Here is a 57,671-nt window from a genome sequence, read left to right as displayed (position 1 = left end):
CCGAGATCACGCATCAGCTGTGCGGTTGCTTTTGTAATATACGCGCCTTTTCCGAATCTCTCAGTATAGACAATTCCGTGATAAGTCTCGTCCGGTGTAGTCAGTCCTGGGAACTTATCTGCATAAGCATCCCAGTCAAAATTACCACTGTCAACAATCGCGCCTCCGACACAGGCTGCATGACCGTCCATGTATTTAGTTGTAGAATGTGTTACAATATCTGCGCCCCACTCGAACGGACGGCAGTTGACCGGTGTCGCAAATGTATTGTCCACAATAAACGGTACACCGTGCTCATGGGCTGCTTTTGAAAACTTCTCCAAATCAAGTACAACCAGCGCCGGATTGGCAATCGTCTCTCCAAATACAGCCTTGGTGTTCTCCCGAAATGCAGCATTCAATTCTTCCACAGAACAATCCGGATCTATAAACGTCGCTTCTACCCCCATCTTCCGAATCGTATGTGCGTAAAGATTATATGTACCGCCGTAAACAGCAGAAGCGCAAACGATATGGTCGCCTGCTCCGGCAATGTTCATAATTGCATAGAAGTTCGCTGCCTGTCCGGAAGAGGTCAGCATTGCAGCTACTCCACCCTCAAGGTCACAGATTTTCGCTGCAACAGCATCGTTGGTCGGATTCTGAAGCCGGGTATAGAAGTACCCACTTTCCTCCAAATCAAACAGACGTCCCATCTGTTCACTGCTTGTATAGCGGAATGTTGTGCTCTGATAAATCGGTACTACTCTCGGTTCTCCGTTCTCCGGCTCATAACCGGACTGGATACATTTGGTTTCAATTCTGTAATCGCTCATCGTTCAGTTCCCTCTCTTCTGTCTCTGTGCCGCCAATCGCTTCCGAATGCTCCAGGGAAGCGCTGCGAAAATAAAAATAATCCGTTGTTCGGCTTTATTCTTCACTCCAGTTGTGATATACATCTTGGACGTCATCATCTTCTTCTAATAAGTCTAATGTCTTCTGGATATTTTTGATATCTTCTTCCTTTGTCAGTTCTACATAAGTCTGCGGAATCATTGTCACTTCTGCATTTGCCATCACGATTCCCGCCTCTTCCAACTGCAGGCGCACATCGCTGAAATTTTCCGGCGCTGTCAGAATCTCAAAGCTTTCCTCTTCTTCTGCAAAATCCTCTGCCCCCGCTTCCAGAGCCATCATCATCAGCTCATCTGCATCCATGTCGCAGTCCTCTTTTGCCACAAGAATCTGTCCTTTCTCATCAAACATAAAGGAAACACATCCCGGGGTTCCGACATTACCGCTTCCCTTTGTAAATGCATTACGCACATTGGATGCAGTTCTGTTTTTATTATCGGTCAATGTTCTTACTATGATTGCTGTACCGTTCGGTCCATAGCCCTCATATGTAATATGCTCATAATTGTCTCCTGAGCCTTCTCCAGCAGCCTTTTTAATATTTCTGTCGATAGTGTCATTCGGCATATTGTTTGACTTCGCCTTCGCAATGACGTCACGCAAACGACTGTTATTTGCCGGATCCGGTCCGCCGCCCTCTTTTACTGCTACTGCAAGCTCACGTCCGATTTTTGTAAAAATTTTACCCTTTGCAGCATCATTTTTTTCTTTTTTATGCTTAATATTGGCAAATTTTGAATGTCCTGACATCTCTAATCATTCTCCTCTTCTCGTATTATCCAAAATATTCTATCACTCTTTTTTCTATCTGTAAAGACTAACGCCAAACTGTTTGTAAAAGGACAGATTCTGTGTTACTGTTTCCTCATCACATGTTCTTACGGACTTTTTACTAAATACAAAGTCCTATGCTGAACTGTTACTGTCATCCTCTATGTATACAGATCCAGACTGATTCTAATTGCCTCACTTACTTTTCCCATCATGCGGCTGTCCACATGACAGACAAACTCTCTCAGACGTTTCTTGTCAATTGTACGAATCTGCTCAAGCAAAATCACTGAATTCTTCACGATCTGATACTGCTGTGCACTGATTTCAATATGTGTCGGCAGCTTCGCCTTATTCATCCGTGATGTAATCGCCGCACAGATTACCGTGGGACTATGTCGGTTCCCTACATCATTCTGAATAATCAGGACCGGACGTATTCCGCCCTGTTCGCTGCCGACTACCGGACTCAGATCTGCATAATAAATATCTCCACGCTTAATTGTCACTTTGTTCACACTCCGCTTTTCTTTTCCTTACTTTTTACAGAACCTGCGGAAACTGTTTCCGCTTCTCATATTTTCTATAGTATTGCCCTGTTTTTTGCAAGTATGCAAAGTGTTTTAATAATTATTCATCTTGAAAATTAATCAGTTATACATTTTAATCATTCAGAAACAGTTTTTTAGAAACAGTCTTTTTGAATCACAACATTTCCGCCTTTAGTGTACACTCTCGGAATCCGTTTGCTTAAACAACAGACAAACTCGTAATTGAATCGTCCGCTCAGTTCACTCAACTCCTCCACACAAATGTGTTCCTCTCCGTCTCGTCCCACAAGTGTAACTCGATCCATAAACTGCACGTCAGGAATATCCGTCACATCCACAATAAACTGATCCATGCAGACCCTTCCTAAGATTCTCGCCCGTCTGCCGCGGATAAGCACCTCTCCTTTATTGGACAGGGACCGCGGATAACCGTCACCGTATCCAACCGGGATGGTTGCCACCCTCATCGGTTTCTCTGACACAAAAGTACCGCCATAGCTGATTGCAGTTCCTGCCTCTATATCCTTTACAAATGTAACGTGGCTGATCAGTTCCAATGCGGGATGCAGATCAATCACCTCTTGTTCCACCTCATCGGAAGGATACATTCCATAAAGGGAAATTCCGGCTCTTACCAGATCGTGCTTTAAATCAGGAAAGTCAATGATTCCCGCACTGTTATCGCAGTTCAGATAGGGAATCTCCACCCCGCGTTCTTGCAATGCCTGCTTCATCCATACAAATTTATCATGCTGCATCTTTGTATAGCTTTTATCAGTCTCATCTGCCTTGGAAAAATGTGTAAACAAGCCTTCCACGGATATATGATTCATCTGCCAGATATCCCGAATGATATCCGCACTTTCTTCATCTACTTTGAATCCGATTCTTCCCATCCCGGTATCGATTTTAATGTGCACAACCGCTGTTTTCCCCAGCTTCTTTGCCGCATCAGCCATCCCTTGTGCCATTTCCCATGTATAAACTGCTCCGCGGATATCAAAATTGATCATATCCTCATACTGATCCGGAAATACACATCCAAGCACAAGTATTGGTTTTTTGATACCGGCTTCACGGAGAACTTTTGCTTCGTCCAGACTGGCTGTGGCATACCCCCACACATAATCCACTTCTTCAGACAATTCTGCAATCGGCACAGCGCCGTGACCATATCCATCACTTTTAATCACAACCATAATCTGGGTTTTACCGCCAATTCTTTTTTCCATCTGCTCCATATTGTACGCGATTGCATCTAAATTGATAGACGCATATACACGATTGTATTGTTTCATCCTAATTTCTCCTCCGCCTCTTTCATACATAATCCAACCCCTGTGATCAAATCTTCTGCAAGAACACTATAGCTTCCAAGTCTTTTCTTTGCCTCTTCTCCGCTGCAGGCATGAAGAAATACGCCCAGCACTGCGCTTTCATATGTCGGCAAACCGCCAGCCAGCAATCCGGTGATCACACCTGAGAGTACATCCCCTGAACCTGCTTTTGCCATTGCATGATTACCTGCCGTATTGACAAAGTTCTTCTTTGCCCGCTCTGACACTATCGTGCGTGCATCTTTGAGTACACACACTGCCGGATACTGCCCTGTAAACTGCAGCAGTTTCACAAATCGTTTATCTGCCAGTTCAGAAACCGAACACCCCAGCAGTCCTGCCATTTCTTTCATATGCGGAGTCAGCACAACCGGCATATCTGCCTCCCTCAGCAATTTCCTGTGACAGGAAAGCAAATTGATTCCATCTGCATCAATTACACAAGGAACTTTACATTTCTGCACAACTGTTTTTAACAGATTCGCAGATACTCTGCCTTTCCCAAGTCCGCAGCCAATACAGACCACATCAGCCCATACCAGTAATTGCTCCAGTTCTTGTTCCTTATACTCTGTATACGTAGAAACAACTGCCTCTGGTAAAAGCTGCTGTAAAATCCCGCGATTTGATTCCGGAGTATAAATCTGTATTAGTCCCGCACCGCTTATATAAGCTGCTTTCGCACTTAAATATGCCGCGCCCGCCATGCCTTCACTTCCAGTGATCATCAGTACCTTGCCATAACTTCCTTTGTGGGAATTAGCTTTCCGTTTCGGCAAAAGATGGGGAATATCCTTCCGCTCCAGTGTATAACAAACTTCCTGAACATGTTCCATAAAAGAAGTATCGATCCCTATGTCAACATAAACAACTTTTCCCGCATACTCTTTCCCTGGGAATAATACGGTTCCCAGCTTTTCACACTGAAAAGACACTGTCAGTTCTGCCCGGAATGCTATACCCAGGACACTGCCGTCTGCCGAAGAAATTCCTGACGGAATATCCACAGATACTTTCCTTCCGGGCATTTCATTGAGCTGCTCTATCAGCTCATGATAATGACCGTCTACTTCCCGATTTAAGCCTACTCCAAAAATAGCATCCAGTACAACAGTATATTCCTCTTCAGGCAATTCTGTGACGACAGGAATCCCCAGATTCTTCACTACATTTGCCTGAATTCTGCACTCTTCACTCATAGAATTTTCATTTCCCGCAAATAAAACCGTAGCCTGCTTCCCCTGCCCGTACAGCAGACGCGCGATCGCAAAGCCGTCACCGCCATTGTTCCCCGAACCACAGACAATCAGTGTATTGGAATAATCAAATTTCTCTTCCTGCAGCACTTCCACCATTTTACAGGCCGCATGCTCCATCAGTACAACCGATGGGATTCCGATTTCTTCAATTGTACGCTTATCTGCCTTCTGCATCCATGTGCCATTCGGTAAATACCGCATAAACATTTTCTCCTTTCCCGTAAGCCGGACAAAAAACTTCATCGCATTTCGTCTGCTTCTATGCATTTCAAGTCAAAAATCCCATAGCAAGCTGCAAGGTATTTAACCCTTGCGGCAGCCGCCAAATGGACATGCCGGCATGTCCGCCTGGCTCATTGCCCGCAGGAATAAAAGCAGAAAACGTGTAAAGAGGATTTTTCCTTTTTACACGCCTGTCATAATAGTCCAGATGCAAGTCCTATATTGAATCATTACGCATAATATTGTAAGATAATTTCATAAGACTATCGGAAAGATGTACATTCTCTACTATCTTATCTCCCGCAAGATTCAAGTCAATATGTGCAAAATTCCAGATTCCTTTAATATTACTTTTTGCAAGCAGCTCTGCCACTTCCACCGCCTTTGCCTTAGGAAGCGTCAGTGCAGCGATCTCAACATCGTTTTCTTGTAAAAATGATTCCAGTTCATCTACCATCCGAATTTTGACACCACGGATAGACATTCCTTTCAGGCTGTGGTTGTTATCAAATAATCCTGTCAGTACAAATCCGCTTCTCTCAAACGACTGATACTTAGCAAGCGCCTGTCCCAGACTTCCCACGCCGATAATAATTATATTATGGCTGCGGTCCAGCCCAAGAATCTTGCCGATTTCTGTATGCAGATACTTCACATTATAGCCGTATCCCTGTTGCCCGAACCCTCCGAAATTATTCAGGTCCTGACGGATCTGCGATGCTGTCACATTCATCTTCTTGCTGAGTTCATTTGATGAAATACGCTCCAAACCATTCTCTATCAAATCGCCCAAATATCTATAATATCTTGGCAGACGGCTGATAACCGCCTGCGAAATCATTTTCTCTTCCACGCGGCATTCCTCCAAATCTCTTATCACTGTTATTTATTATATAAAAGATAAAAAGGAAAGTCAAACTTTTGTCAATGTTTTTTATTTTGCATACACTCATAACATTTCAGTCAAAAAACTGCATTCACCGCAAAAAAGCAGAAAAGTTCCATGAAAACAGAATTCAGCCCATTCGCCAAAGGAGAAAGGGCTGAATTCCTGTAATAGTTTACTTTGTTTTATCAAGATATGTTATACCAGATAATTCATCATCATACCAAGGGCATAATAATTATTCAAGGTTTGTGCACCATTTTTTGAATACATATTAAATGCATGATATGGACTGTTCATAACTTCTGCCTGTGCAGACTCAATGTCATTGTTGATCAATGTACTGGATTTTACTCCCAGTCCATTTACAGCCTTGTTATAAGCCCTGTTAGCTATTCCGCTGGCTCCGGAAATCAAGTCTTTTGTTAAAGAAGGATTCTCTTTTAGATTTTTCTTCAGAACTTCTTTGTCAAATTTCAAAGTAGCATCCTTGTTCACCGTGATTCCCAGTTTTTCCAGAGATTCTTCAGATCCGAGTCCCATTACGAGATTACGAAGCTGTCTGTCAACACCAGTTCCTCTGTCATAATTGTCATTCAACAATTTCAGTGAAGAATTGTAAGCGTCTACCAGATTGCCGACAGCAGAAGCTGTTTTATCAGCATCTACATCTGCCCGTATAGTCGTCCTGCCTACATCCTTTAGAGTAACTCCGATTCTGGTATTATCAACAGAAATCTCGTTGCTGTAGGATTCATACTTAGTCGTTTTTCCATTCATCGTTATTGAATAGATAGAATCTGCCGCTTCTGTCTTAACAGTATCCAGTCCGCTGGCAGCACCAAGTTCACCACTTACCTGAAAACCATTGTATACACCGGTGTATGTTCCGGTCAACTCCAGACTTGCCATGCCGTCTTTCTGTACAACAGTTGCCCGTACATTCGCATCGCCCCTATTAATCTGGTCTGCTGCATCTCTCAGCATTTGAACATTAGTCTTAGAAGAGCCGTCTTCATTGACAGCGCTTACGTTAACATTGACAGACTTGATGCCGTTTCCTACTGAGAAATTCATATCTCCTGATGCAGTGTCAGTAGCTTTGACACCGTTGCTTACATTTGTCTGTGCCTGCGCAAGCTGGGTCACATCCAGAGTCAGTTCCTTAGCATCTCTAACATTCAGCTTTTTCGTAGCAGTTGCCACAGATTCATCAGAACTGGTCACTGCAAGATCATTCGATATACTGGTACGGTTGCTTCCTTTAAGTGCATTAGCAGCATTCATCAGATCAGACATAGATGAATTATATGTTTTCATAAAATTCATGCTGTCTTTCAGAGGACCTTTTACAGGTGAAACTGCAGAAACAGATGACTGCGCATATCTCTGGTTTTTGGACAAAGCCTGAGCCAGACGGATATTGTTGATGGAAGACTGATAATTGTAATATCCCATGCCATAAGAATTAATTCCATTAATTGCCATAGTTTTTCCTCCTTTCCTAAGTGAAATTTATAATCCTCCATTTATTCTTTCGACCTTATTTATATAATAGTTAAGATTTCAGACCAATATATTCCATATATTGTACAATTATGCGGAACAGTCAACAGATACGACCGGGGTTACTGTAATCTGAACAGCAGGTGCTGCGCCGACGGCAGGTGCAGCGGGCATAGCCGGTACAGCGGCTGTATAACCGCCGGACATCGTATCCGTATATGTTTCTGCAATCTGCCTGTACCGGTAGTCATCAATAGATGGCTTAACAAAAATATCATCAAAGGACGCTGTCTGACAATGTTCCTGTGCTTTTCTGGAAGTCCGCTTTTTCCTCAGTTCTTCGGCAAGACGTTGTTCCTGCTTAAATTTCAGCCTTTTGGCAGCAGCCTTCTTCTGCTGATAAATCCGTTCTTCTTTATGAAGTCTGGCAATCTTAATGTTACCGCTCTGAATTAGTGACTTAATCCTGCGAACGATCCTTGCAGCCTCTGCCGGATCCGAAACCCGCTGCTTAACTCGTGGGATCTCCCCCTGCTTTTGAGCGATAAGTCCTCTGACAGACGTGACATTTTTGGCGTTTGCAAGCTGCATCATACTCTGACTGTGAGAATACTTGTAAGCGACCGCATAAGGACTCTCTTTCTTCGCTGCCTTCTTATAGAAAGGATTCTTATTGTCCTCATTTTTTTGACAGGTCCATGAAAAATCTTTTTTCTTTGGCTGATCCTTCATGGCTGTCCATTTAGAAACTTTTCCATTTTCATCCAGAATCAGCCCCATGCCGGTCAATTCTTTATCCATAAGTCCGGCCTGTACCTGAGAAGAAAATTGATACTTACTCATCAGATTCAAAATATTTTTCACACGGTTTTTCAACCCTTCGTCATTTGCCATCTTCTCAAGCAGCTCAGGAGAAAGAGCAACATTGTTGAGCCCCTTTTTAGAGGCTGCATAATTCTGAATCTGTTCTGTATCCGAAAGTGATACAAAATCAAAGTGAAGATTCTTATATGTATCTTTCAGCTCATTCATAAGCATTTCCACATCTGACACTTGTTTTCCTTCAGCCGGTGTCTGAGCATATTTGGCAGGCAGTGCTTTGGATACCGAACGGGCTGTCTTTGTATATAGATTCTGATCTGCGACCCGCATAAAGGCTCTCCTTTCCCGTATAATGTGGTCAACATATCTTTTGACCCCAACATCTTTATATTTTCTATATAATATATCGGATGAATCCGCTAAACTGAAAAGGGGCAGTATCTAAAAATATACAACAACATATAAAAATTGTTTTACAAAAGCAAATTGAAATTTCCCACTTTTTCCGCTATAATTTATAAACAGTTAACAATCACGTATATATTCAGGAGGATTTTATGATACTCGCATGCCATAATTTAAGCAAATCATTCGGAGAACAGCTAATCGTCCGCAATGGTTCTTTCCATATAGAAGACAGAGAAAAAGCCGCTCTTGTCGGTGTCAACGGGGCAGGCAAGTCCACCATCCTTAAAATGATCATGAATGAGGAGCCGCTTGACAGCGGTACTGTGGTTCTGACTAAGGGAAAGGCAATCGGTTACCTTGCCCAGCAGCAACATCTGAGCAGCGGCAATACCATCTATGAAGAACTTCGTACTGCAAAAGCAGACTTAATTGAAATGGAACAGCAGATTCGTACCATTGAACTCGAGTTGAAATACTTTTCTGGTGAAGAACTGGAGACACGGCTGAATACATACCACCGTCTGATGTCCGAATTTGAGTCACGGAACGGCTATGCTTACGAAAGTGAGATTATCGGTGTATTGAAGGGACTTGGATTTAAAGAAGAGGACTTTTCCAAACAGACCGCTACCCTCTCCGGGGGGCAGAAAACTCGTGTTTCTCTTGGTAAACTTCTGTTGACCAAGCCTGACATTCTACTGTTGGACGAGCCGACCAACCATTTAGATTTAAATTCTATTGCATGGCTGGAAACCTATTTATTGAATTATTCCGGGGCAGTTTTGATCATTTCTCATGACCGTTTTTTCCTAAACCGCGTCGTGACAAAAGTAATTGAAATTGAAAATGGCGAAATGCGGATGTATAGCGGAAATTACAAGGCATATGCAGACAAAAAGAAAATGATCCGTGATGCTCTGATGAAAGAATACTTGAATCAGCAGCAAGAAATCAAACATCAGCAGGCAGTCATTGAGAAGCTCCGCTCCTTTAACCGTGAAAAATCCATCAAGCGGGCAGAAAGCCGCGAAAAAATGCTGGCAAAGATACAGACTATCGAAAAGCCGCAGGAAGCTGCACAGGAAATGCATTTTTCACTGGAACCTTCCTGCGTCAGCGGCAATGATGTACTGACTGTGGAACATCTGACAAAAAGTTTTGACTCACAGACATTATTTCAAGATATCAGCTTTGAAATCAAACGGGGCGAACATGTTTCTATTATCGGAGACAATGGTGCAGGAAAAACTACCCTTTTGAAAATACTGAACGGCATTATCGGAGCAGATTCCGGCGCCTTTGAACTGGGTACAAAAGTTAAGATTGGCTACTATGATCAGGAACATCATGTGCTTCACGATCATAAGACAATTTTTGAAGAAATATCAGATGATTATCCGACACTGACAAACACTGCCATCCGTAACACACTGGCAGCGTTCCAGTTTACCGGAGATGACGTGTTTAAATTGATCAGAGATTTGAGCGGCGGGGAAAAAGGACGGGTTTCCCTCGCAAAACTAATGCTTTCCGAAGCCAACTTCTTGATTCTCGATGAGCCAACCAACCATTTGGATATCATGTCAAAAGAGATTCTGGAACAGGCTTTAAACGACTATACCGGAACCATACTGTATGTATCTCATGACCGTTACTTCATCAACCAGACCGCAGGTCGGATTCTGGAACTAATCAACCAGACATTTGTGAATTATATCGGGAATTATGACTATTACCTGGAGAAAAGAGAAGAACTGACCGCAGTTTATGCCGGAGGCGGCAAGAACATTTCCCGGACTTCTGCTCCAGATCATGTAGCACAGAACACCGTTTCTCCGGATAAGGCTTCTCTGTCTGTCAATTCTAATTCACAGTCTGATTCCAAATTGAGCTGGCAGGAGCAGAAAGAAATCCAGGCAAAAGAACGCAAACGAAAAAATGATTTAAAAAAAACGGAAGAACAAATTTCTGTTCTGGAAGAACGCAACATAGAAATTGATGAGCTAATGACCCATGAAGATGTCTACTCCAATTCCGTAAAATGTCAAGAACTGGAAAAAGAAAAAAATCAAAACAATGCCCAACTGGAAGAATTATATGAAAAGTGGGAAGAACTAGCAGAATGATTTCTATAAACAACGGAGGGGGAATATACAACTGCCCCTCCTGTTCCATTACAATATCAAATTATCTTCCTTCGGAATGTTAACCGTCTGCCAAAGCAGCTTGTCAAATATGCACGAATTTTTTACATAATCATATCATCTCTTCCGAAGTGCCTGTTTCACAGCCTTCATCAACTGGATAACCGGCAGATTTACAGCCGCCAGACCATATACCGTCAAAAGCTGTGTCAGATTCAGAGTCTGTACCTTAAACGGACCATGCAGTCCCGGAATCACCAGTACAGATGTGACCAGTACAAATCCAATCAAGAACGCGCCAATCAAATAAATATTATTGAAAAAACGGTTTGTAAATACAACTGCCTTATCTTCCTTGCAGTTGAATCCGTGAATCAGCCGTGCAGTACATAGTGTCCCAAATGCCATTGTACTGGCCAGCAGCGCATTGCCGCTGCGGTAACCTATCATAAAGGCAATCATTGTTGTCACACCGATGGAAAGCCCCTCTGTTCCAATCTTAATAAGGAAATCTTTTGTCAAAATGGATTCATTCATCGGACGAGGTCTCTCATTCATCACATCACCGGAATGTGGTTCTACTCCCAGCGCAATCGCCGGAAGGCTGTCTGTCAGCAGATTAATAAACAATAGATGTACAGGAGCAAATGGTACCGGAAGTCCTGCAACTGCAGCATATAATACCGCCAGAATTCCTCCAAAGTTGCCGGATAACAGAAACTGAATGGAATTCTTGATATTTCGGTATACATTGCGCCCATTTTCGACTGCTTTGACAATGGTTGCAAAATTATCGTCTGTCAATACCACAGATGCAGCATCCTTGGATACTTCACTTCCGGTAATCCCCATTGCAACTCCGATATTTGCCTGTTTCAGTGCCGGAGCATCATTGACACCATCACCTGTCATGGAAACAATATTACCTTTTTCCTGCCAGGCACGGACAATACGGATTTTATGTTCCGGTGAAACACGGGCATATACAGATATTCCTTCCACAAAGTCCTTCAGTTCTTCATCTGTCATAGAGTCAATCTCAACACCTTCACAGGCTTCGGATTCCTCCTGAAGAATGCCGATTCGTTTTGCAATAGCAGCTGCGGTAACTTTATGGTCTCCGGTAATCATAACCGGACGGATTCCCGCACGTTTACATTCTGCTACTGCCATCTCAGATTCTTTTCTCGGCGGATCCATCATATTGATCAGACCGATAAATATCAGCTCATCCTCATCTTCAATACTCAGTTCCAAATCAGACGTAACTTCTTTGTAGGCAAATCCAAGAACACGAAGTCCTTCTTTAGAAAACTCCTGATTCTGCGCTTCAATCTGTTCTCTGTCAGAATCTTTAATTGAACGTACTGCACCGTTAATCCAAATTCGGTTCATTTTGCCGAGCAGTACGTCTACCGCACCTTTCACTATCATCACCGGCATACCATCTATCGTATGCTTGGTGGACATCAGCTTTCTATCACTGTCAAAAGGATTTTCACTTTCTCTTGGATATTTCTCACGTACATTCTGTGCATATACCCCCAGTTGACTCCCCAGATTAATCAAAGAGGTTTCTGTCGGGTCACCAATTTCTACTCCGTCTGCATTCGTAGAATCATTACACAAAATACTTGAAAGAAGAAGAAAATACACTTCTTTCTCCTTTATATTAATCTCATTCGCCGGGATCCGGGTGCCGTTAACATAGTAGTCTTCTACTGTCATCTTATTCTGTGTCAGTGTTCCCGTCTTATCAGAACAGATTACCGATACACTCCCCAACCCTTCCACTGCCTGTAATTTACGGATAATTGCATGTTCTTTTGCCATCTTTTGTGTACCAAAGGACAAAACGATCGTAACAATAGAACTAAGTGCTTCTGGAATTGCCGCAACTGCCAAAGCCACCGCAAACAGAAACGCATCTCCTACATTGCCGCCGTGAAGCACATTGATTCCGAATAAAATACCGCAGGCGATCAGAATAATGATAGATAATTTCTGTCCAAACTGATCCAGATTCATCTGTAATGGCGTCCGTTTCTCAGAAGTGGACTTCAAAAGACTTGCTATCTTGCCTACCTCAGTTTCCATTCCGATTCCTGTCACAAGGAAAGATGCACGTCCGTAGGTGACAAAGCTGCCCGAATATACCATATTGACACGGTCGCCAAGAGACACCTCACCACAGATTATATCAGTGTTTTTTTCTACACCAAGACTTTCTCCGGTCAGTGCACTCTCATCCACCTTCAGACTTGCACACTCTATAATTCGTCCATCCGCCGGAATATAGTCCCCCGCATCCAGCATAACAATGTCTCCAACTGTCACTTCCGCTGATGGAACCTGAATAATCTGCCCGCTGCGCAGTACCTTTGCCTCAGGACCAGACAATTTTTTTAAACTTTCTAATGACTGCTCTGCTTTCAATGTCTGTACAGTGCCTAAAATCGCATTGACAGTAATTACGGCCAGAATAACAATAGCGCTTTCCGCATCTCCTAAGAAGCCTGATACAATTGCTGCAAAAATCAATATAATGACAAGAAAATCTTTAAACTGTTCCAGAAAAATCTGAATTGTTGTTTTCTTCTTTCCCTCAGCCAATTCATTTGAACCGTATTTTTCCTGATGGACGCGAACCTGTTCTTCAGTAAGAGGTGATAAGGTTCCATTGACCTGCTGCTTGACCTCTTCTGCTGACAATTGATAAAATTCACTCATGTTGTTCCCTCCTTTTTGTCCGTATGCAATTAGTTTGCCTTATACCTCCAAAAAAAATGAGACCCTATTGCATACAAATAATATGCAATAAAAGTCTCACTGTTTAATCACGATACGGATGAAAAATTCATCGTACTGACGATATCGTGCACACCTTCCGAAAAAGTTCAGGTATCAATTACTCCCTTTTATTGAAACTAACTATAAGCCTTTTTACTGAAAATGTCAATACGTTTTCTGCTTTCCTATACAATTCCCTGTGCTGTCATCGCATCTACAACCTTCTCAAATCCGGCAATGTTGGCTCCTACAACGAAGTTACCCTTAAAGCCGTATTTCTCAGACGCATTGTATGCATTGTGGCAGATATCTACCATGATCTTCTGCAGTTTTGCATCTACCTCTTCAAATGTCCAGCTCAGACGCTCGCTGTTCTGGGACATCTCCAGTGCAGATGTAGCAACGCCGCCGGCATTGGCAGCCTTACCTGGTGCAAAGATAACCCCGTTCTCCTGCAGATACTCCGTTGCTTCCATCGTGGTCGGCATATTTGCACCCTCGGCAACGGCAGTTACACCATTTGCTACCAGCACTTTTGCATCATCCAGCAACAATTCATTCTGTGTTGCACATGGAAGTGCGATATCAACCTTCACAGTCCATACGCCTTTTCCTTCATGGTACTCAGAATTCGGACGATAATTCTTATATTCTGTCAGTCTTGCACGGTTTACTTCTTTAATCTCTTTCAAAGCTTCAACGTCGATTCCATCTGGATCATATACCCAGCCTGTAGAATCACTTGCTGTTACAACCTTTGCACCAAGCTCCAGAGCCTTCTCGATCGCATAAATCGCCACATTGCCGGAACCAGAAACAGCAACTGTCTTACCATTCAGTTCAATACCGTTCAGCTTCAGCATTTCATCTGTGAAGTATAAGAGTCCATATCCTGTTGCTTCTTTACGTGCCAAAGAACCGCCGTAGCTCAGACCTTTTCCTGTCAGCACTCCTTCATACACGCCGCGGATTCTCTTATACTGTCCGAAGAGATATCCAATCTCTCTTGCGCCTGTTCCGATATCTCCCGCCGGAACATCTGTATCTGCGCCGATATATTTACAAAGCTCTGTCATGAAACTCTGGCAGAAAGCCATCACTTCCCTGTCTGATTTTCCCTTCGGGTCGAAATCTGAACCACCTTTACCTCCGCCAATAGGAAGTCCCGTCAGAGAATTCTTAAATACCTGCTCGAAGCCAAGGAACTTGATAATACCAAGGTTCACAGACGGATGCAGACGAAGTCCTCCTTTATATGGTCCGATCGCACTGTTGAATTGTACCCGGTAACCTGTGTTTACCTGAACCTGACCATTGTCATCTACCCACGGTACACGGAACTTAAACTGTCTCTCTGGTTCTACCAGTCTCTCCAGAAGAGCTTCTCTTCTGAACTTCTCTTCATTTGCCTCAATTACAACGCGAAGAGACTCAAGTACCTCTTTGACAGCCTGGTGAAACTCTGGCTCAGCCGGATTTTTCTTCACTACTAATTCAATGACTTCATCTACATATGACATATCTTTTACCTCCCTTAAAAATAACCAGACATGAATAACTGTCCGATTTAGTTGACTTTTTTTCTTACTCGTTTATTTTAGTCGCTTCATTCCATCTTGTCAATCAAAAGGTTTAAGTTTTTAAAGTTTTATCACTATAAATCACTAAATATTTCTGGATAGAAAAAATGGAGTGCTGACATTCAACACTCCATTCAACTGCACATATTAGTTATACTTACGTTTTCTAGCAGCTTCAGATTTCTTTTTCCGTCTTACGCTTGGCTTTTCGTAGTGTTCTCTTTTACGAATTTCCTGCTGAATGCCAGCTTTCGCACAGTTTCTTTTGAATCTGCGTAAAGCACTATCCAACGTTTCGTTCTCTTTAACGATTACATTTGACATAGTCTCACACCTAACCTCCCCTCCAGCCTTGTATTGTGCATCATACGACTGTTCGGGTATATTTATTGCACTACAAAAGATTATAACATATTTTTTCAGTACGTCAACTATTTCCGTACGAAAAAATCACCTTTTTAAATATTTTCATTTGTTTTTGGTGTTTTCTCCCTTAAAAAACAGACTTTGTCCCCATAAACTATGCAATTTGTCCCTGCAGAACCTCCGCCGCCTTAGCAAGAGCCTCTGCAATACCTGCCGGATTCTTACCGCCTGCCTGTGCCATGTTCGGTCTTCCGCCGCCGCCTCCGCCGATGCATCCGGCAATTGCCTTGATCAGATTGCCCGCATGTGCGCCTTGCTTCATCGCACCGTCTGTCGCGGTTACCATCAGATTCACTTTACCGTCATTTGCAGAAGCAAGTACAACAACACCCTCGCCCAGCTTCTCTTTCATCTGGTCACCCAGGTCTCTCAGACCGTTCATGTCTACATTCTGAAGTTCTGCTGCTAACAGTTTCACTCCTGCGATGTCCTGTACCTGATCCATCAGATCTCCGGCAGCTTCCTGTGCCATTCTACTTTTTAAGCTGTCCACTTCACTGTGAAGAGCCTTGTTTTCTGCCATCATGTGGGCAATCTTTTCTCCCAGATTATCCGGCGTTGCCTTCAACTGTTTTGCTGCATCGTGAAGCTTTGCTTCCAAAGCATCATAATATTTCAAAAGGCCTGCAGAGGTCAGCGCTTCAATCCTACGGACGCCTGCGGCTACTCCTGTCTCCGAAATAATCTTCAAAGCCATGATCTCGGACGTATTCTTTACATGAGTACCGCCACAAAATTCAATGGAGTAATCTCCCATATTGACTACACGGACAACGTCACCATATTTCTCTCCGAACAACGCCTGTGCACCGGTCTTCTTAGCCTCTTCGATCGGCATATTCTTGATATCTACACAGTAAGCCCTGGCAATGCTTTCATTGACAAGCTTCTCTACCTGCCGGATCTCATCGTCTGTCAATGCAGAGAAATGTGTAAAGTCAAAACGCAGCCTATCTTCGTTGACACTGGAACCAGCCTGCTCTACATGTGTTCCCAAAACAGTACGAAGCGCTTTCTGAAGCAAATGTGTGGCACTGTGATTTCTTGCGGAAAGAGCTCTCTTCTCTCCGTTCACTTCTAAGGTCGCCTTATCTCCAACTTTCACCATGCCTTTGACAACCTGTCCCACATGACCGATCTTGCCGCCTAACAGCTTGATCGTGTCATCTACACGGAACTCTCCGTTTGCGGTGCGGATAACTCCTGTATCTGCTTCCTGTCCGCCGCTTGTTGCATAGAACGGAGTCTCACTGACAAAAACAGTTCCCTTGTCTCCATCAGACAATGCGTCTGCCAGTTCATTTTCAGAAGTAAGCACAATAATTTCTGACTCATAAGTGAGATTGTCATAACCCACAAATGTACTTGTCACGCTCGGATCAATGGATTCGTAAACAGTCACGTCAGCTCCCATGTAATTGGTCACTTCACGGGCTTCACGAGCTGTCTTTCTCTGAATTTCCATCGCTTCTTTAAATCCGTCTTCATCTACAGACAACTGCTTTTCTTCCAGAATCTCCTTCGTCAGATCCAGTGGGAACCCATAAGTATCATACAGCTTAAATGCATCTGCCCCGGCAAGTGTTGTTGTGCCGTTTTTTTCCATATCTGCAATCAGATCGGACAGGATACCAAGTCCCTGATCGATCGTTTTGTTGAACTGCTCTTCCTCTTTTGCAATTATCTTCAAGATAAAGTCCTTCTTCTCTTCCAGTTCCGGATATCCGTCCTTTGAACCCGCGATCACTGTCTCTGCAAGTCCTGTCAGGAAATGACCCTCAATCCCCAGAAGTCTTCCGTGGCGGCATGCACGGCGCAGCAGACGGCGCAGAACATATCCACGTCCTGCATTGGACGGCGTGATACCATCGGAAATCATAAATGTTACAGAACGGATATGGTCTGTGATTACACGAATAGATACATCGTGATCGTACTCTGTTCCATATGTCTTACCTGCAAGCCGGCATACATGATCTCTCAGCGCTTTGATCGTATCTACATCAAAAATAGAATCCACATCCTGTACAACGGATGCCAGACGTTCCAGACCCATACCTGTATCAATATTCTTCTGCTCCAACTCACTGTAATGACCGTTTCCATCATTGTCAAACTGCGTAAATACGTTGTTCCAGATTTCCATATAACGGTCGCACTCACACCCCACCGTACAATCCGGACTGCCGCAGCCATACTTCTCTCCTCTGTCATAGTAGACCTCAGAACACGGACCACACGGACCGGAACCATGCTCCCAGAAGTTGTCCGCCTTGCCAAAACGAAAGATTCTCTCTGCCGGAATTCCCATCTCTTTATTCCAGATTTCAAATGCTTCGTCATCTTCCTCATAAACAGACGGATACAATCTGTCTGCATCTAATCCTACAACCTCTGTCAAAAACTCCCACGACCATGCGATTGCTTCCCTCTTAAAATAATCCCCAAAGGAGAAATTTCCGAGCATCTCAAAAAATGTACCGTGACGCGCAGTCTTTCCTACATTTTCAATATCACCTGTACGAATACACTTCTGGCAGGTTGTCACTCGCGTTCTCGGGGGGATCTCCTGTCCTGTAAAATACGGTTTCAGCGGCGCCATACCGGAATTGATAAGCAAAAGACTCTTATCATTGTGCGGTACGAGCGAAAAACTCTTCATTGCCAGATGTTCCTTGCTCTCAAAAAACTCCAGAAACATCTTTCTCAGTTCATTTACTCCATACGACTGCATAGTCCTTACCCTCCTGGTTTCTATCTTACATAATTATAAATACAATCTATCCATTTTATGTCTACCCCATATAGTACCATATGCCTACATTTTTTTCAAATAAAATCCGCAAAAAGCATAAGCACCGGCAAGATATTTTGTTACTGTTCACACCCTACGGGTGCTCCAGTAACAGTATCCAGCCCATTTTAAGTCGCCTTCGGCGAGGGGCTGGATATACCGCTGTCATCACTTCATTGGTCGGACACCTTGCAGCGCAGTGCAAGGCGTCGTGTGAACAGCAACGATATTTTCAAGCCTGGAACTGTTATGCTTTTTGCGGAATGAAAACGCAACTTAACAGATACAATGTGTTTTTAATTCTTTGAAAGAATACACCCTACTCTTATTTTAATTCTATTTTTTCCAACTCTTTTGACGGTATCGGCGTACTAGAATTATTAACATATGTATTCAACAACTTCTTTGCCTTTGCTACCGGGATATTGGTTCCGGCTCCTGCGATACATCCGCCCGGACATCCCATACCTTCAATCAGACAGCCGTTCATCTTACCTGCTTTGGCAAGCGCAAGCGTCTTCTTACACTCTGCAAGTCCTTCTGCATGCTCGATGTTGACCTGAACATCTGGATAATATTCGTTGATACACTTTTCAATAGACTCTGCAACACCGCCTGCATATCCATATCTTCTTCCGGCTCCGGTCGCATCGTGGAAGGAAGACTCCGCCTCATACTTTGTCATATCAATATTCTTTGCATCGAACATTGCCTGTAATTCTTCGTATGTAATAACAAAATCCACATCACTTCGGACGGTTCTTCTGGATGCTTCCAATTTCTTTGCCGCACAAGGTCCGATAAATACAACCTTTGCATCTGCATGTTCCTGCTTGATTGTACGGGCAGTTGCAACCATAGGAGTCAGTTCCTGTGAAATCTGGTCGATCATTTCTGGAAAATATTTCTTCGCAAGCATTGCCCATGACGGACAGCAGGAAGTCAAAAGGAACGGTAATTCTCCGGTTACAACCTTATCTACATAATGATGTGCTTCTGCGATCGCTCCGATATCTGCGCCAAGAGCAACCTCGTACACCTCAGAGAATCCAAGCTCCTGCAATGCCGCTTTGATATTACGCGGGGTAATCTTCTCTCCGAACTGCCCTACAAATGCAGGTGCAATCTCTGCGATTACTTCTTCACCGTCTGTCAATGCATGTGCCAGCTGGAAAATCTGGGATTTGTCAGAAATTGCTCCAAACGGGCAGTTTACCATACACATTCCGCAGGACACACATTTATCCGAATCAATGTAAGCACGTCCATGCTTGTCTGATACAATTGCGTTGACGCCGCAGGCAGCAGCACATGGGCGCTCCTTCTTAGCAATGGCATCATACGGACAAGCTGATTTACATTTTCCGCATTTGATACATTTACTCTGGTCAATGTATGATTTGCCATCTACCATAGAAATCGCTTCCTTCGGACAAACCTGCATACATGGATGGGCAAGACACCCCCGGCACATATTGCTGACTTCATAGCCGCCCTCCTGACATGCGTCACATGCAGACGGGATTACCTGCATAAGCGGCGGCTCATAATACTTTTCAGAAATATTACTTGCTTCTACTCCTGCTGTCAGAGGAGTCGGCTGATCCTCCGGCCGCAGAGACAATCCCATTGCCAGACGAACTCTTTCTCTTACAATGGCTCTGGATCGATAGGTACTCTCTCTGTATTTCTCCGTATCATCATTGACGATCTTATAAGGAATCATCTCCATATCATCCTTTAATGACGTTGTATCTTCCTTGAATCCGATCTTCGCCACTTCTGTAAATACCCTGTTACGAATGTACCGTACCGGTGTATCAATTCCTCTTAGCATTCCCTTTTCCTCCTGTAAAATCTACATTCTTTTCTATCTACAAATATATCTTTCCATTCAGACTGTGTCAACCTGTTTTCTCTTCAAATCTGTATAAAATCTAATACAAAAATCAATACTATTATTTTACGCCGGCTTCTATTCTTGTTTCAAAAGTTTCTGCGCATAATACACGGACTGCATAGCATCTTTCCCATAGAAATCTGCCCCGATCATATCTGCATATTCTTGATTCAGCACTGCGCCGCCGACCATCACCTTACATTCCGGCGCATATTGCTTTAACAGCCGGATTGTTTCTTCCATGCTGACCACTGTTGTTGTCATAAGCGCGCTTAAACCGACCAGCTTCACAGCCTGTTCTCGAACAGTCTGAAGAATCTCTTCTGGAGCCACATCCTTTCCCAGATCAATCACATCAAATCCATAATTCTCAAGAAGCACCTTTACGATATTCTTGCCGATATCGTGGATATCCCCTTTCACAGTTGCCAGAATAACTTTTTTCTTCTCCTTAATCTCAGCTTCCGAAAAAGTCATTCCTTCTTTTAACACATCAAAAGCAATCTTTGCGGCTTCCGCACTCATAAGAAGCTGCGGCAGGAAAATGGTTCCCTTTTCAAATCCTTTCCCCACATAATCCAATGCAGGAATCAGTTCTCGATTGATGATATCTAAAGGTTGCTGTTCTTCCACAAGCGTTCTTGCCAGTTTGCCCGTTTCTTCCCTGCATCCGCGCTCAATTGCTGTCCGCAGCGTCATGCCAGTATCTGCTTTCCTGCTGTCTGTCTGCTTTTCCCCTGAAACAATGGAAGTATTTTCTCCATATGCCCCAATATATCTGTCACAATTCTCATCCAAATTCATCAGTGCATGAAATGCATCATAAGACTTCATCATATCCTCGGAAGCCGGATTTATGATTCCCGCGCTCAAACCGCTGAACATCGCCATCGTATAGAAATTGGCATTGATCACCGGACGATTTGGCAATCCAAAAGAAATATTGGACACACCCAGAACTGTATGTACGCCCAGTTCTTCCCGTACCCTGTGCAGTGTCTCTAAAGTCACCAACGCTCCCTGTGGGTCGGAACTGATCGTCATGGCAAGTGCATCTATCACAATGTCCTTTTTCTTGATTCCATACTTTGCAGCTTCTGCAATAATCTTTTGTGCCACACGGACCCTTCCTTCTGCCGTCTCCGGTATTCCATCCTCATCCAATGCCAGTCCGATTACCACGCCGCCGTATTTTTGAATCAACGGAAACACTGCGTCCATAGATTCCTGTTTGCCGCTGACTGAATTCACCATTGCTTTACCGTTGTATATCCGAAGCGCCCTTTCCAACGCCGTTATATCTACCGTATCTATCTGTAAAGGCAGACTTGTAACACTTTGCAGCCCCAGTACCGCTGCTTCCAGAAGTTCTGCTTCATCAATATCCGGTAGTCCTACATTCACATCCAGAATGTGTGCCCCTTTATCTTCCTGCATGATTCCTTCTTTTAAAATATAGTCGATATCATGCTCCTTTAACGCCTGTTTAAAACGTTTTTTTCCTGTCGGGTTGATACGTTCTCCGATGATCTTAGAATCTTCTCCGAAAATCACCGCCTGTCCATATGAAGAGACCATGGTGTAATCTTTTTCCGCAACATCCTTTAAGACCACATCTCTGCATCTTGCTGTCATTGCTCTCAAATGTGCCGGGGTTGTTCCGCAGCAGCCGCCGATTACGGCAGCTCCCATCTCTGCAATCTCCCGCATTGCTTCTGCAAACGTATCCGGCTCTATATCATATACTGTTTTATTACATCTCTGTGCCGGCAGTCCCGCATTCGGTTTTACGATAACGGGAATTGATGCATACTTCTGTATTTCTTCCACGATCGGTATCATCTGTTTCGGACCTAAGCCACAATTCACCCCGAGCGCATCCACCCGCAGACCTTCCAAAAGAGTTACAAATGCAGGAATATCTGCTCCGGTTAAGAGTTTCTGTCTCTCATCAAAAACAGCCGTCACAAAGACGGGCAGCTTTGTATTTTCCTTTGCCGCCAATACTGCCGCTTTGATTTCATATGTATCACTCATCGTTTCGATATGGATCAAATCGGCTCCCGCTTCTTCCCCGCATATCATCACCTCTTTAAATGCCTGATAAGCATCTTCAAAGCTCAGATCCCCCACAGGTTTCAGCAGTCTTCCGGTAGGTCCCACATCCAGTGCCGTGTAAATCCTTCTGCCATTCCCAATCCTTTCAATCACCTCTTTTACATTCGCCACTGCTGCTTTTACCACATCTGTCACGGTATATTTCGTATCATGGAACTTCAGTGCATTGGCGCCAAATGTATTGGTCAGTATAATGTCGCTCCCTGCTTCGATATATGCCTGATGGATTTCAGTCACCTCTGCTTTATACTCCAGATTCCATGTTTCCGGCAATTCTCCTGGTCTTAGTCCTCTTTCCTGAAGAATACTCCCCATTCCGCCGTCAAAAAACAGTAATTTCTTTCCTAAATCTTCTCTTATCATTTGCTGCCCTTTCATAACTTCGCTGTATTGGGTCGTAAATGCGCAATTTATGCGCATTTCGACTGTGAACAATAACAACTGTCACATTTTATCTTAAATTATTGTTTGTAATACTGCATCTGTTTGCTTCTGTTTTCTACATTTTCAAAAAAGATGCCATTTTCTCCATATATAAAAATCAAAGATGCGGCAGATAAATTTCACATTCGCAGCTGATTCCAAGTCTTCAACCTTTTTATCTATCAGCGCAGATGTCCATTCATCTACCGCATTTCATTCCTGTTCCAGATAACGTACGACCTCCCTTTTCAATCGGTCATAGTCTCTGTTTTTCAGCATTTTACCATCTCGGACAGGTTCTCCATAATCTTTACTGCCACTCCTGGCTTATTCATAGAATACACATGAATATTTCTCACGCCATTGGCAAGCAGATCAATGATCTGATCTGTGGCATATGCAATTCCTGCCTGCATCATTGCCTCCGGATAGTCTCCAAACCGGTCCAGAATAGAAAGAAATCTCTTCGGAAATACAGTTCCCGAAAGTTCCTGACTGCGCTTCATCTGCGCCGCGCTTGTGATCGGCATAATGCCAGGCAGCACCGGAACAGTAATTCCCGCTTCGCGGATCCGATATAGAAAGTTGTAATGAATATCATTGTCAAAAAACATCTGTGTCGTCAGAAAATCAACACCACTGTCTACTTTCTGCTTCAGATATCTGATATCATCCGCCTTATGTTCATTCTCCACGTGTCCTTCTGGATAGCAGGCGGCTCCGATACAGAAATTGCCTGATCTGCGAATCGCCTCAACCAACTCAAACGCATAGTGATACCGGTCCTCTGACGGGAACACCATTCCTTCCGGAATGTCTCCCCGAAGCGCCAGAATATTCTCAATTCCAAGGGACTTCAGGTTCTCGATCACAGCCTGTACTTCCTTTTTTGTGGAGGAAGCACAGGTTAAATGTGCCAGACTTTCCACACCCAGATCTTCCTTAATATGGGCTGCGATCTTAGCTGTATTCTTACTTGTACCGCCGCCGGCTCCGTAAGTCACGCTGATATAAGACGGATTCAGTTCTGCAATCCTGTCTGTTGCTTCAAGCACCTTCTGAAAACCAATGTCCGTTTTTGGCGGAAAAACTTCAAATGAAATATGTATGCCTTCCTCGTTCAGTATGTCTGAAATTTTCATGATATCCTTTTACTCTCCCAACAGACTCTGATATAGTTCCTGATATTTGCCGGCAGAATTTTTCCAAGAAAAATCTACGTTCATAGCACGCTCTACAATCTTATTCCAGTCTCTCTTCTTATCATAGTAAATCTGTTCCGCATAACGCACAGTATTGAGCATTTCATGTGCATTATAATTTGTAAAGCTGAATCCTGTTCCGGTCTTCTCAAACTCATTGTACGGATATACTGTATCTTTTAATCCACCCGTTTCACGGACGATCGGAAGAGTCCCATAACGCAGACTCATAAGCTGACTCAGTCCGCATGGCTCAAACAGAGAAGGCATAAGGAATGCATCACAGGAAGCATAAATCTTATGAGACATCTCGTCAGAATAATAAATGTTTGCAGATACTTTACCTGAGTACTTCCATGCAAAATGACGGAACATATTCTCATACTTTGCGTCTCCTGTTCCCAGAACGACAAACTGTACTGCATCCTGGCACATCTCATCCATCATATAATCAATTAAGTCAAAACCTTTCTGGTCTGTCAAACGGGAAATCATACCGATCATCATTGTCTTTGGATTCTGTTCCAGCCCAAGTTCCTTCTGAAGCTCTGTTTTATTTACAAGCTTATTCTTGCGGAAATTCTCAACACTAAAATTCTTATATATCTTTGGGTCTGTCTCTGGATTCCACTCATCGTAATCCAAACCGTTTACGATTCCCCACAGATCACCTGCCCTGGCATTCATCAGCCCGTCCAGAGCCTCTCCGAAGAACGGAGTCTTGATTTCCTGTGCATAAGTCTGGCTTACAGTAGTCACCTTGTCAGAATATACGATACCGCCCTTTAACAAGTTAGCATCCTTGTACGCTTCCATCTTGTCAGCTGTGAAATAATAATCCGGCAGTCCGGTAATAGACTGAACAGTTTTTGTATCCCATACTCCCTGGAACTTCAGGTTATGTATTGTCATAACAGTCTTAATACCGCGGTAATATTCACCCATGTAACGGAAATTGTCCAGATATACCGGAACCAGACCTGTCTGCCAGTCATGACAGTGAATCAGTTCCGGACGGAATTCGATCACCGGCAGAATACTCAGTACAGCTTTGGAGAAAAATGCAAACTTCTCAATGTTCCACTTCGGATCTCCGTCATAAGGAGCAAAACCGTTAAAATAATGTTCATTATCAATAAAGTAGAATGTAATTCCCTCATACTCACACTTCATAATACCCACATAGCGGTCTTCCCCCGCCAGGTTCATATAGAAATGATCTACATACTCCATCATATCCTTCCACTTCTGGAACATGCAGTTATATCTTGGCAAAACTACACGCACATCATACTCTGTCTTATCGAAGTACTTCGGAAGTGAACCTACAACATCTGCCAATCCTCCTGTTTTGATAAATGGTACACATTCTGAAGATGCAAATAAAATATTTTTCATGTCAAATCCTCCACTTTCTTCATTCTCTTCAGCAATATTTTCTATATATTATATCGCATTTTTTCACTATTGAAAAGGAAAAAGAAAGAATTATCTGTGTTTATACTCCAATTGTATTGTATCAGCTATCAGAGCAATGAACTCTGAGTTCGTCGGTTTTCCCTTTCCGTTGCTTACCGTATACCCAAACAGTTCGTCCAGAGTATCCAGTTTTCCCCGGCTCCATGCCACTTCGATTGCATGCCTGATGGCTCTCTCAACTCTGCTGGAGGTTGTCTGATATTTTTTGGCAACAGTCGGATAAAGTACTTTTGTAATTGCATTCAGCACATCCATATCCTCCACTGACATCATAATCGCGTCACGCAGATAATGATAGCCTTTGATATGCGCCGGAATACCGATTTCATGCAGCATATTGGTGACACGGTTTATCAAGTCCTGCTCCCGAAGCTGTATATTTCCTATTGTATTTTCCATTGTATTTCCTATCGTATCTACTACCGTATTTACTGTTTTTTCTTCATGATTTCGGAACACATTGCTTACAGATTTGATCCTATTCACAAGTACCTCGTTGTTAAACGGTTTCATAATATAGTAATTTGCACCCTTGTCAAAGGCATCTTCTGTAATTTTCTCCTGACCAACTGCAGTTACGACAATAAAGTGTGGTTGCTTTTTCCCTGATGTGTCTCGTCCCACCTGCTCCATTACAGCCAGTCCATCCATTTTCGGCATAATCAGATCAAGAAGGACAACATCCGGTTCCTTATTCTTGATGATCTGACACATCTCTTCCCCATTCTTTGCTTTACCGACAACCTTCAAATCTTTATCCATGTTGATAATTTCTTCCAACATATCCAAAATTCTTTCATTATCGTCTGCAATAGCCACGTTTAATTGTTCCATTATCCCCTACTCCTCTTAAAATAAAAAGACCATGCGCCTTCAAAACCCACCTCGAACATTATAATCGTATAAAGATACAAAAATCAAGAATTTTCAGCCGTGCCGATTCGACATTACTTGTCGATTTCCGTTGCCTTTTTACCAATTCTGTTTTTGACATTTTGCGACAAATCTTATTCTGTTTTTTATGCAATCCACTTCTTAAATACTATAATTGTTCCAGCATCGTTTCCGCAAAGATACCGTATCCTCTGGAAGGATCGTTTACAAACACATGAGTCACTGCACCAACCAGCTTCCCATTCTGTAAAATCGGCGAGCCACTCATTCCCTGTATGATTCCGCCGGTTTCCTCAAGCAGGCGTGCATCAGTCACCTGGAGTACAATTCCTTTATTAATTTCCTTAGAATTAAAATCAACATCTGTCACTTCAACACTGTATTCCTGTATTTTTCCGTCCACATAACACCGGATAGCCGCACTCCCTATTTTAATTTCTTCTTTTTTCGCTACCTCCACTGGAATCTGTTCACTGAACACCTCATCAATTTCCTCCAGACTCCCGTAAATCCCTGCTTCCGTATTCTTTGTTACTGTTCCCACACGGTTATACTCATTGTATACAATCAGACCTTCCATACTCCCCGGCAGCCCGTTTTCTCCTTTTACAATAGACCGGATACTGGTCTTATACAACCGTCCGTCTTCAATGTCCATCAGCACACCTGTATCTATATCATGGATTCCGTGTCCCAATGCACCGAATTCGCTGTTTCCTGTAAGAAATGTAATGGTTCCCAGACCCTGCACATTATCCCGTACCCAGATTCCCAGTTTATAATCTTGTATTCCGCAGTCTACTGCTTCCAGCTTCACATCCAGCTCTTCAGTATCCCGGCGCAGTTTTAAAATTACATCTTCGGACTCCAGATGTTTCAGGGATGCCATCAGTTCTTTTTTATCGGCAATAGTTTCCTCATTTACACCGATGATATAATCTCCTGCCTTTACCAGATTGTGAGCCGGATTCTTTACAATTCCGTCAGCGCCTTCGACACTCTGTGTATCTAGTACAAGCACGCCGTTTGTTTCCATATAGATTCCAGCCGGCATTCCGCCCGCAAGTACGATATTTTCCCCGATATCCACAGAATTTACTTCTTCCTGTGGTGTATAATCGGCATAAGACCAGCCCAGATATCCTGAAAATGCCATAGAAACACAAAAAAATACAAAGATCATCAGTTTTTTTATGCATTTATACATATGTCACACACCTTTCTTTTGTATTAATTCTAAAAATTATTTGCATAGTAAAAACAAAACGGACAATCCGTCGACAGTCTCCTGTCAATGGATGTCCGTTTTAGTATGTGACATTTCTACTTATTTCACACTGGTATTATCTTGTTACTGTGCACAGCAACATTATCTTTCAAGCGCCGCCAAATCTTTCATTTCATGAGCACTCTTTAAAATACTGTCCGTAATCTTGGCGCCGCCTAACAGTCTCGCCAATTCCTGCACAGACTGTTCTTTTTTTAATTCTTCAATTCTCGTATGGGTTATATTCTGTTCAGAAGATTTTTCAATCAGATAATGTGCATCTGCCATCGCTGCGATCTGCGCAAGATGGGTAATACACAACACCTGTCTGGTAGTGGCGATGACACGCATTTTCTCCGCCACTTTTCCGGCGGTAATCCCGCTGATTCCGGTGTCAATCTCATCAAAAATAAGTGTGGGTGTGTCTTCTCTATCTGCCAGTACGCTTTTTATCACCAGCATAATACGAGATAATTCACCGCCGGAAGCCGCCAGTCCCATAGGTCGAAGAGCTTCTCCCACATTGGCAGACAAATAGAATTCAGCCTCGTCAATTCCGCCTGCAGTAAATGTTTCAAGAGGAGTAAAACGCATTTCAAACTGTACATCAGAAAAATTAAGATCCGACAAACCACTCTGAATTTCTTCGACAAAATTTGCTGCCGCCTTCTGTCGTTTTTTGCTTAATTTTGATGCAGTTTCCCGATAAGTTTTTTCTGCATGATTCAATTTCTGCTGTAATTCCAGCATATATGATTCATAATCTTCCAGTTCTTTTAGTCTCTGTTTCTTTTCTTCACAATATGAAAGGATTTCACTGACAGAATTTCCATATTTTGACTTTAAATGATTGACTTCATTTAATCTGCTCTCTGTCTCATAAAATTCTTCTTCCGAAAATTCAAATGTTTTCGCATAATCAGACAATTCACGGTTAAAATCATTTAACAAACTATCAATTTCTATAAGCTGGCTGTAGAGTTCTGCGCCCTCTTCGTCACAATCTGCCGCGCTCTGCAACGCACGGATGGCACGGCTTAAATACTCACTGGCATTGCCGGAAGCATCTTCACTCGTATACTGATATGCCTCGCTGATACCTTCTGTTATTTTCTTGCCATCCAACATCCGGCGATACAAGTACTCCAATTCCTCATCTTCATTTTCAAGCAAATGTGCATCTTCAATTTCCTGTACTTCAAATTCTGCCAATGACAATTCTTTTTGCCGTTCCCGTTCATCCAATGAAGACTCTTCCAGTTTTTTCTTACAATCTGTATATTCCCGGTAAGCCGCTGCCGTTTCTTTTTTCAGCTTTCCCACAGTCTCTCTGGCATACAGATCCAGAAATGCCAGATGGTTCTTCTTATGAAGAAGTGACTGATGCTCATGCTGTCCATGAATGTCAATCAGCATACTCGCCACATCTTTCAGCGTCCCCATACTGACAGTTTCGCCGTTAATCTTGCTTGTGCTTCTGCCCTCCATCAATTTTCTGCTTAAGACAATTCTTCCTTCTTCAGGATAGATATCCAAATCCGCCAACTGACGGCAGATGTTTTCATTTTCCACAGAAAATGTCAGTTCTACCAGACCAAACTTTGCTCCTGTACGCAGCATATCTGCCGTGTATCTGCCTCCCAGCGCCAGATTGACAGAACCAAGAAGAATTGATTTTCCTGCTCCTGTTTCTCCTGTAAGGATATTGAGTCCCGGTTGAAACTCCACTTCAATTTCATCAATCAACGCCAGATTTTTTACATGAAGATTCTCTAACATAATCGTTCCCTATTTCCCTTTTGACACAATTTTACGTATCTTATCCATCACAATTTTTGTATCATCCACAGTGCGGATGGCACACATAATCGTATCGTCCCCTGCAATGCAGCCTACGACCTCATGCCACTGCATGGCATCTACAGCAGCAGCCACAGCCATCGCCATACCTGATACTGTCTTGATCACAAGAATATTCTGAGCCATGTCCATAGAAATAAACCCATCGCTTAAAACTCTGACATACTTCTCATTCAGCCCATCTTTCTCCGGCGTTAAGACGACATATTTCTGCTTTCCGCCGTTTACAGCTATTTTAGTCAGCTTCAGATCCCTGATATCTCTGGATACAGTTGCCTGAGTCACTTTAAACCCGGCACTGTTCAGCCGATCTGCCAGTTCTTCTTGTGTCTCAATATGATACTGATTAATTAATTCAATGATTTTCGTGTGACGACTGACTTTCATATACTCAATTTCCTTTCATCTTTTCCCGCATGATTTTGATAAAGCTTTCTTTGCACAGTTTAATCAGATTTGCTGTCTCTTCTGCTTTTTTAATTACAACCCGGTCCCCGGTTTTCAGCAAAACTGTATCCGCTCCGTCAAAAGTTGCAAGGGCATGTTCCAGCCGTCCATATCTGCCTTCGCAGATTTCAATCTCAATAATGTCCTCTGCTGAAAGTACAACGCTGCTTGCATTGAGTGCATGGGAACAGATAGGTGTGATCACAAACATGCTTGCAGTCGGCTCCACTACCGGACCGCCCGCCGACAAATTATAGCCCGTTGAACCTGTAGGTGTGGATACAATGATTCCATCTGCCTGATAACTGCTCAGAAGCATTCCGTTTACATAGACATGAAACTGGACAATACGCAGACTCCCTTCCCTCGTAATGACAATATCATTAATCGCCGAATTTTCCTTTGTCACACTTCCATGGATATTCCCATGCATCATCATACGATTTTCAATTTCCGGTTCATTTTCAAAGAGATAATCCAGAGCCTCTTTATAATTCGGCAGTTCTGTCTCTGTCAGATATCCAAGTGTTCCCATATTCACGCCAAGCAGTGGAACATGATGATTTTTCAGCTCCCTTGCCGCCCGGATCAATGTTCCGTCTCCGCCCAGGACAACCGCACAATCTATTGCTTCCGGTATCTGCTCTGGTATGATATGTCCGTCCTCATCCTTGACACAGAGAAGGCATGTCTTTTTGTGGCTGATAATATAGGATTGTATTTCCTGTGTGATCCGGTAATCCGGATCTTTCATATTATTTGTAATGATGTAAAACCGCTCCATAATACATCCCCGCATATTCAATCTTTTGCAACAAAATTACAGTGCTTCAAAAGCACGGTCCACGACAGATACCAAATCTGCCGCAATCTCCGGCACTTCTTCTGCACGCTTTTTCAGATGAATCAGATATTCAATATTCCCCTCCGGACCTTTGATAGGAGAAAAGTCAATATTCAGGATTTCAAATCCGATGGAATACGCATACAGCGCCACCTTCTTAATTACTTCCCTGTGGGTGCTGCGTTCTCTCACAACTCCTTTTTTGCCGACCTTCTCTCTTCCTGCCTCAAACTGAGGCTTGATCAGTGCCACTATTTCACCGTCCGCCTTTAAATAATTGCGGATCGGCTCCAGCACCTTTGTGAGCGAAATAAAAGACACGTCAATAGAAGAAAAATCAATCGGCTCCCCGATATCCTCCGGTGTAACATAACGGATATTTGTTTTTTCCATGCAGACAACCCGTTCATCCTGACGAAGCTTCCAGTCAAGCTGTCCTCTTCCCACGTCAATGGCAAACACTTTGACCGCACCGTTCTGCAGCATACAGTCCGTAAATCCGCCCGTGGAAGAACCCACATCTGTACAGACCTTTCCCTCTACCGTCACATCAAAATTTGCCAGTGCTTTTTCCAGCTTCAGACCGCCCCGGCTGACATATGCAAGAGCATGTCCCTTGATTTCAATTTGTACTTCATCGGAAAATGTAGTGCCGGCCTTGTCTTCCCGCTGACCTTCCACGAATACATTTCCTGACATAATAATCGCTTTTGCCTTTTCTCTGGACTCTGCCAGATTCCGCTTTACAAGCAGAACATCCAAACGTTCTTTCATGTTGTCGCAATTCCTTTATCTGTCTAATATCTTTGCATATTCATCAATGATTCTCTGCACGATCACTGGCTTTTCCAGCCCGATTTCCCTGCGGAGAACATCCACATTTCCTTGTTCCACAAATTCATCCGGAATACCTATGCTGCATATGTGCAAAGGCAGATTTGCTTCTGATACGAAGCTTAATACCTGAGAACCAAATCCGCCGGTCAGTACATTTTCCTCAATAGTAACAACCAGCCTGTGTTCTTTGCTCAAATGTTCCAGCAATTTTGTATCCAGCGGTTTTACAAATCTTGCATTCACCAGAGTACAGCTGTATCCTGTTGCTTTCAGTTCGTTCCGAACAGATTCTGCCAGTTCTGCCATATGTCCTACAAACATCAAAGCAATATTTTCTTCTTCATATAAAATCTCACTTTTCCCATAGACAATTGGGGCACGGAACTCTCCCATTCCTTCAAATGCTTCTCCTCTTGGATAACGCAGCGCTATCGGACCGTTATATTCCACACAGAACCGGATCATATCTGCCAACTCCCAGCGGTTCTTTGGAGAGAGTACCGTCATATTGGGAATCATACTCAAAAAAGACAAATCAAACACACCCTGATGTGTTTCTCCATCATTTCCTACCAGCCCCGCACGGTCTACAGCTATCATCACCGGAAGATTCTGCATACAAATGTCGTGAATGGTCTGGTCAAATGCTCTCTGTAAGAAAGAAGAATACAATGCAACCACCGGTTTCATGCCGCCTGCCGCCAGTCCCGCCGCAAAGGTCAGTGCATGCTCCTCAGCGATTCCCACGTCAAAAAACCTCTGCGGAAAACATTTCGCAAAACGGTTCAAGCCTGTTCCATCCGCCATAGCAGCTGTAATTGCCACAACTTTATCGTTGTTCTTACCAATGTCACAAAGCACTTTAGAAAACACGTTGGTATAGCTGTCTTTTCCTGATCCATTCTGTACTTCTCCTGTCTCGATAGAAAAAGGACCTGTTCCGTGAAATTTTGCCGGATTTTCCTCTGCCGGAGCATATCCCTTTCCTTTCTTTGTCAGTACATGCACCAAGGTAGGACGGTCCATCCGCTTTGCTTCCCGTAAAACTTTTATCAGCTTTTTCAAATTATGCCCGTCCACAGGTCCCAGATAAGTAATTCCCATATCTTCAAACAACATTCCCGGCACGATCAGCTGCTTGATTCCACTCTTGGTTTTCCGAATCTGGTAAACAATCTTTTCTCCCTGTACCGGAATTCTCTTCAAGGTATCTTCCACACCTTTTTTTAATCCTGTATACACATCTGCAGTACGCAGACCGCTCAGATAATTAGACATTCCGCCTACATTCTCAGAAATGGACATATTGTTATCATTCAATACAATCACAAAACTGCCTTTCTGATGCGCCGCATTATTCAAAGCCTCATATGCCATGCCGCCTGTCATAGAGCCATCACCGATGACCGACACCACATTGAAATCCCTGCCCTGAATATTGCGTGCTGCAACCAGCCCCAATCCTGCTGAAATAGACGTTGAGCTGTGTCCGGTGTCAAAAGCGTCGCAGGGACTTTCTCCTCGTTTCGGAAACCCACTCATACCACCGAATTTGCGCAATTCATCAAAGCCTTCCCTGCGTCCGGTCAGCAGTTTATGAGTATATGACTGATGTCCCACATCCCAGATCAGCTTATCTTCCGGCAGTTCAAACACAAGGTGCAGCGCCATAGTCAATTCTACAACACCTAAATTAGATGCCAGATGTCCTCCTGTCTTGCTGATTTTGTCAATCAGAAATGCCCGGATTTCCTGAGCCAGCACATCCAATTCTTCAGGCAGCAGACTTTTTATATCATTTTCCTTCTGAATTTTCTCTAAAACCATAAGGCTTTCCCCTGTTTCTTATTTCTTTCTGTGAATCAGTGACAACAACAGTTCCTCAAGAAATGTATCCGCGGGATTCAGCTTCCGTAGTTCTTCCACCGCCTCTTCGGACAGTCTTGCCACTTCAGCCTCCGCCGCTTCAAGCCCTTTCCATGTTACATAAGTTGTCTTCTCATTCTTTTCATCACTGTGGACTGGCTTGCCAAGAACCTCCGCTGTGCCTGTCACATCCAGGATATCATCCTGAATCTGGAATGCCATTCCAACCTTGCCTGCAATCCGTTCTATTGTCTCTGTCTGGTCTTCGTCCGAACCCGCAAGCACTGCACCGATCATCATGGCGCTTTCGATCAGCGCGCCTGTTTTTAACTCATAAATGAATTTCAGCGTGTCTCCCGAAATCACTTTTCCTGCAGACGCCACATCTACCACCTGACCGCCGATCATACCGTAGATTCCTGCTTTCTTTGACAGAATCTGCATCGCCCTTCCGATGAGACGTGCGTCTCCCCGTTCCATATCAAAAGCAGATGCTGCCGTCTCAAATGCATAATTAAGAAGAGCATCTCCTGCCAAAATCCCCATATCTTCTCCATAAACAATATGGGTTGTCTTGCGTCCCCTGCGGTAATCATCATTGTCCATTGCCGGAAGATCATCGTGCACAAGTGAATATGTGTGAATCATCTCCTGTGCAGCCATAAATGGCTCGATCACCGTTTCCTGACCACCGAACAGCCGATAGGTCTCCATCATCAGCATAGGACGGAGCCTTTTGCCACCTGCCATCAGACTGTATTCCATCGCCTCCATGATCAGCTTTTGCTGTCCTTCCTGCTTCGGAAGATAGTTCCGCAAAATCTCTTCAATCTCTTCTGCACGCTTTCTCTGCTCTTCTTTAAAACTCATGTATTTCTCCATTCTCGTCCAACATCAGAACTTTTTTCTCTACAGTGTCAATGGTCTCGTTACATTTTTTTAGAAGTTCCATTCCTCTGTAATACAACTGAAATGATTCTTCCAGACTGATTTCTTCTCGTTCCAGACGGTTCACAACCTCTTCCAGTGACTGGAACTGCTCTTCCAAAGTAGGCTCCTTTGCTGTATTCCTTTCCTCAGACATGGTAATCCTCCTTCTCCACCCCTGCAACTTGTGCACGAATTGTACCGTCTGTTACACGGATCTTCACAATATCTGCTTCTTTTATCTGTGTGATGGAGCGGATATTCTCTCCGCTGCTTCCTTCTACATAAGAATATCCCTGACTCAGTTTTTCTATCGGGGATACCCCTTTCATTTTCTCAATATATATTTCAAGTCTGTGCCTGCTCTGATCCAGTCTCTGTTTCATCTGTCTTTGCAGACGGTTCTCCAAATCAACAGAAAACTGCCGTTTTTCGTTTAGTTTCTGGCTTGGATGGGTGTATTTCAGCCGAAGCTGAAGCTGCTCTGATCTTCTGCGCTCTGCCTGAATATGAAGCATGAGCTTACGCTTTATGCGCAACTTCATCTCCTCCAGCATATTATCCACAGCACGGTATTCATATACAGCCAACTCAGCCGCAGCCGAGGGTGTCGGGGCACGTAAATCAGCCACATAATCAGAAATCAAAGTGTCTGTCTCATGTCCCACCGCCGAAATCACTGGTACATTGCACTCAAAAATAGCTCTGGCAACTGCTTCTTCATTGAATGCCCACAAATCTTCAATGGAACCGCCGCCTCTGCCGACGATCATCACATCCACCCGTGCCTTTTCTAACATCCGAATCCCCTGGACAATACTTTCCACTGCCCCTTCTCCCTGCACCAGAGCAGGATAAAGGATTAACTGAACGTATGGATTTCTTCTTGCGGCAATGTTGATAATATCTCTGACCGCAGCTCCTGTTGGTGCAGTTACAATTCCCACCCGGCGTGCAAATGCCGGAACAGGCTGCTTATATTCCGGGGCAAACATTCCCATCTCTTCTAGTTCTCGTTTCAGCGCTTCAAACCGTTCATATAAAAGCCCAGCCCCATCCAGAAGGATTTCTTTTGCGTAAAGCTGATATCTGCCGTCTCTTTCATACACAGTGACAGAACCCAGCACTATAACAGTCTGTCCCTCTTTCATACGAAAAGAAAGCCCGGACCTTGCGCTGGCAAACATGACGCAGGCAATCGTACCGGACTCGTCCTTTAACGAAAAATAAATATGCCCGGAAGTATGATACTTACAGTTCGATACTTCCCCCTTTACATAAATGCGGTTCAACATAAAATCCTGAGTGAACATATTCTTAATATAACTGTTCACCTGTCTTACTGTATAGACATTACGCATAAAATGCCTCCCGAATTATGAGTCTCCGCCTTACTCTGCAAGTCGTGCAAGTACACCGTTAACAAATGCCGGCGAACCTTCTCCGCTGAACTTCTTTGCAAGCTCAACTGCTTCATTGATCGCAACTCCTGTCGGAACGTCCTCGTCCCACTTCATCTCATAGACAGCCAGACGTAAAATTGCCAGATCCACTTTACTCATTCGCTTCGTCTTCCATGTCTCACTGCTCTTATTAATCATGGCGTCAATTTCTGCTGCCTTTCTGGCGGCTGCCTCGTACTTCTTGCTAATATATTCTTTATCTTTATCCGCCGCATTCTCCAAATTATCAAAATACAACTTCAGATGCTCCGGCATATCCTCCGGACTGTTAAACTCAAGCTGAAACACCATCTTAAAGACATGCTCGCGAAGTTCTGTTCTTATCATAAGGGCTCCTTTCTGTTTCAACAGCAAATCAGAACAACGCAGTTACCTCTGCGCATCCATTTCCACACCCGCAACACGGATATTGATATCTGCCACTTCCAGCCCTGTCATATTCTCAATTGCAGCCTTTACCTTTTCTTGAATCTTGCCTGTTACTTCTACAATACTGTAGTTATACTTCAAAATAAGCGCAAGAGACACTGTAACCACACCTTCCAGAACGTCTACCTTTACACCCTTGGACAAATTCTTCATCCCCAGCCTGCTCACAAGTCCGTTTGTGATATTACCTGCCATGGATTCCACACCTTCCACTTCTGTTGCGGCAAGCGCTGCGATAATTGCAACCACCTCGTCTGCAATCTGCACTTCTCCCATGCTGTTGTCACTCTGTATTGTATAACTCTTTCTTTCGTCCTTTGCCATATTCAAAAACCTCCTGTCTGGATTCTATTCCTCATCACTCTTAGTATTATACCAAATATCCTGATATTTGCAAACAACATTTTTAACGGAACGATTCCCCTTTATCGTCCGAATTCAGAAAGAAGCAGTCCGTCATTACGTTCCTGAGTCATTCTGATACTCCATTCATGAACAAATAGCAAAAGAGGCCTGTCCTTCAAGTCCTTAATCTTCTTCATATCTGAAGTTCCTGTCAGTCTGTCCATGTCAATTTCGTCATTTTCAATCCAGCGGATATGCTCATACGGCAGATTTTCAAGACGGATTTCCACATTATACTCATTTTCCAGACGGTATTTCAACACATCAAACTGCAGCACGCCGACAACACCTACAATAATCTCTTCCATTCCTGTGTTGTACTCCTGAAAAATCTGGATCGCGCCTTCCTGCGCAATCTGGTTGATTCCTTTAACAAACTGCTTTCTCTTCATCGTGTCCACCTGACGCACACGTGCAAAATGTTCCGGGGCAAATGTCGGAATCCCTTCATATGCAAACTTCTCTTTAGAAGTCGTCAGTGTATCTCCAATGGAGAAAATACCCGGATCAAACACACCGATGATGTCTCCGCCGCAGGCTGTTTCTATCATCTTGCGCTCACTTGCCATCATCTGCTGAGGCTGTGAAAGACGAACATCCTTTCCTCCCTGAATATGATACACATTCATCCCTGCCTCAAATTTACCGGAACAAATTCGCATAAATGCAATACGGTCGCGGTGCGCCTTGTTCATATTCGCCTGAATTTTAAAGACAAAAGCAGAAAAATCCGGTTCTGTCATTGGATCAATTTCTCCCTTGTCAGACATTCTTGGCAGAGGAGAAGACGTCATCTTCAAGAAATGTTTTAAAAATGTTTCCACACCAAAATTTGTCAGCGCCGAACCAAAAAATACAGGTGACAGTTCTCCCTTCGATACCAGTTCCTGATCAAATTCCGCAGCAGCACCGTCTAAAAGCTCAATTTCTTCTTCCAGATTTGCTTTCGCTTCTGCCCCGATGACAGCTTCCAGATTTGTATCATCTTCTGAAATGGTCTGAACCTCACCGGTCTTTGTTCCCTTCTGGGTATCAGAGAACAGCTCAACTTCCCGCTTTGCACGGTCATATACACCTTTGAATCCCTTTCCCGAACCAATCGGCCAGTTCACCGGGCAGGTAGCAATTCCCAGTTCCTTCTCAATATCATCCAGAAGCTCAAACGTATCCATGGCATCCCGGTCCATTTTATTGATAAATGTAAAAATCGGAATATGGCGCATGACGCAGACCTTAAACAACTTTCTGGTCTGCGCCTCTACGCCCTTAGAAGCATCAATTACCATAACTGCAGAATCTGCAGCCATCAGTGTACGATAAGTATCTTCTGAGAAATCCTGATGTCCCGGCGTATCCAGAATATTGATACAGAATCCTCCATAGTTAAACTGTAATACGGAAGATGTAACCGAGATTCCTCTCTCCTTTTCAATTTCCATCCAGTCAGACACTGCATGCTTCGCAGTTGCTTTCCCCTTAACGGATCCAGCCTGATTGATTGCTCCTCCATAGAGAAGAAACTTCTCTGTCAATGTAGTTTTTCCCGCATCAGGATGGGAAATAATAGCAAATGTGCGTCGTTTTTTTATTTCATTCGTAATATCTGACATAATTCTATCTCCTGTACCTTTTTATAATTCAAATCCATGCATGATTGTTCTCGGCAACCCCCTGCATGCCATACATCAACGTTAAATTTTACCATAAGTATAGGACTGCCGCAATATTTTATTCATGAATTGGTGTTATTACAATATTTTCTGGCGCTATTTCCGTCTTTCTTGTCACAATATCTTCAATCTGTGCCCGATTGGCATCTGTCAATTCTTCTGCATTGACAACAATATCAGCAGAATCCTGGGTCAGATTTACGACAGCCTCAGAAAATCCTTTAGAAGCCATCAATGTTTCTATCGTAACTTCCTGCTCAGATAACTGTGTCATCTGCACCATTTGTGCAATAGCATCCTGTTTCTCATCTTCACTGATGGTTGTATTATCAATGATTGCCTGTAATGTTTCCTTGTTCTGTGCCCGTACCTGTTCCCGGGATACCTTTGCCTGTGCTACTGTGCTGTCTGCTCCGCCGTTTGTCAGAACCGCTTCTCCCGGTGTGCCTTCTACTTCAGCGTCATTGCTGGCAATCTCCTCTGTACCCGTTGCAATATCTTCTTCTGAAATATCCAAAAGTTCCTGATTAACCAGATCCGCATTTGCTTCTGTACTGCCCGCTTCATCGCCAAACAGCGTTCCTGAATAGTTGAGATAACCTGCAATGGCAATCATCACTGCCAGAGTTGCAATAATAATCTGATTTTTCTTAAATAAATGTTTCACTTGAATCCTCCTTTTGCTATACATCTTTTATGTAGCTGTCCTTTTCATTATTTTTATTTTATGCGCTTCTACTCCGAATAATGCCTGAATCGCTTCTGTAATATTTTGTACTACAACTGCATTATCTCCCCCTTGTGCAATAACGATCACTCCTGCGATCTCCGGTGTCAGTTCCTTACTCACATAAGGTGTTCTAGAACCGTCTGAGCTCTGTTCGTACACACTGGTTCTCTCTGATGTGCGAAACTCTTCTGTCCGTGTCCCGCCTGACGAATCTTGTTCATCTGTTGCCCTGTTGTCCGAAGTCTGATCTTTTTCAACTACCCTTTGTGATGAAGATTTTAGTGTAATGACTACCTCGGTTTTTCCAACTCCTTCTACATATTCCAGTGCAGACGCAACCCGTTTTTCCAAATACGCCTCATATTCTGCCAAAGAATCGGATCCCTCTGTGTGCTCTTGTTGTCCTTTTGTTTGTTTTTCCTCCAAAAAACTATCTCCCTCTCTTTTTTCTTCAGACGACGGCACTGGAATGACAATCACAAGCAGCAAGACTCCCACAAGAAATACGATCAAAAGCTGATTCTTTTTCGGCAGTTTATTCTCTGAATGTATCAGATTCCATATTCGGTTCTTTATCTTCTCCAATTCTGATATCCTCCACTTTTATGAGTCCGCGTTTTTCTGATTTTTCACTGCTCCATCCTGCCTTATTCTTTTCACTTTCTTTCTCTGTTTCCGAATCATCCCGCAAGTATTCTTCTGGAAGAAAGTCACATATATCCGCTTCTTCAAATCTCTTTCTCTGCTGTTCTATTTCCATCTGGAATTCTTGTTCCTTTCCCTGATACTTTGCCTGAAACTGTCCATAGCTTCCTGTCAGCTTCAGGATCGGTGTTATTACCAGCAGAATCATTACCAGCCCTGTAAAAAAACGAATATATTTCCTATAAGTATCCCCTGGAAGGACTTCCAGCACCGCCGTCATGATCACCAGATAAAAGGCAAGATTTTTAATCCACTCATAAGCCGTGTCAAGCATCTGTAATTCTCCTTCAAACGTTCTGTTCATATCTATAAATCTCTTTTACGAAGTAGATCCCGCTATCACTGCCAGGGTAAGAAGAAACAGAACGACGACCGTACACAACACCTTCAAAAGTAATTCATATCCACCGCTCACACTGCTGATACAGCCTGTGATCCGTTTGTCTGACACCGGTTGCACCAGCGCCGCCGCCAGCTTATAGAAAAAAGTCAGAAGCAGCATTTGTACTACGGGAACTGCACAAATAAGAAGTATTAAAACAGCACCCGCAATACCGATTCCGTTTTTGATCAGCACTGCTGTTCCAAGAACCACATCCGTCATACTGCCAAATGTATTCCCGATTCCCGGAATTGCCTCCACAGCCTTTGTCACTGTACTCCTTTTCAGCGTATCAATAGCCGGAGCCAGAAGTCCTTGTATAACATTGATCCCGACAACAATTCCCACCAGTGTTTTCAGACTCCAGAGCACCAGCTTTTTCAGAAGCTCTCCAAGCTCCGACAGCATTTCCTCCCCCAGCATATAATTCATCACCTGTACCATAATATACACATTAATAACAGGCAGCAGGAACCGAAGAATCAGCACTTCTACAAGGTAAATCAAAAACAATACCAGATTATAGAACATCAATGCGCTGCTGCTTCCCGATGCAAATGTCACAGCCAGAAAATACCCGGGACAGAGTACACCCATAAAGTCCGTCATCAGTTTCAGTCTGCTCTCCAGTCCTGTCACCGCTACCCGGAATGTATTCAGGCAAATTGTGATTAGAAGCATATACAGTACATAAAAACTAATCTGTGACACCTGCCTGTTTTTCAGCGCATCAGAAAAACTGGTGAATACTGCCGCCACGATGGCAAGCAGCAGCATATAGATCAGGTTTTGTCTGTTATTACTGAATTCATAGGTAATCTGATCTGACACATATCTGACCAGCAGCTTCCAGGCTGCCTCCGTATCTCCTTCTAAAAAGCTCTCTGTCACCTCCCGGAAGGAAATCTTCTGTTCCGGAAACAACTTTCTCAGACTTTCATCTATTTCAGAAAAATCAAACCCTTCCAAAAGTTTTTGTTCTGTCTCAGACTGGATTTCCAGCAATTCCTCTTCTGTCAGAGAGTCCGTTGTTTTTTCATTTACGGACATTGTTTCTTCTGCATGCACTGTCATTTTTATTACAGCTATTTGCAGAAGCAGAAATATATGCAGAAACAGAAACACCCGGAATCTCATTCTGTACCTTCTCTGTTTTCCCGGATTTCTGCATCGTAAGGTTCTCATACAAGGAACTCCTGTACTGTCTCAAGCAATGCCAGCAGAACCGGCAGACCCATAGCGAGGATCGTCAGCTTACTGAATATCTCAATCTGTGCTGCAATAGTCTGATATCCCGCATCTTTACAGATGCCCGAAGAAAACTCCGCAATATAAGTAATCCCGATCATTTTGAGCATAGTGGAAATATATCCGGTATCAATGGTGATATAGCGTTTGATTTCTTCTATCGTATTCACAAACATTTCCAGTCTGTCCACAATACAGGCAAACAGAAAGATACTCACTGCCATTCCCATATAAATTCCGTATTCCGTTTTTCCACCTTTGAACTGTACTGCCAGAAGTGCGCCCAGCACACCGATGATTCCAATTTGTATCATATTCATGCCGTTTCCCTCTTATATCATTTCCCTATAGATAAAACATCCGCTGCACAGCTTCAAACAACTCATATATAAACGGCAGCACCCATGTCAGCACCAAAATCAACCCGGCAAAACTTACAAGAAATGCCTGCTCGTCTCTTCCACTGTGTTTGAGTACCTGGCTTAAAATAGATACCAGAATTCCCACCGCAGCAATTTTAAAAATCAGATTGATACTCATGCTTCCTCCTTATGCAAAATGCTGTCTGTTCTTTCATATCAAAACCACTATCAGAAAAAGTCCTCCCATAATGCCAAGGCAATTTCCAATCCGCTTTTTTGATGCCAGACCTTCTCTCACTTTCTCGATTTCCAGTTCCAGCCTGTCGATATACAATTGCAGATTGCGGCTTTCTGACACACTGTCCATCTTCCCCAGATAAGTGCCCAGTTCTTTTAGCTGAATCGAATGTTCGCTTTTCAAATGCAGCTCTTTCAGATAATTATCCACAGAACGCATCCAAATTTTAAAAAAACCATCTTCTTCTCTTTTTTCTACCTGTTTTTCTAAATTATGAAGCCATCTTCTGTAAGGCTCCTTTACCCGCACTGCAACACGGCCGAATACTTCCCCCAGAGGAATGCCGGCATAATCCAGTTCCCCCTTTAACATATAGACTATATGACGGATATAGAGCAGTTTTTCCAGATAACACTGCTGCTCTATCCCGTAAAGAATCCCCGCGCTTCCTGTTGCCAGAAGAATCAATACCGCTCCTACAAATCTCTGCATAGTACATTCCCCCATTCATCATAGATTGCGTGTACCGCGCCGGGATCTTTCTGATTATTAAGGACAACATACCGCTCGAATCTCCGCTGCTCAGTCAAACGGCTTAATCCCGGTTTTCCACATATCTCGTCCAAATCTGTTCCATGTACACTGGCAAGCAATTTACAGCCGCACTGCATTGCATACTCAATTGCCCGCGTTTCCTCTTCACCCCCGATTTCATCTACAGCCAGGACCCGGGGCGCCATTGAACGGATCAGTAAAATCATACCGTCCGCCTTTGGACAGCAGTCCAGTATATCTGTCCGTATTCCCATATCGTTCTGTGCAATTCCCATATGACATCCGCCCAACTCCGAACGCTCGTCCACTACCCCCACCGTACAGCCCTTTACATATGTATTACCGTTGGAAATCTGACGGATCAGATCTCTGATCAGTGTAGTCTTTCCGCATCTGGGCGGAGAAATAATCAATGTATGGCATATCTCTTTATTTTTTGTAAGAAACGGAAGTACACGGTTTCCACAACCGATCACCTCGTGGGCCACACGGATATTGACCGAAGAGATATACTGCATATTCTTAATCCTGTCTTTCTCCAAGATCACTTTTCCCGTCATTCCTACCCGATGACCTCCCTCAATGGTTATAAATCCCTGCCGTATTTCTGACTCATACGCATACATTGAATAATGACTGATATAATCCAACGTTTCCCGAAGTTCATCTTTGGTTACCAGATGCTTTTCAGCAGTCTCTTTCGGAATAATCAACTCTGTATTCTTATATACAATCATGAGCGGTTTCCCGATCCGCAGGCGTATTTCCTGCAATTCATTAAAATCCAAGTGTTCTCTCTCCAGAACTGTACGGATTCCACGTGCCAGAATTCTAAAAATCTGTTGTCTCTTACCATCCTCTCTCATCTTGTCCACCTCTTTAGACAATATATGAGAGAGTTTTGAAAATATACATAAAAAAATCCCTGACTTTGCAAAAAGTCAAGGATTCTCTTTGTTTGGTTATACTTATTTGTTTATAAACTTATACAATTAATTACTGATTGCCGCCATATACTCGCTGTACACATATCCAATTGTTCCATTGTCCAGTGAGAACTTAAGCCAGTCATTTTCATCATCTGAAACCTTCACTTTGTCTCCCTTACGCAGTACTGTAATGATCGGATAGTTTGTGCCTGCGCCTGTACGGACATTCAGTCCTGCGTCAGCAGTACAGACCATATACTGTGGAAGCTCCGGTTTCAAATAGTTATCATTCATATAAACGGTCTGATCATCCACTTTACACTGATACCATTCTGTACCAAGAACTTTACCCGTTACGTGTACCTCTGTTCCATTTGGCAGAGTCTTTAAAACAGTGCACCATGTATTCGGCTCTGTACGAACATTCAAGCCTCCTGTTGCACTAACTGTCATCTTCATATCCAGAGAACGAACATTTACACCAAGACCTGTATTACAGTTTGTGGGTACGTTGTACTCAGCCTCCGGTACCATATAGCTTGCATATACATATCCTGTAACAGCTCCTGAAATCTTGTACCACATACAGTCCGGCGCCTCGCCTACCACGTGGTATACATGTCCCGGAATTACGTTTCCGAGAATCTCGCCAAACGGCGCTGTACGAATCATTGCATCTGCTGTTGCAACATAATCTCCATCGATCTGAATCAAATCCGTATCAGCATACGGGTCGGAAGCACTTCCGTTTCCATATGCATAAGCATTGTAACCATCCTGTGTTACAGCCTCTTCAATATCAGCCGGCATAGCCATTGCAGTCATAGATGTTGTCATCATAACAGACACTGCTATTACTGTACAAAAAATCTTTCCTTTTTTCATTCGTACGATCCTCCTAAAAATATTTTAATATTATGAAATTATGCCCTGAAATTATGCCCTGAAATTTCGTCTAATTATGACAATATATCTATACTCTGTCAATAATTTTTCCGTTCCACAACCAATTCCTCTCTCTTTTTACCGAAAAAACCTTCTTCCATAATTATATAATTTCTTGTTTTATTTATGGATATCGCTTATAATAATACAGATATTTCAAATGATATCTAATATAAGGAACTATGCATATTATTTTAAAAGAAGGAAACGTGAAAACACATGAGATTAAGATCTAAACTTGCAATCAGGTGTGCAAAGATGACAAGCACACTCATCAAAAAACTAAACCGCGGAAGCGGTGTAACGCTTCCGGGATACGTGGCCCGGATCATTGACCCGAAAATCTTAAGTACAATGTCTGATATGGTACGTGAAAAGACAATCGTTACTATGGGAACGAACGGCAAAACAACAACGAACAGTATTCTCTACCATGCATTAAAAGCAGAGGGTAAAAAGGTGATCATCAACCGTACCGGAGCTAACATGTTAAACGGCATTGTCTCTGCTTTCGTTCTTTCTACAGATAAAAAAGGACAGTTGGATGCAGACTATGCATGTATCGAAGTTGATGAGATCGCATCTGTGAAAGTACTGCCCCAGCTCCGTCCGGACTGTGCGCTCCTGACCAACATTTCCCGTGATCAGCTTGACCGTTTTGGTGAAGTAGATATCACATTTAACACAGTAAAAGGTGCAATTGAAAGTACTCCGAAAACTAAATTGATCATTAATTGTGACGATATTCTTTCCTATGCCCTTGCAGCAAATGGCAGGAATCCATATACCACATATGGAATCAGCGAGCAGATTTTTGATGATATTTCCCGTTCAGAAATCCGGGAAAGTATTTTCTGCCGTTCCTGCGGCAAAAAACTGGAATATGATTTCTTCCACTATGGACAGCTTGGACTTTACCACTGTCCGAACTGCGGATTAAAACGTCCCGATCCTGATTATACGGCGACAGATATTACCTTCCATGATGAAGTTTATGCTTTTACAATCGATGGTACGGTAATCGACTCCACATCACGTACACCATATAACATTTATAACACACTTTCTGCTTATGCAGGACTTCGTGCCATGAACGCTCCTACAGAGCATTTTAAAGCAACGATCGAGTCTTTTGACTACGGCAATAACCGAGAAGATATTTTTACCATCAACGGAGCACGTGTACAACTTCATCTTGCCAAGAACCCAATCGGATTCCAGCAGAAAATCTCTCTCGTTTTGAAAGACCCTAATCCCAAAGATGTTATCATTTTGATCAACGACACCTATCAGGACGGCGAAGATGTGTCCTGGCTCTGGGATGTGGATTTTCAATATCTTGCAGATGCGGATACAAAAACTATACTGACCACCGGAACGAGAAAGCACGATATGGGACTTCGTCTGAAATATGAAGATATTCCGTGCGGTTCTACTGACGACATGGAGAGATCCGTCATTGATCTGACAACAAACGGAACGAAGAATTTATATGTGATCGTCAACTATTCTGGTCTGTACCGGACAAATCATTTGCTAAAAGCACTGGCGAAAAGCTCTGCTGCTGACATTGTGAAAGGAGGGAATTAAGATATGCGTATGAAATTAACCATCGGACATTTATACCCGGATCTTCTGAATCTCTACGGCGACCGCGGCAACATCCAGTGTTTTTCCAAACGTCTCGAATGGCGCGGCATGGAAGCGGAAGTTATTCCATTTCTCTCAGGCGACAGCATTGATTTTTCCAGGCTGGATATTGTGCTGCTGGGCGGCGGTTCTGACCGTGAGCAAGAACTGGTATGCGGATATTTACAGGATATTAAAGAAGACTTTAAGAATTATGTAGAAAATAACGGTGTTGTGCTGGCAGTATGCGGCGGATTCCAGTTACTTGGAAAGTATTATAAAACCAGGGACAAGCTGATCGAAGGCGCCGGTATTTTAGATATCACCACCGAATGGGAACCGGAGCGCCTGATCCGCAACATCGTACTCAACTCCCCGCTTTTTGACACTCCTGTTGTTGGTTTTGAAAACCATGGCGGACGTACTCACATTGGAAATCATACACCTTTCGGAAAAGTGTTTTACGGACTGGGTAATACTGGGAAATCTGGTTATGAGGGAGTTATATATAAAAATGTGATTGCAACATATCTGCACGGTCCTCTTCTTCCTAAAAATCCACACGTATGTGATTATTTGCTAGAACGTGCATTGCAGAAAAAATACGGCGGAGATATAAAGCTGGAAACTCTTCCTGACGAACTGGAACACAAGGCTAACCGCTATATCACAGACCGCTACAGCGATAAAAAATACGTTCTCAAAGAAACAATTAAGAGATACACTTAAGATCGGGCTGTCGACAGACTCTATTTCCCGATCCTCCATGAAATTAAAATTGGTAAAATTAAAAGCGTTCCTTGAAACAAAAAACTTTCAAGAAACGCTTTTTATACTTCTGTTTTCCCGTTTGAAATAACAATTTATAGTCTGGATGCAATCGCCTTAATAAATTCTTCACTGTTCACTACCGTCGGATTCTCAATGGTCGTGATCAGCGCCAGATCTTTTGTCATCTCACCAGCTTCGATTGTATCAATGGTTGCCTTCTCCAGTCGGTCAGCAAAATTCATCAGATCTGTATTGCCATCCAGCTCACCGCGTTTACGAAGTGCTCCTGACCATGCAAAAATTGTTGCTACCGAGTTGGTGGAAGTTTCCTCTCCCTTCAAATGCTTATAATAATGACGCTGTACAGTACCGTGGGCCGCTTCATACTCATAATATCCATCCGGTGATACCAATACAGAAGTCATCATTGCCAGAGAACCAAATGCAGAGGATACCATATCACTCATCACATCTCCATCGTAGTTCTTACATGCCCAGATATATCCACCCTCGGACTTCATCACACGGGCTACCGCATCATCGATCAGTGTATAGAAATACTCGATTCCTGCCGCTTTAAACTTCTCATCATACTCCGCGTCATAAATTTCCTGGAAAATGTCTTTAAATGTGTGGTCATACTTTTTAGAAATGGTATCCTTTGTTGCAAACCAAAGATCTTGTTTCATATCCAATGCATAGTTAAAACAGCTTCTTGCAAAACTTTCAATGGAACCGTTGATGTTATGCATTCCCTGTACTATACCTTCTCCAGCAAAATTATGTACAAGCTCTCTTGTCTCACTTCCATCCTCTGCGGTATATACCAGTTCTACCTTTCCAGCTCCCGGAATCTTCATTTCAGAACCCTTATAGACATCACCGTAAGCATGTCTTGCAATTGTGATCGGTTTCTTCCAGTTCTTTACGCATGGCTCGATTCCTTTTACAACGATGGGTGTACGGAATACAGTTCCATCCAGAATAGCACGGATTGTTCCATTCGGACTCTTCCACATTTCTTTTAGGTCATACTCATCCATCCGGGCTGCATTCGGAGTAATCGTTGCACATTTTACAGCAACCTTATATTTCTTTGTTGCATTTGCAGAGTCAACTGTCACCTGATCATTTGTCTCATTACGATATTCCAGTCCAAGATCGTAATATTCTGTATTCAGGTCAATATACGGCTCCAATAGATTCTCCTTGATCATCTTCCAGAGAATTCTTGTCATTTCGTCGCCGTCCATCTCAACGAGTGGTGTTGTCATTTTGATTTTTTCCATTTGAAACTCCTCCTAATTCTTTATTCAAATCCGTTTATACAGACATGATCTCTTGCAGTCCGGATTATACCTGAACTGTTTCTCCAAATCCCTGCTTACGCAGATTATGGATCACGTGCATGATATGCTCATTTGCAAGCTGCTCTGCAAGATCTGCATCCTTATCACGGATGGCGCGCAAAATCTGCTTATGCTCGCGAATGGACTTCCTGGCACGCTCTTCCGGCACTATTGAAGACTTTCTTGCCATCTGCACATATCCGTGAAAATCAGTCAGCACATGGCTTAAAATACGGCTGTTGGAAGCTTCATACAAAACAGCATGAAATCTCCCATCTAAAACAGCGATCTGCTCTATGTTATTATTTCCCTCTTTCTTCATATGGAATTCTGAAAGAAGTACAATTTCTTCTAATTCATCTAACTGTTCTTCCGTAATATGCTCTGTCGCCCAACGAGCACATAGTCCCTCCAGCAATGAACGGGCAATATAAATATCCTTCACATCCTTTGAAGTGATCCCTGTCACATAAGCCCCCTTATTCGGGATAATCGTAACTAAACCTTCCAGTTCCAGCTGACGGAGCGCCTCACGGACCGGAGTTCTGCTGACTCCCAATTCCTTTCCGATGGTGGTCTCTCTCAGTTCTTCCTGTTCCTTATATGTTCCATTTAAAATATTATCCCGAATCTTCTGAAAGACACGGCTGCTCAGCGAAAGTTCCTGATACTCTTCCATTTTCGTACCATAGCCTCCTGTTACAACGTTATGTTAAGCGTCTTACACACACTGTCTATTTTCTCAACTAATTCTTCATCTGTCAAGACCGTAACACGCCCATCTTCATATTCTTTATCAACCCATGCTTTAATTGCCAGTACCAGCTCAGAATTTTTATCCATCTGTCTTTCTCCAGGCAGTTTATAATATGCATTGATCCAATATGCGATCCCCGCAACTCCGGAGGTATTGGAAATTGCCACAAGCGCTGGTTTGTTTAAGAATTTCTCAGTATCAAACACATTATAGATTTCTTCATTCTTTAACATTCCATCTGCATGGATTCCTGCCCTTGTAACGTTAAAGTTTTTTCCTACAAACGGTGTACGGGAAGGAACACGGTATCCGATTTCTTTTTCATAATATTCTGCAAGCTCAGTGATCACAGTTGTATCCATACCATCTAATGTTCCCCGAAGCTGTGCATACTCAAATACCATTGCTTCCAGTGGTGTATTTCCGGTACGCTCGCCGATGCCAAAAAGTGAACAGTTAACGCCGCAGGCGCCATACAGCCATGCCGTTGTAGAGTTGCTGACTGCTTTATAGAAATCATTATGTCCGTGGAACTCGATCAGTTCACTTGGCACACCTGCATGTACCATCAGACCATAAATGATTCCCGGAATGGAACGTGGGATCACAGCACCCGGATAATTCACTCCGTATCCCATCGTATCACAGACACGGATCTTCACCGGAATCTGATACTCATCCATCAGCTTCATCAGTTCAAGACAGAATGGAATTACAAATCCGTAAATATCGGAACGAGTAATATCCTCCAAATGGCATCTTGGACGCACACCTGTCTCCATACACTCACGTACAACAGACAGATAATGCTCCATAGCCTCCCGCCTTGTAATTTTCAATTTATAGAAAATATGATAGTCAGAGCAGCTCACAAGAATTCCCGTCTCTTTCAGACCAATCTCTTTTACTAATTCAAAATCCTTTTTACTTGCCCGGATCCAGCTCGTAATTTCTGGAAATTCATATCCGCGTTCCATACATTTATAGACTGCGTCTCTGTCCTTCTTACTGTACAAAAAATATTCACACTGCCGGATCTTTCCATTCGAACCGCCCAGCCTGTGGAAATAATCATAAATCGTCACAATCTGTTCTGTCGTATAAGGAGCTCTGGACTGCTGGCCGTCACGGAATGTGGTATCTGTGATCCAGATTTCCTCTGGCATATGATGCGGCACGATTCTGTCATTAAAAGCAATCTTCGGAATCTCATCATAACGGAACAGATTACGAAATGTATTCGGAGTCTCTACATCCACCAACGGGTACATATGCTCCTCTAACTGCAGCAAATTAGTATGCTTATCAAAAAATACTTTACGGTTTTCCATTCTATATTTCCTCCTGACACATAATTCTCATTTTTGTATTCTTGAATCCATGTATAATTGTATACAATCATATCTTTTATGTCAATCTTTTTTATCTAATTCTTTTACAAAACTATAGCAGCCGCAAGCTGTTTCTTTAATTTTAAACAAGAAGAACCGCCAGCGGCTGCTATTATTATGTTATTCGTTTTTATTTATTTCTACTTAATTACCCGCACCTTCAGTACTCCCTCGATCGCCTCTAGCTTCTCTTCCACTACTTCCGGTACATCCGCCTCCACATCGATCATTGTATATGCGTATTCTTTCCGGCTCTTATTCGCCATCAGGGAAATATTCATATTCTCCTGGGCGAGTACAGCGGTCAACTGTCCGATCATATTCGGAATGTTCTTATGCAGAATCGTAATTCTGCTTCCCTCTTCTTTTGCCCCCATATCACATGCCGGGTAATTCACAGAATTTCTGATATTACCGTTTTCCAGATAATCCTTCAACTCTTTCACTGCCATTCTAGCACAATTTTCCTCGGATTCTTCTGTCGAAGCGCCCAGATGCGGAATCACAATCGCCCCTTTAACTCCGGCAATCTCTGGTGTCGGAAAGTCTGTGACATAACATTTCACTTTACCAGAAACCAGTGCGTCTACCATTGCCTCGTTTTCAACTAAAACATCACGCGCAAAGTTCAGCACGACTACATTTTTCTTCATCAGACTGATAGCGTCTTTATTGATCATACCCTTTGTATCCGGCAGCGCAGGAACATGAATGGTAATGTAATCACATTCCTTGTACAGTTCATCCACTGTTTTTGCATGGTGAATATTTCGGGATAATCTCCATGCCGCATCAACCGACACATAAGGATCATATCCATATACATCCATTCCCAGATGTACGGCGGCATTAGCAACCAAAACTCCGATTGCTCCCAGACCAATCACTCCCAGCTTCTTTCCTTCCAGCTCGGTTCCGGCAAATGCTTTTTTAGCCTTCTCGGCTGCCTTAGCAAGGTCGCCGTCCTCTTCATGTTCCTGTACCCAGTTGATACCGCCGATCACATCACGGGCGGCAAGAAACATTCCTGCTAATACCAGTTCCTTTACACCGTTCGCATTTGCTCCGGGCGTATTGAACACAACGATTCCCTGCTCGGCACATTTATCAAGAGGAATATTATTCACTCCTGCACCCGCTCTGGCGATCGCTTTTAACTTTCCGCCAAACTCCATCTCATGCATACCGGCGCTTCGGACCAAAACAGCGTCTGCCTCATCTATTTTTTCCGTTTTCGCATATTTTTCATCAAATTTCTCGATTCCCACCTGAGCAATTGGATTCAGACAATGATAACGATACATGTTACAGATTCTCCTCTTCAAACTTTTTCATAAAGGCAGTCAATGCCTCTACCCCTTCATACGGCATTGCATTGTAAATGCTCGCGCGCATACCACCTACGCTTCTGTGACCCTTTAAGTTCTCCAGTCCCGCTTCTTTTGCTTCTTTAATAAACTTTGCGTCAAGCTCTGCATCTCCGGTTACAAAAGGCACATTCATAAGAGAGCGGTCTTTTGGCTCAACAGTTCCTTTAAACATCTGACTCTGATCCAGAAAATCATACAAAAGCTTTGCCTTCTTCTCATTGCGCTCTTTCATCACATCCAGACCGCCCATCTTCTTCAGCCACTGGAATACCTTTCCGCAAATGTAAATTCCATATGCCGGAGGTGTATTATAAAGAGAGTCTGCATCTGCATGCGTCTTATATGTCAGCATGGTCGGTGTTCCCGGAAGTACATCCTCCGTAATCAGATCCTCACGAATGACAGCGATCACCACACCTGCCGGTCCGATGTTCTTCTGCACACCGCCGTAAATGATGCCGTATTTGCTTACATCTACCGGCTCAGACAAGAAACAGGATGATACATCGGATACAAGCAATTTACCCTTTGTATTCGGCAGCTCTTTAAACTTGGTTCCGTAAATCGTGTTATTCTCACAGATATATACATAATCCGCATCGTCAGACACATCCAAATCAGAGCAATCCGGAATATAAGAAAATGTCTTGTCAGCAGATGATGCGATACGGTTTACCTTTCCATATTTTTCTGCCTCCTGTGCTGCTTTCTTTGCCCATTGTCCGGTAATGATATAATCTGCCACCTTATTTTTCATCAGATTCATCGGAATCATGGCAAACTGCTGGGATGCGCCTCCTTGTAAAAACAGAACTTTGTAATTATCCGGGATATTCATCAATTCACGCAGATCTGCTTCTGCCGTCTGAATAATTTCTTCAAATGCCTTGGAGCGGTGACTCATCTCCATCACAGACATTCCCGTGCCTTTATAATCCATCATTTCTTCTGCCGCAGCTTTTAACACCTCTTCCGGCAGTACTGCCGGTCCTGCAGAAAAGTTATACACTCTGCTCATTTCTTATCCTCCCTGAGTTCCCTCTTCTTATTTCTGATATAGTGATTACATTGCTGTACGCACTATAAATGTACAACAACATTTATTCCTTTGTTTTGATATCCTCTTCATCAAATGCGTCACTGATCGCCGCCCCCGGAGCAACCATCGGCCACACCTTGTCATCGCAGTCGATCTGACAGTCGATCAGCACCGGTTTCTGAAGTTCCAGTGCATGTGCAAATGCCTCTTGGAATTCCTCTTTCGTTGCAGCGCGGATACCAACTGCTCCCATCGCCTCTGCCAGTTTTACAAAATCCACACCGTCATTTAAAATTGTTGCAGAATAACGCTGCTCATAAAATAGATTCTGCCACTGACGTACCATACCGAGTACATGGTTGTTAATGACAACTTCAATAATCGGAATCTGATGACGGACAGCAGTTGCAATCTCATTCATATTCATACGGAAACAGCCGTCTCCTGCAATATTCACAACCGTTTTATCCGGACAACCGGTCTTCGCTCCCAGAGATGCTCCCAAACCATATCCCATGGTACCTAAGCCTCCGGATGTCAGCAGAGTTCTTGGCTTTGTATACTTATAATACTGCGCCGCCCACATTTGATGCTGCCCCACTTCAGTTACAATGACTGCACCGCCCCCGGTCTGTCTATAGATTTCCTCCACAACAAAGGGACCTGACAATCCTTCCGTCCGATATTTCAACGGATAGGAACTTTTGTATTTCTTTACAGTTTCCACCCATTCTGTATGGGACTGCTGTTCCAGTTTCGCATTTACCTTTTTCAGCGCTTCTTTGATATCTCCTACAACGCCTGCCTTGATCATCACATTTTTATTCATTTCTGCAGCGTCTGTATCAAACTGTAGAATTTTCGCTTTCTTTGCAAATGTCTTTGTATTTCCAGTTACACGGTCACTAAATCTGGCGCCAAGAACAATCAGCAAGTCACAGCCGCTAACACCATAATTAGATGCCTTTGTTCCATGCATTCCCAACATTCCCGTATACCGCTCATCAGTTCCCGGAAACGCGCCCTTTCCCATAAGTGAATCTGTTACAGGCGCGTCTACCTTGTTTACAAACTCAATCAATTCTTCACTGGCACCAGATGACACAGCTCCGCCGCCCACAAAAATATACGGGCGCTTTGCCTTTTGAATCATAGCTACAGCTGTATCAATCTCACTCTCAGAGATTCCTGATGCATCCGGCTGATATGGTTTAATTTCTTCCTTTATATACTCTGCTTTATCTGCTGTTATGTCCTTCGGAATATCAATCAGTACAGGTCCCGGTCTTCCGCGTCTGGCAATCTCAAATGATTTGCGGATTGTATCTGCCAGCTTTTTGACATCTTTCACAATGTAATTGTGCTTTGTAATCGGCATAGTAATTCCTGCAATATCGATTTCTTGAAAACTATCCTTGCCAAGCAAAGATACCCCTACATTACAAGTGATCGCAACCATTGGAATAGAATCCATATATGCAGTTGCAATTCCTGTCACCAGATTGGTCGCCCCCGGTCCGCTTGTAGCAAAACATACTCCGACCTTCCCTGTAGCCCGTGAATATCCGTCCGCGGCATGGGCAGCCCCCTGTTCATGGGACGTCAGTATATGACGTATTTCTCCGCTGTGTTTATATAATGCATCGTAAAGATTGAGGATTGCACCGCCCGGATATCCAAAAACCGTATCCACACCCTGTTCCTTCAAACATTCGATGACAATCTCTGCTCCTGTTAACTGCATGAGCTTTCCTCCTACTTGTTCATTGGAATTTCCAGTATTGCTCCACGGTTGCCTGAGGTTACCATGGATGCGTATCTTGCAAGATACCCAGTTGTCACCTTAGGCTTCCGTGGCTGCCATTTTGCTTTTCTTACTGCCATTTCTTCATCAGATATATCAAGTTCAAGTTTTAGTTCTGGAATATTAATCTTAATCAAATCTCCTTCTTCCACTAATGCAATCGGACCGCCCACAGCCGCCTCGGGTGAGACATGTCCTATGGAAGCCCCGCGAGAAGCTCCGCTGAAACGTCCGTCTGTGATCAGTGCGACAGAAGAACCCAGACCCATTCCTGCAATTGCCGAAGTCGGATTGAGCATTTCACGCATACCCGGTCCGCCTTTCGGTCCCTCATAACGGATCACCACCACATCTCTCGGATTAATCTTACCGCCTTTGATAGCTTCGATCGCATCCTCTTCACAGTCAAAGACTCTTGCCGGACCTTCATGTACCAGCATTTCCTCCACGACTGCGGAACGTTTTACAACACTTCCGTCAGGAGCAAGATTTCCTTTCAAAACTGCAAGACCTCCTGTTTTACTATATGGGTTCTCAACCGGACGAATGACTTCTGGATCACGATTTTCTACATTTGCGATATTTTCTCCTACTGTCTTGCCTGTTACGGTCATACAGTCTGTATGTAACAATCCCAGCTTATTCAGCTCATTCATCACTGCACAGACTCCCCCTGCTTCGTTCAAGTCCTCCATGTATGTCGGACCTGCCGGAGCCAGATGACATAGATTCGGGGTCTTTTCGCTGATGCCATTTGCAAAATCAATCTCAAAGTCCATGCCTATCTCATGTGCAATAGCAGGAAGATGCAGCATGCTGTTTGTAGAACATCCAAGCGCCATATCTACAGTCAATGCATTCAGAACCGCCTTTTCTGTCATAATATCTTTTGGACGGATATTGTTCTTCACCATCTCCATCACTTGCATACCTGCATGTTTTGCAAGCTGAAGCCTTGCCGAATAAACTGCGGGAATGGTTCCATTACCCGGAAGTCCCATGCCAAGCGCCTCGGTCAGACAATTCATACTATTAGCTGTATACATACCGGAGCATGATCCGCAGGTCGGACATACTTTATTCTCAAATTCACACACATCTTCTTCTGTCATAGAGCCCGCTGCATAAGAGCCGACTGCCTCAAACATACTGGAGAGACTTCTCTTCTCCCCTTTTACATGACCTGCAAGCATCGGTCCTCCGCTGACAAATACGGTCGGAATATTCACTCTGGCTGCCGCCATCAAAAGCCCCGGTACATTTTTATCACAGTTCGGGATCATAACCAATCCATCAAACTGATGCGCCATTGCCAGAGCTTCCGTAGAATCCGCGATCAGATCTCTTGTCACAAGTGAATATTTCATACCGATATGCCCCATTGCAATTCCATCACAAACTGCAATTGCCGGAACCATGATCGGAGTTCCGCCTGCCATGGCAACTCCCATCTTTACTGCATCACAGATTTTGTCCAGATTCATATGCCCCGGAACAATTTCATTATAAGAACAGACAACACCGATCAGCGGTCTGTCCAGTTCTTCCTGCGTCATTCCCAGTGCGTTAAACAAAGAGCGGTGCGGAGCCTGTTGCATTCCTTTTGTCACTGTATCACTTCTCATAGATGTATCCTCACTTTCCTGATTCTTATGCTTCACTTCGGAAATTATACTTTATCCCATAAATGTAACAGTTCAGCCTTTCGGCTCACTATTACTGAATTATTTTCAAAATACTGCTTATCTTATATAATTGCAGATCTTATCTCCCATCTTTGCAGTACCGATCTGCACCTTTCCTTCTGACATAATATCAATCGTACGGTAACCGTCTTTTAAGACCTGTTCCACTGCGGCTTCAATTGCATCCGCCTCTTTATCTAAGTCAAAGGAGAATCGAAGCATCATAGCTGCTGACAAAATGGTCGCGATTGGATTAGCGATCCCTTTGCCCGCAATGTCCGGGGCGCTTCCGCCGCTTGGTTCATAGAGTCCAAATCTTGTCTCGTTCAGACTTGCAGAAGCCAACATTCCGATAGAGCCAGTCACCATACTTGCCTCATCCGATAAAATATCCCCGAACATATTCTCCGTCAAAATCACATCAAACTGTCTTGGGTCTTTCACAAGCTGCATTGCACAGTTATCAACCAGCATATGCTCCAGCGTCACCTCCGGATAGTCGGCAGCCACCGCTTCTACAACCTTTCTCCACAGTCTGGAAGAGTCCAGTACATTTGCCTTATCCACACTGGTAACCTTCTTTCTGCGCTTCATGGCAATGTCAAATCCCCTTCTTGCAATCCTGCATATCTCTTCTTCATTATATGTAAGTGTATCTCTGGCAGTCACGATGCCATCCACTTCCTCTGTAGAACGCTCACCAAAATACAATCCGCCTGTCAGTTCCCGCATGATCATCATATCGAAACCACCAGCCGTAATCTCTTCTTTCAGCGGGCAGGCGCCCTTCAATTCATCATACAGCACAGCCGGGCGAAGATTTGCAAATAAATTCAGCTCTTTGCGGATTCTCAGAAGTCCTGCCTCTGGTCTTTTGGATGGTTCCAGTTGGTACCATGGCGATGTCTTTGCGTCTCCTCCAATGGATCCCATCAGAACCGCATCGCTGTCTTTCGCCAGTTCAATCGTCTCGTCTGTCAGCGGAATCCCGTGTACGTCAATGGACGCGCCTCCCATCAAAAGCTCTGTATACTGCATATCATGTCTGTATACTTCACCGACTTTATCTAATACCTTCATAGCCTCGGTCACGATCTCCGGACCGATCCCGTCGCCTTTAATCACCCCAATATTCAGTCTCATGGCTGATTCTTCCTTCCTTTTGCAAACTTTTCTGTAACAATTCACCGCTTTGTCAAGGACATGAACAATTACACGTTTCTCTCTATCATACTCTATTTTTCTTTATATTTCAACCCTTTAACACGTGAAAGTGTTCTGTACGTAACAGTTCAGCCATGCACAAATCTACAAAAACGAATTGGTAAGCTTGCTTACAACAAGACGTTTTTTGTAGGATT

The 57,671-nt window shown here is 43.4% G+C and carries 49 protein-coding genes (1 of these 49 running past the window's edge); 3 read left to right on the top strand and 46 right to left on the bottom strand.

Features of this window, described 5'->3' with window-relative positions; translation table 11 throughout:
* From NFS18_RS01535 to NFS18_RS01500, 8 genes are all read right to left on the bottom strand, one after another.
* Nucleotides 1-815 carry the 5' portion of an O-acetylhomoserine aminocarboxypropyltransferase/cysteine synthase family protein gene (locus tag NFS18_RS01535; protein WP_251386967.1) on the bottom strand. 460 nt of this gene lie to the left of the window's left edge, so the window shows 815 of its 1,275 coding nt (coding positions 1-815); its start codon is at nucleotides 813-815; its stop codon lies off the left edge, out of view.
* Nucleotides 816-909: 94 nt separating this feature from the next.
* On the bottom strand, nucleotides 910-1,644 hold the full coding sequence (locus tag NFS18_RS01530) for a YebC/PmpR family DNA-binding transcriptional regulator (protein WP_251386965.1): 735 nt from the start codon (nucleotides 1,642-1,644) through the stop codon (nucleotides 910-912).
* 182 nt (nucleotides 1,645-1,826) lie between these two features.
* Nucleotides 1,827-2,174, bottom strand: coding sequence for a type II toxin-antitoxin system PemK/MazF family toxin (locus NFS18_RS01525; protein ID WP_251386963.1), 348 nt, complete (start codon nucleotides 2,172-2,174; stop codon nucleotides 1,827-1,829).
* Between the two features lie 176 nt (nucleotides 2,175-2,350).
* The gene (gene alr / locus NFS18_RS01520) at nucleotides 2,351-3,514 is read right to left on the bottom strand and encodes an alanine racemase (protein WP_251386961.1); all 1,164 of its coding nucleotides are present in this window, start codon (nucleotides 3,512-3,514) and stop codon (nucleotides 2,351-2,353) included.
* A complete protein-coding gene (locus NFS18_RS01515; RefSeq protein ID WP_251386958.1) occupies nucleotides 3,511-5,013 on the bottom strand; it encodes an NAD(P)H-hydrate dehydratase in 1,503 nt (500 codons plus the stop codon). Before NFS18_RS01515 ends, alr begins: the two co-directional genes overlap by 4 nt.
* 238 nt (nucleotides 5,014-5,251) lie before the next feature.
* Nucleotides 5,252-5,887 (bottom strand): redox-sensing transcriptional repressor Rex, encoded by a 636-nt coding sequence (locus NFS18_RS01510; protein WP_251386956.1) that lies wholly within the window; start codon nucleotides 5,885-5,887, stop codon nucleotides 5,252-5,254.
* A gap of 231 nt (nucleotides 5,888-6,118) precedes the next feature.
* Entirely contained in the window at nucleotides 6,119-7,408 is a 1,290-nt protein-coding gene (fliD, locus tag NFS18_RS01505; RefSeq protein WP_251386951.1) for a flagellar filament capping protein FliD, read from the bottom strand.
* Between the two features lie 108 nt (nucleotides 7,409-7,516).
* The gene (locus NFS18_RS01500) at nucleotides 7,517-8,578 is read right to left on the bottom strand and encodes a DUF6033 family protein (RefSeq protein ID WP_251386950.1); all 1,062 of its coding nucleotides are present in this window, start codon (nucleotides 8,576-8,578) and stop codon (nucleotides 7,517-7,519) included.
* A 227-nt stretch (nucleotides 8,579-8,805) separates the two neighbouring features.
* Here NFS18_RS01500 and abc-f point away from each other — a divergent pair, with 227 nt between their 5' ends.
* On the top strand, nucleotides 8,806-10,782 hold the full coding sequence (gene abc-f / locus NFS18_RS01495) for a ribosomal protection-like ABC-F family protein (protein WP_251386949.1): 1,977 nt from the start codon (nucleotides 8,806-8,808) through the stop codon (nucleotides 10,780-10,782).
* 135 nt (nucleotides 10,783-10,917) lie between these two features.
* On the opposite strand, the gene NFS18_RS01490 is transcribed toward abc-f, so the two are convergent.
* From NFS18_RS01490 to NFS18_RS01345, 30 genes are all read right to left on the bottom strand, one after another.
* Nucleotides 10,918-13,530: a cation-translocating P-type ATPase gene (locus NFS18_RS01490; RefSeq protein WP_251386948.1), complete on the bottom strand. Its 2,613-nt coding sequence runs from the start codon at nucleotides 13,528-13,530 to the stop codon at nucleotides 10,918-10,920.
* A 245-nt stretch (nucleotides 13,531-13,775) separates the two neighbouring features.
* A complete protein-coding gene (gene gdhA / locus NFS18_RS01485) occupies nucleotides 13,776-15,110 on the bottom strand; it encodes an NADP-specific glutamate dehydrogenase (RefSeq protein WP_251386947.1) in 1,335 nt (444 codons plus the stop codon).
* A gap of 207 nt (nucleotides 15,111-15,317) precedes the next feature.
* Complete coding sequence (rpsU, locus tag NFS18_RS01480; RefSeq protein WP_004054229.1) at nucleotides 15,318-15,494, bottom strand: 30S ribosomal protein S21; 177 nt, start codon at nucleotides 15,492-15,494, stop codon at nucleotides 15,318-15,320.
* 196 nt (nucleotides 15,495-15,690) lie between these two features.
* Nucleotides 15,691-18,330 carry an alanine--tRNA ligase gene (gene alaS, locus NFS18_RS01475; protein WP_251386946.1) on the bottom strand — a complete coding sequence of 880 codons (2,640 nt, stop codon included), beginning with the start codon at nucleotides 18,328-18,330 and terminating at the stop codon, nucleotides 15,691-15,693.
* Nucleotides 18,331-18,715: 385 nt separating this feature from the next.
* Nucleotides 18,716-20,227, bottom strand: coding sequence for a 4Fe-4S dicluster domain-containing protein (locus tag NFS18_RS01470; RefSeq protein ID WP_251386945.1), 1,512 nt, complete (start codon nucleotides 20,225-20,227; stop codon nucleotides 18,716-18,718).
* Nucleotides 20,228-20,365: 138 nt separating this feature from the next.
* Nucleotides 20,366-22,771: a homocysteine S-methyltransferase family protein gene (locus tag NFS18_RS01465; RefSeq protein ID WP_251386943.1), complete on the bottom strand. Its 2,406-nt coding sequence runs from the start codon at nucleotides 22,769-22,771 to the stop codon at nucleotides 20,366-20,368.
* 332 nt (nucleotides 22,772-23,103) lie between these two features.
* On the bottom strand, nucleotides 23,104-23,973 hold the full coding sequence (gene metF / locus NFS18_RS01460; protein WP_251386939.1) for a methylenetetrahydrofolate reductase [NAD(P)H]: 870 nt from the start codon (nucleotides 23,971-23,973) through the stop codon (nucleotides 23,104-23,106).
* A gap of 9 nt (nucleotides 23,974-23,982) precedes the next feature.
* Nucleotides 23,983-25,431: a glycogen synthase GlgA gene (gene glgA, locus NFS18_RS01455; protein WP_251386937.1), complete on the bottom strand. Its 1,449-nt coding sequence runs from the start codon at nucleotides 25,429-25,431 to the stop codon at nucleotides 23,983-23,985.
* A 90-nt stretch (nucleotides 25,432-25,521) separates the two neighbouring features.
* The gene (spo0A, locus tag NFS18_RS01450; RefSeq protein ID WP_251386935.1) at nucleotides 25,522-26,346 is read right to left on the bottom strand and encodes a sporulation transcription factor Spo0A; all 825 of its coding nucleotides are present in this window, start codon (nucleotides 26,344-26,346) and stop codon (nucleotides 25,522-25,524) included.
* Between the two features lie 208 nt (nucleotides 26,347-26,554).
* Nucleotides 26,555-27,613, bottom strand: a complete 1,059-nt coding sequence (gene spoIVB / locus NFS18_RS01445) for a SpoIVB peptidase (RefSeq protein WP_251386923.1) — start codon at nucleotides 27,611-27,613, stop codon at nucleotides 26,555-26,557.
* A 162-nt stretch (nucleotides 27,614-27,775) separates the two neighbouring features.
* A complete protein-coding gene (gene recN, locus NFS18_RS01440) occupies nucleotides 27,776-29,452 on the bottom strand; it encodes a DNA repair protein RecN (protein WP_251386921.1) in 1,677 nt (558 codons plus the stop codon).
* Nucleotides 29,453-29,461: 9 nt separating this feature from the next.
* Nucleotides 29,462-29,920, bottom strand: coding sequence for an arginine repressor (gene argR / locus NFS18_RS01435; protein ID WP_251386919.1), 459 nt, complete (start codon nucleotides 29,918-29,920; stop codon nucleotides 29,462-29,464).
* 4 nt (nucleotides 29,921-29,924) lie between these two features.
* Entirely contained in the window at nucleotides 29,925-30,764 is an 840-nt protein-coding gene (locus tag NFS18_RS01430) for an NAD(+)/NADH kinase (RefSeq protein ID WP_251386917.1), read from the bottom strand.
* A gap of 36 nt (nucleotides 30,765-30,800) precedes the next feature.
* On the bottom strand, nucleotides 30,801-31,598 hold the full coding sequence (locus NFS18_RS01425) for a TlyA family RNA methyltransferase (RefSeq protein WP_251386915.1): 798 nt from the start codon (nucleotides 31,596-31,598) through the stop codon (nucleotides 30,801-30,803).
* Between the two features lie 15 nt (nucleotides 31,599-31,613).
* Complete coding sequence (dxs, locus tag NFS18_RS01420; protein WP_251386913.1) at nucleotides 31,614-33,488, bottom strand: 1-deoxy-D-xylulose-5-phosphate synthase; 1,875 nt, start codon at nucleotides 33,486-33,488, stop codon at nucleotides 31,614-31,616.
* A gap of 18 nt (nucleotides 33,489-33,506) precedes the next feature.
* Nucleotides 33,507-34,397, bottom strand: coding sequence for a polyprenyl synthetase family protein (locus NFS18_RS01415; protein WP_251386911.1), 891 nt, complete (start codon nucleotides 34,395-34,397; stop codon nucleotides 33,507-33,509).
* A complete protein-coding gene (xseB, locus tag NFS18_RS01410) occupies nucleotides 34,387-34,611 on the bottom strand; it encodes an exodeoxyribonuclease VII small subunit (protein WP_251386909.1) in 225 nt (74 codons plus the stop codon). The genes NFS18_RS01415 and xseB overlap by 11 nt, the downstream gene beginning before the upstream one ends.
* Nucleotides 34,604-35,815 carry an exodeoxyribonuclease VII large subunit gene (xseA, locus tag NFS18_RS01405; protein ID WP_251386907.1) on the bottom strand — a complete coding sequence of 404 codons (1,212 nt, stop codon included), beginning with the start codon at nucleotides 35,813-35,815 and terminating at the stop codon, nucleotides 34,604-34,606. Before xseA ends, xseB begins: the two co-directional genes overlap by 8 nt.
* Before the next feature lie 30 nt (nucleotides 35,816-35,845).
* Nucleotides 35,846-36,244: a transcription antitermination factor NusB gene (gene nusB, locus NFS18_RS01400; protein ID WP_251386899.1), complete on the bottom strand. Its 399-nt coding sequence runs from the start codon at nucleotides 36,242-36,244 to the stop codon at nucleotides 35,846-35,848.
* Between the two features lie 42 nt (nucleotides 36,245-36,286).
* Nucleotides 36,287-36,670, bottom strand: a complete 384-nt coding sequence (locus NFS18_RS01395; RefSeq protein WP_251386898.1) for an Asp23/Gls24 family envelope stress response protein — start codon at nucleotides 36,668-36,670, stop codon at nucleotides 36,287-36,289.
* A gap of 101 nt (nucleotides 36,671-36,771) precedes the next feature.
* Nucleotides 36,772-38,361, bottom strand: coding sequence for a peptide chain release factor 3 (locus NFS18_RS01390; RefSeq protein ID WP_251386897.1), 1,590 nt, complete (start codon nucleotides 38,359-38,361; stop codon nucleotides 36,772-36,774).
* 118 nt (nucleotides 38,362-38,479) lie between these two features.
* Nucleotides 38,480-39,088, bottom strand: a complete 609-nt coding sequence (locus tag NFS18_RS01385; protein WP_251386896.1) for a SpoIIIAH-like family protein — start codon at nucleotides 39,086-39,088, stop codon at nucleotides 38,480-38,482.
* Nucleotides 39,089-39,115: 27 nt separating this feature from the next.
* Nucleotides 39,116-39,736, bottom strand: coding sequence for a stage III sporulation protein AG (locus tag NFS18_RS01380; RefSeq protein WP_251386895.1), 621 nt, complete (start codon nucleotides 39,734-39,736; stop codon nucleotides 39,116-39,118).
* A complete protein-coding gene (locus NFS18_RS01375; RefSeq protein WP_251386894.1) occupies nucleotides 39,687-40,160 on the bottom strand; it encodes a stage III sporulation protein AF in 474 nt (157 codons plus the stop codon). Before NFS18_RS01375 ends, NFS18_RS01380 begins: the two co-directional genes overlap by 50 nt.
* Before the next feature lie 15 nt (nucleotides 40,161-40,175).
* Nucleotides 40,176-41,423, bottom strand: a complete 1,248-nt coding sequence (locus NFS18_RS01370) for a stage III sporulation protein AE (RefSeq protein ID WP_251386892.1) — start codon at nucleotides 41,421-41,423, stop codon at nucleotides 40,176-40,178.
* Nucleotides 41,420-41,806: a stage III sporulation AC/AD family protein gene (locus tag NFS18_RS01365; RefSeq protein ID WP_251386891.1), complete on the bottom strand. Its 387-nt coding sequence runs from the start codon at nucleotides 41,804-41,806 to the stop codon at nucleotides 41,420-41,422. The genes NFS18_RS01370 and NFS18_RS01365 overlap by 4 nt, the downstream gene beginning before the upstream one ends.
* Nucleotides 41,807-41,831: 25 nt before the next feature.
* Nucleotides 41,832-42,026, bottom strand: a complete 195-nt coding sequence (gene spoIIIAC, locus NFS18_RS01360; RefSeq protein ID WP_251386890.1) for a stage III sporulation protein AC — start codon at nucleotides 42,024-42,026, stop codon at nucleotides 41,832-41,834.
* A gap of 33 nt (nucleotides 42,027-42,059) precedes the next feature.
* Entirely contained in the window at nucleotides 42,060-42,578 is a 519-nt protein-coding gene (locus NFS18_RS01355; RefSeq protein ID WP_251386889.1) for a stage III sporulation protein AB, read from the bottom strand.
* Complete coding sequence (gene spoIIIAA, locus NFS18_RS01350; RefSeq protein WP_251386888.1) at nucleotides 42,563-43,507, bottom strand: stage III sporulation protein AA; 945 nt, start codon at nucleotides 43,505-43,507, stop codon at nucleotides 42,563-42,565. Before spoIIIAA ends, NFS18_RS01355 begins: the two co-directional genes overlap by 16 nt.
* A 126-nt stretch (nucleotides 43,508-43,633) precedes the next feature.
* Nucleotides 43,634-44,455, bottom strand: a complete 822-nt coding sequence (locus NFS18_RS01345; RefSeq protein ID WP_251386886.1) for an SH3 domain-containing protein — start codon at nucleotides 44,453-44,455, stop codon at nucleotides 43,634-43,636.
* A gap of 279 nt (nucleotides 44,456-44,734) precedes the next feature.
* Between NFS18_RS01345 and NFS18_RS01340 the strand changes: the two genes are divergently transcribed.
* A complete protein-coding gene (locus NFS18_RS01340) occupies nucleotides 44,735-46,105 on the top strand; it encodes a Mur ligase family protein (protein ID WP_251386884.1) in 1,371 nt (456 codons plus the stop codon).
* Between the two features lie 9 nt (nucleotides 46,106-46,114).
* A complete protein-coding gene (locus tag NFS18_RS01335; RefSeq protein WP_251387325.1) occupies nucleotides 46,115-46,873 on the top strand; it encodes a type 1 glutamine amidotransferase in 759 nt (252 codons plus the stop codon).
* A 134-nt stretch (nucleotides 46,874-47,007) separates the two neighbouring features.
* Here NFS18_RS01335 and NFS18_RS01330 read toward each other — a convergent pair whose 3' ends face one another.
* The 8 genes from NFS18_RS01330 to leuB form a co-directional block, all read right to left on the bottom strand.
* On the bottom strand, nucleotides 47,008-48,204 hold the full coding sequence (locus NFS18_RS01330) for an NADP-dependent isocitrate dehydrogenase (protein WP_251386882.1): 1,197 nt from the start codon (nucleotides 48,202-48,204) through the stop codon (nucleotides 47,008-47,010).
* A 64-nt stretch (nucleotides 48,205-48,268) separates the two neighbouring features.
* Nucleotides 48,269-48,943 carry a GntR family transcriptional regulator gene (locus NFS18_RS01325; protein WP_251386880.1) on the bottom strand — a complete coding sequence of 225 codons (675 nt, stop codon included), beginning with the start codon at nucleotides 48,941-48,943 and terminating at the stop codon, nucleotides 48,269-48,271.
* A 20-nt stretch (nucleotides 48,944-48,963) separates the two neighbouring features.
* Entirely contained in the window at nucleotides 48,964-50,352 is a 1,389-nt protein-coding gene (locus NFS18_RS01320; protein ID WP_251386878.1) for a beta/alpha barrel domain-containing protein, read from the bottom strand.
* Between the two features lie 200 nt (nucleotides 50,353-50,552).
* Nucleotides 50,553-51,716: a phosphoglycerate dehydrogenase gene (locus tag NFS18_RS01315; RefSeq protein ID WP_251386872.1), complete on the bottom strand. Its 1,164-nt coding sequence runs from the start codon at nucleotides 51,714-51,716 to the stop codon at nucleotides 50,553-50,555.
* 1 nt (nucleotide 51,717) lies between these two features.
* Complete coding sequence (serC, locus tag NFS18_RS01310; RefSeq protein ID WP_251386870.1) at nucleotides 51,718-52,800, bottom strand: 3-phosphoserine/phosphohydroxythreonine transaminase; 1,083 nt, start codon at nucleotides 52,798-52,800, stop codon at nucleotides 51,718-51,720.
* An 82-nt stretch (nucleotides 52,801-52,882) separates the two neighbouring features.
* A complete protein-coding gene (gene ilvB / locus NFS18_RS01305; protein ID WP_251386866.1) occupies nucleotides 52,883-54,565 on the bottom strand; it encodes a biosynthetic-type acetolactate synthase large subunit in 1,683 nt (560 codons plus the stop codon).
* 11 nt (nucleotides 54,566-54,576) lie between these two features.
* Nucleotides 54,577-56,250 (bottom strand): dihydroxy-acid dehydratase, encoded by a 1,674-nt coding sequence (ilvD, locus tag NFS18_RS01300; protein ID WP_251386862.1) that lies wholly within the window; start codon nucleotides 56,248-56,250, stop codon nucleotides 54,577-54,579.
* 117 nt (nucleotides 56,251-56,367) lie between these two features.
* On the bottom strand, nucleotides 56,368-57,453 hold the full coding sequence (gene leuB, locus NFS18_RS01295) for a 3-isopropylmalate dehydrogenase (RefSeq protein WP_251386861.1): 1,086 nt from the start codon (nucleotides 57,451-57,453) through the stop codon (nucleotides 56,368-56,370).
* Nucleotides 57,454-57,671: the final 218 nt, after the last annotated feature.

This window comes from Mediterraneibacter agrestimuris (genome assembly GCF_943193195.1).
GTDB classification, from domain to species: domain Bacteria; phylum Bacillota; class Clostridia; order Lachnospirales; family Lachnospiraceae; genus Schaedlerella; species Schaedlerella agrestimuris.
The sequence above is the reverse complement of the archived record's forward strand: the minus strand, read 5'-3'. Positions and strand labels throughout refer to the sequence as shown.

Bases quoted from the DNA above. Each gene is read 5' to 3' on its own strand.
- NFS18_RS01530 (WP_251386965.1), bottom strand. From the start codon at position 1,644: ATGTCAGGACATTCAAAATTTGCCAATATTAAGCATAAAAAAGAAAAA.
- alr (WP_251386961.1), bottom strand. From the start codon at position 3,514: ATGAAACAATACAATCGTGTATATGCGTCTATCAATTTAGATGCAATC.
- NFS18_RS01515 (WP_251386958.1), bottom strand. From the start codon at position 5,013: ATGCGGTATTTACCGAATGGCACATGGATGCAGAAGGCAGATAAGCGT.
- fliD (WP_251386951.1), bottom strand. From the start codon at position 7,408: ATGGCAATTAATGGAATTAATTCTTATGGCATGGGATATTACAATTAT.
- NFS18_RS01500 (WP_251386950.1), bottom strand. From the start codon at position 8,578: ATGCGGGTCGCAGATCAGAATCTATATACAAAGACAGCCCGTTCGGTA.
- abc-f (WP_251386949.1), top strand. From the start codon at position 8,806: ATGATACTCGCATGCCATAATTTAAGCAAATCATTCGGAGAACAGCTA.
- NFS18_RS01490 (WP_251386948.1), bottom strand. From the start codon at position 13,530: ATGAGTGAATTTTATCAATTGTCAGCAGAAGAGGTCAAGCAGCAGGTC.
- gdhA (WP_251386947.1), bottom strand. From the start codon at position 15,110: ATGTCATATGTAGATGAAGTCATTGAATTAGTAGTGAAGAAAAATCCG.
- rpsU (WP_004054229.1), bottom strand. From the start codon at position 15,494: ATGTCAAATGTAATCGTTAAAGAGAACGAAACGTTGGATAGTGCTTTA.
- alaS (WP_251386946.1), bottom strand. From the start codon at position 18,330: ATGCAGTCGTATGGAGTAAATGAACTGAGAAAGATGTTTCTGGAGTTT.
- NFS18_RS01470 (WP_251386945.1), bottom strand. From the start codon at position 20,227: ATGCTAAGAGGAATTGATACACCGGTACGGTACATTCGTAACAGGGTA.
- NFS18_RS01465 (WP_251386943.1), bottom strand. From the start codon at position 22,771: ATGATAAGAGAAGATTTAGGAAAGAAATTACTGTTTTTTGACGGCGGA.
- metF (WP_251386939.1), bottom strand. From the start codon at position 23,973: ATGAAAATTTCAGACATACTGAACGAGGAAGGCATACATATTTCATTT.
- glgA (WP_251386937.1), bottom strand. From the start codon at position 25,431: ATGAAAAATATTTTATTTGCATCTTCAGAATGTGTACCATTTATCAAA.
- spo0A (WP_251386935.1), bottom strand. From the start codon at position 26,346: ATGGAACAATTAAACGTGGCTATTGCAGACGATAATGAAAGAATTTTG.
- spoIVB (WP_251386923.1), bottom strand. From the start codon at position 27,613: ATGTATAAATGCATAAAAAAACTGATGATCTTTGTATTTTTTTGTGTT.
- recN (WP_251386921.1), bottom strand. From the start codon at position 29,452: ATGTTAGAGAATCTTCATGTAAAAAATCTGGCGTTGATTGATGAAATT.
- argR (WP_251386919.1), bottom strand. From the start codon at position 29,920: ATGAAAGTCAGTCGTCACACGAAAATCATTGAATTAATTAATCAGTAT.
- NFS18_RS01430 (WP_251386917.1), bottom strand. From the start codon at position 30,764: ATGGAGCGGTTTTACATCATTACAAATAATATGAAAGATCCGGATTAC.
- NFS18_RS01425 (WP_251386915.1), bottom strand. From the start codon at position 31,598: ATGAAAGAACGTTTGGATGTTCTGCTTGTAAAGCGGAATCTGGCAGAG.
- dxs (WP_251386913.1), bottom strand. From the start codon at position 33,488: ATGGTTTTAGAGAAAATTCAGAAGGAAAATGATATAAAAAGTCTGCTG.
- NFS18_RS01415 (WP_251386911.1), bottom strand. From the start codon at position 34,397: ATGAGTTTTAAAGAAGAGCAGAGAAAGCGTGCAGAAGAGATTGAAGAG.
- xseB (WP_251386909.1), bottom strand. From the start codon at position 34,611: ATGTCTGAGGAAAGGAATACAGCAAAGGAGCCTACTTTGGAAGAGCAG.
- xseA (WP_251386907.1), bottom strand. From the start codon at position 35,815: ATGCGTAATGTCTATACAGTAAGACAGGTGAACAGTTATATTAAGAAT.
- nusB (WP_251386899.1), bottom strand. From the start codon at position 36,244: ATGATAAGAACAGAACTTCGCGAGCATGTCTTTAAGATGGTGTTTCAG.
- NFS18_RS01395 (WP_251386898.1), bottom strand. From the start codon at position 36,670: ATGGCAAAGGACGAAAGAAAGAGTTATACAATACAGAGTGACAACAGC.
- NFS18_RS01390 (WP_251386897.1), bottom strand. From the start codon at position 38,361: ATGTCAGATATTACGAATGAAATAAAAAAACGACGCACATTTGCTATT.
- NFS18_RS01375 (WP_251386894.1), bottom strand. From the start codon at position 40,160: ATGAACAGAACGTTTGAAGGAGAATTACAGATGCTTGACACGGCTTAT.
- NFS18_RS01370 (WP_251386892.1), bottom strand. From the start codon at position 41,423: ATGAGAACCTTACGATGCAGAAATCCGGGAAAACAGAGAAGGTACAGA.
- NFS18_RS01365 (WP_251386891.1), bottom strand. From the start codon at position 41,806: ATGAATATGATACAAATTGGAATCATCGGTGTGCTGGGCGCACTTCTG.
- spoIIIAC (WP_251386890.1), bottom strand. From the start codon at position 42,026: ATGAGTATCAATCTGATTTTTAAAATTGCTGCGGTGGGAATTCTGGTA.
- NFS18_RS01355 (WP_251386889.1), bottom strand. From the start codon at position 42,578: ATGCAGAGATTTGTAGGAGCGGTATTGATTCTTCTGGCAACAGGAAGC.
- spoIIIAA (WP_251386888.1), bottom strand. From the start codon at position 43,507: ATGAGAGAGGATGGTAAGAGACAACAGATTTTTAGAATTCTGGCACGT.
- NFS18_RS01345 (WP_251386886.1), bottom strand. From the start codon at position 44,455: ATGAAAAAAGGAAAGATTTTTTGTACAGTAATAGCAGTGTCTGTTATG.
- NFS18_RS01340 (WP_251386884.1), top strand. From the start codon at position 44,735: ATGAGATTAAGATCTAAACTTGCAATCAGGTGTGCAAAGATGACAAGC.
- NFS18_RS01335 (WP_251387325.1), top strand. From the start codon at position 46,115: ATGAAATTAACCATCGGACATTTATACCCGGATCTTCTGAATCTCTAC.
- NFS18_RS01330 (WP_251386882.1), bottom strand. From the start codon at position 48,204: ATGGAAAAAATCAAAATGACAACACCACTCGTTGAGATGGACGGCGAC.
- NFS18_RS01325 (WP_251386880.1), bottom strand. From the start codon at position 48,943: ATGGAAGAGTATCAGGAACTTTCGCTGAGCAGCCGTGTCTTTCAGAAG.
- NFS18_RS01320 (WP_251386878.1), bottom strand. From the start codon at position 50,352: ATGGAAAACCGTAAAGTATTTTTTGATAAGCATACTAATTTGCTGCAG.
- NFS18_RS01315 (WP_251386872.1), bottom strand. From the start codon at position 51,716: ATGTATCGTTATCATTGTCTGAATCCAATTGCTCAGGTGGGAATCGAG.
- serC (WP_251386870.1), bottom strand. From the start codon at position 52,800: ATGAGCAGAGTGTATAACTTTTCTGCAGGACCGGCAGTACTGCCGGAA.
- ilvB (WP_251386866.1), bottom strand. From the start codon at position 54,565: ATGCAGTTAACAGGAGCAGAGATTGTCATCGAATGTTTGAAGGAACAG.
- ilvD (WP_251386862.1), bottom strand. From the start codon at position 56,250: ATGAGAAGTGATACAGTGACAAAAGGAATGCAACAGGCTCCGCACCGC.
- leuB (WP_251386861.1), bottom strand. From the start codon at position 57,453: ATGAGACTGAATATTGGGGTGATTAAAGGCGACGGGATCGGTCCGGAG.